The organism is Methanolobus sp. (genome assembly GCF_016278365.1).
GTDB lineage: Archaea > Halobacteriota > Methanosarcinia > Methanosarcinales > Methanosarcinaceae > Methanolobus.
The window spans coordinates 230,687-283,790 of sequence record NZ_JADQBZ010000005.1; the positions used below are offsets into that span (position 1 = coordinate 230,687).

The 53,104-nt window shown below is 42.6% G+C and carries 54 protein-coding genes and 1 tRNA gene (1 of these 55 only partly in view); 30 read left to right on the forward strand and 25 right to left on the reverse strand.

Annotated elements, in window-relative coordinates; translation table 11 throughout:
• From QZZ22_RS06225 to QZZ22_RS06235, 3 genes are all read left to right on the forward strand, one after another.
• Nucleotides 1-17, forward strand: partial view of an MATE family efflux transporter gene (locus tag QZZ22_RS06225; RefSeq protein WP_292463460.1) — the end only. It extends 1,339 nt beyond the left edge of the window; only the last 17 of its 1,356 coding nucleotides appear in the window; its start codon lies beyond the left edge, outside the window; it ends in the stop codon at nucleotides 15-17.
• Nucleotides 18-121: 104 nt separating this feature from the next.
• Nucleotides 122-206, forward strand: a tRNA-Leu gene (locus QZZ22_RS06230).
• A gap of 283 nt (nucleotides 207-489) precedes the next feature.
• Nucleotides 490-1,269: a hypothetical protein gene (locus QZZ22_RS06235; protein WP_292463462.1), complete on the forward strand. Its 780-nt coding sequence runs from the start codon at nucleotides 490-492 to the stop codon at nucleotides 1,267-1,269.
• Between the two features lie 72 nt (nucleotides 1,270-1,341).
• On the opposite strand, the gene cas1 is transcribed toward QZZ22_RS06235, so the two are convergent.
• Together cas1 and QZZ22_RS06245 are read right to left on the reverse strand one after the other, a co-directional pair.
• Entirely contained in the window at nucleotides 1,342-2,544 is a 1,203-nt protein-coding gene (gene cas1, locus QZZ22_RS06240) for a CRISPR-associated endonuclease Cas1 (protein ID WP_292463464.1), read from the reverse strand.
• Nucleotides 2,544-3,440: a hypothetical protein gene (locus tag QZZ22_RS06245; RefSeq protein WP_292463466.1), complete on the reverse strand. Its 897-nt coding sequence runs from the start codon at nucleotides 3,438-3,440 to the stop codon at nucleotides 2,544-2,546. Before QZZ22_RS06245 ends, cas1 begins: the two co-directional genes overlap by 1 nt.
• 71 nt (nucleotides 3,441-3,511) lie before the next feature.
• Here QZZ22_RS06245 and QZZ22_RS06250 point away from each other — a divergent pair, with 71 nt between their 5' ends.
• The 5 genes from QZZ22_RS06250 (at nucleotide 3,512) to QZZ22_RS06270 (ending at nucleotide 8,302) form a co-directional block, all read left to right on the forward strand.
• Nucleotides 3,512-3,649 carry a hypothetical protein gene (locus tag QZZ22_RS06250; protein ID WP_292463468.1) on the forward strand — a complete coding sequence of 46 codons (138 nt, stop codon included), beginning with the start codon at nucleotides 3,512-3,514 and terminating at the stop codon, nucleotides 3,647-3,649.
• Entirely contained in the window at nucleotides 3,646-4,284 is a 639-nt protein-coding gene (locus QZZ22_RS06255; RefSeq protein WP_292463470.1) for a hypothetical protein, read from the forward strand. The genes QZZ22_RS06250 and QZZ22_RS06255 overlap by 4 nt, the downstream gene beginning before the upstream one ends.
• 12 nt (nucleotides 4,285-4,296) lie before the next feature.
• Complete coding sequence (locus QZZ22_RS06260; RefSeq protein ID WP_292463472.1) at nucleotides 4,297-4,629, forward strand: HNH endonuclease signature motif containing protein; 333 nt, start codon at nucleotides 4,297-4,299, stop codon at nucleotides 4,627-4,629.
• On the forward strand, nucleotides 4,622-7,294 hold the full coding sequence (locus tag QZZ22_RS06265) for a hypothetical protein (RefSeq protein WP_292463474.1): 2,673 nt from the start codon (nucleotides 4,622-4,624) through the stop codon (nucleotides 7,292-7,294). Before QZZ22_RS06260 ends, QZZ22_RS06265 begins: the two co-directional genes overlap by 8 nt.
• Before the next feature lie 84 nt (nucleotides 7,295-7,378).
• On the forward strand, nucleotides 7,379-8,302 hold the full coding sequence (locus QZZ22_RS06270) for a hypothetical protein (RefSeq protein WP_292463476.1): 924 nt from the start codon (nucleotides 7,379-7,381) through the stop codon (nucleotides 8,300-8,302).
• A 285-nt stretch (nucleotides 8,303-8,587) separates the two neighbouring features.
• Here the strand turns inward: QZZ22_RS06270 and QZZ22_RS06275 are convergent, their stop codons facing one another.
• The 3 genes from QZZ22_RS06275 to QZZ22_RS06285 form a co-directional block, all read right to left on the reverse strand.
• Nucleotides 8,588-9,352, reverse strand: coding sequence for a winged helix-turn-helix domain-containing protein (locus QZZ22_RS06275; protein WP_292463601.1), 765 nt, complete (start codon nucleotides 9,350-9,352; stop codon nucleotides 8,588-8,590).
• A gap of 255 nt (nucleotides 9,353-9,607) precedes the next feature.
• Nucleotides 9,608-10,390: a winged helix-turn-helix domain-containing protein gene (locus tag QZZ22_RS06280; RefSeq protein ID WP_292463478.1), complete on the reverse strand. Its 783-nt coding sequence runs from the start codon at nucleotides 10,388-10,390 to the stop codon at nucleotides 9,608-9,610.
• A gap of 181 nt (nucleotides 10,391-10,571) precedes the next feature.
• Nucleotides 10,572-11,405 (reverse strand): hypothetical protein, encoded by an 834-nt coding sequence (locus QZZ22_RS06285; protein WP_292463480.1) that lies wholly within the window; start codon nucleotides 11,403-11,405, stop codon nucleotides 10,572-10,574.
• Nucleotides 11,406-11,791: 386 nt separating this feature from the next.
• On the opposite strand from QZZ22_RS06285, the gene QZZ22_RS06290 reads away from it, so the two are divergent.
• Complete coding sequence (locus QZZ22_RS06290; RefSeq protein ID WP_292463482.1) at nucleotides 11,792-12,574, forward strand: epoxyqueuosine reductase; 783 nt, start codon at nucleotides 11,792-11,794, stop codon at nucleotides 12,572-12,574.
• A 705-nt stretch (nucleotides 12,575-13,279) separates the two neighbouring features.
• On the opposite strand, the gene QZZ22_RS06295 is transcribed toward QZZ22_RS06290, so the two are convergent.
• The 5 genes from QZZ22_RS06295 to QZZ22_RS06315 form a co-directional block, all read right to left on the reverse strand.
• Nucleotides 13,280-14,065 (reverse strand): winged helix-turn-helix domain-containing protein, encoded by a 786-nt coding sequence (locus tag QZZ22_RS06295; protein WP_292463484.1) that lies wholly within the window; start codon nucleotides 14,063-14,065, stop codon nucleotides 13,280-13,282.
• Between the two features lie 260 nt (nucleotides 14,066-14,325).
• Complete coding sequence (locus QZZ22_RS06300) at nucleotides 14,326-14,817, reverse strand: hypothetical protein (RefSeq protein ID WP_292463485.1); 492 nt, start codon at nucleotides 14,815-14,817, stop codon at nucleotides 14,326-14,328.
• 422 nt (nucleotides 14,818-15,239) lie between these two features.
• A complete protein-coding gene (locus QZZ22_RS06305) occupies nucleotides 15,240-15,665 on the reverse strand; it encodes a hemerythrin domain-containing protein (RefSeq protein ID WP_292463487.1) in 426 nt (141 codons plus the stop codon).
• 197 nt (nucleotides 15,666-15,862) lie between these two features.
• Nucleotides 15,863-16,924, reverse strand: a complete 1,062-nt coding sequence (locus QZZ22_RS06310) for a hypothetical protein (RefSeq protein ID WP_292463489.1) — start codon at nucleotides 16,922-16,924, stop codon at nucleotides 15,863-15,865.
• Nucleotides 16,925-17,062: 138 nt separating this feature from the next.
• On the reverse strand, nucleotides 17,063-17,623 hold the full coding sequence (locus QZZ22_RS06315; protein WP_292463491.1) for a GerW family sporulation protein: 561 nt from the start codon (nucleotides 17,621-17,623) through the stop codon (nucleotides 17,063-17,065).
• Between the two features lie 852 nt (nucleotides 17,624-18,475).
• On the opposite strand from QZZ22_RS06315, the gene QZZ22_RS06320 reads away from it, so the two are divergent.
• Complete coding sequence (locus QZZ22_RS06320) at nucleotides 18,476-19,657, forward strand: FprA family A-type flavoprotein (protein WP_292463493.1); 1,182 nt, start codon at nucleotides 18,476-18,478, stop codon at nucleotides 19,655-19,657.
• A gap of 134 nt (nucleotides 19,658-19,791) precedes the next feature.
• Here QZZ22_RS06320 and QZZ22_RS06325 read toward each other — a convergent pair whose 3' ends face one another.
• The gene (locus QZZ22_RS06325) at nucleotides 19,792-20,430 is read right to left on the reverse strand and encodes a hypothetical protein (RefSeq protein WP_292463495.1); all 639 of its coding nucleotides are present in this window, start codon (nucleotides 20,428-20,430) and stop codon (nucleotides 19,792-19,794) included.
• 527 nt (nucleotides 20,431-20,957) lie between these two features.
• Here QZZ22_RS06325 and QZZ22_RS06330 point away from each other — a divergent pair.
• Complete coding sequence (locus tag QZZ22_RS06330; RefSeq protein WP_292463497.1) at nucleotides 20,958-21,188, forward strand: ferredoxin; 231 nt, start codon at nucleotides 20,958-20,960, stop codon at nucleotides 21,186-21,188.
• Nucleotides 21,189-21,314: 126 nt separating this feature from the next.
• On the opposite strand, the gene QZZ22_RS06335 is transcribed toward QZZ22_RS06330, so the two are convergent.
• Nucleotides 21,315-21,566, reverse strand: a complete 252-nt coding sequence (locus tag QZZ22_RS06335) for a SemiSWEET transporter (RefSeq protein WP_292463499.1) — start codon at nucleotides 21,564-21,566, stop codon at nucleotides 21,315-21,317.
• A 158-nt stretch (nucleotides 21,567-21,724) separates the two neighbouring features.
• On the opposite strand from QZZ22_RS06335, the gene QZZ22_RS06340 reads away from it, so the two are divergent.
• Entirely contained in the window at nucleotides 21,725-22,144 is a 420-nt protein-coding gene (locus tag QZZ22_RS06340) for a hypothetical protein (RefSeq protein WP_292463501.1), read from the forward strand.
• A 9-nt stretch (nucleotides 22,145-22,153) separates the two neighbouring features.
• Here QZZ22_RS06340 and QZZ22_RS06345 read toward each other — a convergent pair whose 3' ends face one another.
• Nucleotides 22,154-23,263 carry a C39 family peptidase gene (locus tag QZZ22_RS06345; RefSeq protein WP_292463503.1) on the reverse strand — a complete coding sequence of 370 codons (1,110 nt, stop codon included), beginning with the start codon at nucleotides 23,261-23,263 and terminating at the stop codon, nucleotides 22,154-22,156.
• Between the two features lie 415 nt (nucleotides 23,264-23,678).
• Here QZZ22_RS06345 and QZZ22_RS06350 point away from each other — a divergent pair, with 415 nt between their 5' ends.
• The gene (locus QZZ22_RS06350) at nucleotides 23,679-25,550 is read left to right on the forward strand and encodes a PAS domain S-box protein (RefSeq protein ID WP_292463505.1); all 1,872 of its coding nucleotides are present in this window, start codon (nucleotides 23,679-23,681) and stop codon (nucleotides 25,548-25,550) included.
• Nucleotides 25,551-25,581: 31 nt separating this feature from the next.
• Here QZZ22_RS06350 and QZZ22_RS06355 read toward each other — a convergent pair whose 3' ends face one another.
• Together QZZ22_RS06355 and QZZ22_RS06360 are read right to left on the reverse strand one after the other, a co-directional pair.
• Nucleotides 25,582-26,013 carry a nucleoside deaminase gene (locus QZZ22_RS06355; protein WP_292463507.1) on the reverse strand — a complete coding sequence of 144 codons (432 nt, stop codon included), beginning with the start codon at nucleotides 26,011-26,013 and terminating at the stop codon, nucleotides 25,582-25,584.
• Nucleotides 26,014-26,095: 82 nt separating this feature from the next.
• The gene (locus tag QZZ22_RS06360) at nucleotides 26,096-27,364 is read right to left on the reverse strand and encodes a peptidase U32 family protein (protein WP_292463509.1); all 1,269 of its coding nucleotides are present in this window, start codon (nucleotides 27,362-27,364) and stop codon (nucleotides 26,096-26,098) included.
• A 192-nt stretch (nucleotides 27,365-27,556) separates the two neighbouring features.
• Between QZZ22_RS06360 and QZZ22_RS06365 the strand changes: the two genes are divergently transcribed.
• Both QZZ22_RS06365 and QZZ22_RS06370 read left to right on the forward strand, forming a co-directional pair.
• Entirely contained in the window at nucleotides 27,557-27,793 is a 237-nt protein-coding gene (locus QZZ22_RS06365; protein WP_292463511.1) for a FeoA domain-containing protein, read from the forward strand.
• A gap of 173 nt (nucleotides 27,794-27,966) precedes the next feature.
• Nucleotides 27,967-28,161, forward strand: coding sequence for a hypothetical protein (locus QZZ22_RS06370; protein ID WP_292463513.1), 195 nt, complete (start codon nucleotides 27,967-27,969; stop codon nucleotides 28,159-28,161).
• A gap of 122 nt (nucleotides 28,162-28,283) precedes the next feature.
• On the opposite strand, the gene QZZ22_RS06375 is transcribed toward QZZ22_RS06370, so the two are convergent.
• The 10 genes from QZZ22_RS06375 to ahbD all read right to left on the reverse strand — a co-directional run bounded on the left by QZZ22_RS06375 (nucleotide 28,284) and on the right by ahbD (nucleotide 37,264).
• Entirely contained in the window at nucleotides 28,284-29,063 is a 780-nt protein-coding gene (locus tag QZZ22_RS06375) for a dihydroorotate dehydrogenase electron transfer subunit (RefSeq protein ID WP_292463602.1), read from the reverse strand.
• Nucleotides 29,063-29,965, reverse strand: a complete 903-nt coding sequence (locus tag QZZ22_RS06380) for a dihydroorotate dehydrogenase (protein WP_292463514.1) — start codon at nucleotides 29,963-29,965, stop codon at nucleotides 29,063-29,065. Before QZZ22_RS06380 ends, QZZ22_RS06375 begins: the two co-directional genes overlap by 1 nt.
• 12 nt (nucleotides 29,966-29,977) lie before the next feature.
• Nucleotides 29,978-30,898, reverse strand: coding sequence for a hydroxymethylbilane synthase (gene hemC, locus QZZ22_RS06385; protein WP_292463516.1), 921 nt, complete (start codon nucleotides 30,896-30,898; stop codon nucleotides 29,978-29,980).
• A 13-nt stretch (nucleotides 30,899-30,911) separates the two neighbouring features.
• Complete coding sequence (gene hemL, locus QZZ22_RS06390) at nucleotides 30,912-32,177, reverse strand: glutamate-1-semialdehyde 2,1-aminomutase (RefSeq protein ID WP_292463519.1); 1,266 nt, start codon at nucleotides 32,175-32,177, stop codon at nucleotides 30,912-30,914.
• Between the two features lie 15 nt (nucleotides 32,178-32,192).
• Nucleotides 32,193-33,167 (reverse strand): porphobilinogen synthase, encoded by a 975-nt coding sequence (gene hemB, locus QZZ22_RS06395; protein ID WP_292463521.1) that lies wholly within the window; start codon nucleotides 33,165-33,167, stop codon nucleotides 32,193-32,195.
• Nucleotides 33,137-34,444: a glutamyl-tRNA reductase gene (hemA, locus tag QZZ22_RS06400; protein WP_292463523.1), complete on the reverse strand. Its 1,308-nt coding sequence runs from the start codon at nucleotides 34,442-34,444 to the stop codon at nucleotides 33,137-33,139. Before hemA ends, hemB begins: the two co-directional genes overlap by 31 nt.
• A gap of 56 nt (nucleotides 34,445-34,500) precedes the next feature.
• A complete protein-coding gene (locus QZZ22_RS06405) occupies nucleotides 34,501-35,175 on the reverse strand; it encodes a bifunctional precorrin-2 dehydrogenase/sirohydrochlorin ferrochelatase (protein WP_292463525.1) in 675 nt (224 codons plus the stop codon).
• Nucleotides 35,176-35,237: 62 nt separating this feature from the next.
• Nucleotides 35,238-35,696, reverse strand: a complete 459-nt coding sequence (gene ahbB / locus QZZ22_RS06410) for a siroheme decarboxylase subunit beta (RefSeq protein ID WP_292463527.1) — start codon at nucleotides 35,694-35,696, stop codon at nucleotides 35,238-35,240.
• Nucleotides 35,697-35,747: 51 nt separating this feature from the next.
• A complete protein-coding gene (gene ahbA, locus QZZ22_RS06415; protein ID WP_292463529.1) occupies nucleotides 35,748-36,203 on the reverse strand; it encodes a siroheme decarboxylase subunit alpha in 456 nt (151 codons plus the stop codon).
• Nucleotides 36,200-37,264: a heme b synthase gene (gene ahbD, locus QZZ22_RS06420; protein ID WP_292463531.1), complete on the reverse strand. Its 1,065-nt coding sequence runs from the start codon at nucleotides 37,262-37,264 to the stop codon at nucleotides 36,200-36,202. The genes ahbA and ahbD overlap by 4 nt, the downstream gene beginning before the upstream one ends.
• A 336-nt stretch (nucleotides 37,265-37,600) precedes the next feature.
• Here ahbD and QZZ22_RS06425 point away from each other — a divergent pair, with 336 nt between their 5' ends.
• The 15 genes from QZZ22_RS06425 to QZZ22_RS06495 all read left to right on the forward strand — a co-directional run.
• On the forward strand, nucleotides 37,601-37,981 hold the full coding sequence (locus QZZ22_RS06425; RefSeq protein WP_292463533.1) for a cytochrome c maturation protein CcmE: 381 nt from the start codon (nucleotides 37,601-37,603) through the stop codon (nucleotides 37,979-37,981).
• 20 nt (nucleotides 37,982-38,001) lie between these two features.
• Nucleotides 38,002-38,877, forward strand: coding sequence for a polyprenyl synthetase family protein (locus QZZ22_RS06430; protein WP_292463536.1), 876 nt, complete (start codon nucleotides 38,002-38,004; stop codon nucleotides 38,875-38,877).
• Between the two features lie 43 nt (nucleotides 38,878-38,920).
• Nucleotides 38,921-40,111: a radical SAM protein gene (locus QZZ22_RS06435; protein WP_292463538.1), complete on the forward strand. Its 1,191-nt coding sequence runs from the start codon at nucleotides 38,921-38,923 to the stop codon at nucleotides 40,109-40,111.
• 179 nt (nucleotides 40,112-40,290) lie between these two features.
• A complete protein-coding gene (locus tag QZZ22_RS06440; RefSeq protein ID WP_292463540.1) occupies nucleotides 40,291-41,415 on the forward strand; it encodes a transposase in 1,125 nt (374 codons plus the stop codon).
• A gap of 94 nt (nucleotides 41,416-41,509) precedes the next feature.
• Nucleotides 41,510-41,836 carry an ATP synthase archaeal subunit H gene (ahaH, locus tag QZZ22_RS06445; protein WP_292463542.1) on the forward strand — a complete coding sequence of 109 codons (327 nt, stop codon included), beginning with the start codon at nucleotides 41,510-41,512 and terminating at the stop codon, nucleotides 41,834-41,836.
• A complete protein-coding gene (locus tag QZZ22_RS06450; protein ID WP_292463544.1) occupies nucleotides 41,829-43,763 on the forward strand; it encodes a V-type ATP synthase subunit I in 1,935 nt (644 codons plus the stop codon). Before ahaH ends, QZZ22_RS06450 begins: the two co-directional genes overlap by 8 nt.
• Before the next feature lies 1 nt (nucleotide 43,764).
• A complete protein-coding gene (locus QZZ22_RS06455; protein WP_292463546.1) occupies nucleotides 43,765-43,998 on the forward strand; it encodes a V-type ATP synthase subunit K in 234 nt (77 codons plus the stop codon).
• A 52-nt stretch (nucleotides 43,999-44,050) separates the two neighbouring features.
• Complete coding sequence (locus QZZ22_RS06460; RefSeq protein ID WP_292463548.1) at nucleotides 44,051-44,602, forward strand: V-type ATP synthase subunit E; 552 nt, start codon at nucleotides 44,051-44,053, stop codon at nucleotides 44,600-44,602.
• A gap of 7 nt (nucleotides 44,603-44,609) precedes the next feature.
• Nucleotides 44,610-45,680, forward strand: coding sequence for a V-type ATP synthase subunit C (locus QZZ22_RS06465; RefSeq protein WP_292463550.1), 1,071 nt, complete (start codon nucleotides 44,610-44,612; stop codon nucleotides 45,678-45,680).
• Nucleotides 45,680-45,979 (forward strand): V-type ATP synthase subunit F, encoded by a 300-nt coding sequence (locus QZZ22_RS06470; protein WP_292463551.1) that lies wholly within the window; start codon nucleotides 45,680-45,682, stop codon nucleotides 45,977-45,979. Before QZZ22_RS06465 ends, QZZ22_RS06470 begins: the two co-directional genes overlap by 1 nt.
• Nucleotides 45,970-47,706 (forward strand): ATP synthase subunit A, encoded by a 1,737-nt coding sequence (locus tag QZZ22_RS06475; RefSeq protein WP_292463553.1) that lies wholly within the window; start codon nucleotides 45,970-45,972, stop codon nucleotides 47,704-47,706. Before QZZ22_RS06470 ends, QZZ22_RS06475 begins: the two co-directional genes overlap by 10 nt.
• Before the next feature lie 2 nt (nucleotides 47,707-47,708).
• Nucleotides 47,709-49,088, forward strand: coding sequence for an ATP synthase subunit B (locus QZZ22_RS06480; protein ID WP_292463555.1), 1,380 nt, complete (start codon nucleotides 47,709-47,711; stop codon nucleotides 49,086-49,088).
• A gap of 17 nt (nucleotides 49,089-49,105) precedes the next feature.
• On the forward strand, nucleotides 49,106-49,723 hold the full coding sequence (locus QZZ22_RS06485; RefSeq protein ID WP_292463557.1) for a V-type ATP synthase subunit D: 618 nt from the start codon (nucleotides 49,106-49,108) through the stop codon (nucleotides 49,721-49,723).
• Between the two features lie 6 nt (nucleotides 49,724-49,729).
• Nucleotides 49,730-49,900, forward strand: a complete 171-nt coding sequence (locus QZZ22_RS06490) for a hypothetical protein (protein WP_292463559.1) — start codon at nucleotides 49,730-49,732, stop codon at nucleotides 49,898-49,900.
• Between the two features lie 317 nt (nucleotides 49,901-50,217).
• Nucleotides 50,218-53,104: cadherin-like beta sandwich domain-containing protein (locus QZZ22_RS06495; protein WP_292463561.1), on the forward strand; the 2,887-nt coding region annotated here is incomplete at its 3' end.

Sequence of the window (53,104 nt, forward strand, 5' to 3'; positions counted from 1 at the left end):
AGAGCAGGAATCCCTGATACCGCAGTCCGGCCTGCACCTGCAACTAAAAGCAGCTATCGATGTAAGCAAGCCTCCGCAATATTAATATGTAAAGCATCTGTTTACATCATGCTCCTTTTGTGCGGGGGTTGCCCAGCCAGGTCAAAGGCGATGGGCTTAGGACCCATTTTCGTAGGAATTCGTGCGTTCGAATCGCACCCCCCGCATCCGATTTTTGGGTTATAGTTAACAAGAAAAAACGGAACTATTTCGTTTAATTAGTACAGTTGTTTAATCAATATAATCAACAGTATTTGTATACGTCCACAATTTACTTATTTTTAATGTTAGGTATTTGGGAAAATTAACTGAACTATCACTGAAGATATACGGCCCATCAATAACAAAAAACATAATATTAAAAAGTTGGAAAAACAAAACCCTTCTTCTTTTCTACAAAAGTTTATATTCTGTGATTTTGTAGTACTTTATGTTTATTCTAGAGGTTGCATGGGATCCCCAACAATTAATGAACTTGAAGAGAATATCAATAAAAGAAGAATATTTATATCATTAATTCTAGTTTTATTTCTTGGATGGATTATAATTGCATTATACAATCCTGATTATCCTTACCTGTTATTAATTACTATATTGTTACTGATTTCCATAGTTGTTATATCGAGATATACTCCCTATATCTCAAATGTCGATATTATACAGTATCACTTGATAAAACTAATCGAATCTTCAAAAAATAATGACGTTAAGAAATCTCAAGTGCACATTAATAAACTAGCAGAGGCCATTTATAACACTAACATTGAACTGGGAAACAATGGATTAGATAGTTTATTTATACTAAATCCTGCTAGACAAATATTAGCCGACTTTTTAAAATACCTACGGCACATGTGTCAATATTCGACAGAATCCAATTTAAATAGTTGGTCTGCTAGTTTAGAAGATATTAGTTTTGCAATAGGTAATAAAAATATAGCACTTTTAACAGATACAATTGACAAATTTATAATACAAGACAGAGATATCAAATCTGATGTTTTATTCTCCTATGAGAAACCATCCATTTTGGAACGTTTTATGAAAGAGATTATGCACCTAATTAAGAATAATACGCGTGTCAATTACGTTGTGAAATTAACTTTTGTATTATTTTTGCTTGTAGGTATTGCATACTTCCTTTCAATAAAAGTATCGTTCATAACTTTAGATAATTATGCGATGGGAGTCTGCTTATTAGCAGCTGTCGGGATCGCTCAAAAAATATAATCATTTTAGTATAATATTGTCCTGCTCATATAGTATTTTAATACTGTTACTAAAGAGGGAATGATTTTTTTATCAACCGTTTTCCCACATCTCTAACCTTTCCCGAACATGAGCATTAAGAGTAAAGGGTTTGTAAGCTTGAGCATTTTTCTTCATGTAATGGAGAGCGCCTTTTGAGAAACCCATATTCTCCCAATCAGTATAAGATATGCTCAGTATTTTCTGCCTTATATCTTCTGAATCCTGCCTTTCAACTGTATATACAGGTTTGCTGAAATCAACAGTCTTTTTCTTTTCAACAATGAACTGCGCAAGCTCCCTAGTCTTTAACAATAAAGCATAACTCCACATTACAGATTGCTTCTGATATGGTACTTTCTTATTCATCCATTTGTTGAACTCTTCAGTAACTTTCTTAGCTCCTGAGGGCTTTAGCCTGAGAGAGTAACTTTCTGTCCTGATAAAGTCCTGATTATCCATTTTTCCCGATTCAATAAGGTTGATAACTGCAAGATCAACAAGAAACCTAAAGGGTTCTTGAAGGTCATAGGCTAGACTATCCTTGCTTGGATTCATCTCATGCAAGAAACCAACATGAGAATCCATACCTACTGTATTGATGGCTCTCAAGCATTCAGCTTCAAGGAGTGCATAGCCATAGTTGAGCATAACATTAACTTTGTCTCCTGCCCCTGTTGCTCTCCTGTATTGGTCACTTCTTGAACAGAAATCATATTCAACAAAAACAACCTTTGCAAACTCATTCCAGTACTTCCATGCAACTCCACCTTCAACACCCATAATCTCCTTGACAGATTTAGCAGAATTCAGTTTTTCAATATCTTCTGAGAAATCATACTCTATTGCAGGATACCTTTGTTTAAGATAGTCCAATACTACTTTGGACTTATCGAACTTTGCTTCAATAAGGTTCCTTGCTATCTTTACTCTTGTATCTTCATCCTCGTAAGCGTGATATTGTGCAAACTTGATTTTTACATTGGTACTTTCAGGAGAGAGCATTGCAGTTAGTAATTGACCATCCCAGTTTAGAATAGATACCTGCACATTATGTTTTATCAACCATCTAACAGCATCAAGAGTAAGGTTTCCATTCCTGCCATAAACTATTATGTGGTCTATGTCCATCCTTTTTGGAGAGAAAACATACTCTTCAGGCTCTTCAGTTGATATGGTTCTTCCATTCTTGATATGTAGTTTTGCACTATTGACACGCATATCTATTCCGTGGCCATCAAGTAGAAGCATTTTCATTAGAAATCAGCCTCCCTTTCTTTTATGTCACCTAATATCTTGGCAACTTCGTATTTTACATTATACACAAGCCTAGCTTCTTCATCTTTGCCTTCTTTCTTAAACTGATTTATCATGTTGAATAATTCGAGTTTGTGCCTAGCAATAACCCTAGCAGTGTAAATATTGCCATAGTCATCTTTTATTTTATCAAAGTGTTTTTCAACTTCCAACTTTTCAAGGTCGTACTTCAACCAATCAATAACAGAATCATCATTATAGTAACCAAGGATGAATATAAGTCCAGTTCTGTATAATTCATGATCTCTTGAAACCCCTGCAAACTGACTCAAAATGTCATTTAAATATTTGATTAACTTCTCTTTATTAATAGGGGTAATATTTTTATCAGTTATATATTCCTTCAAAATTCGTATGATATGGAATTGCAGTTTTTCATCATCAGTAAATAGATTATCAACTAAAACATCCAGTTTTTCCCGAGTCAATGAATATGTTTCTTTGTGGAGGTCTATTTCATTTAGAATCGAGTTTTTATCATAGTCAGGATGATTTGATTCAAAATAAGAAAACAATGTATCGAGATATTCATAATCCTCTATAATTTCTTCTAGAGTTAGATATGAAGCGTTTCTATTCTTGTCATCAATTCCGTACTTCTCCAAATCAGGATATTTTACAATAATCAAAGATTTCCTTTTAGTTAATCTTGCAAGCTTACGCTCTACACTTGGCCTAGTATATCCCCGTTTTTCTTGATGTTTCTCTATCATGTAATCTATGAGTTGCCGCCTTCTAACAAAGCGATTTTTGTACACAAAATCAAGCACCTCTACATCAAAGTCTACATCGTTTTTGATACTATTTACATTATCAGATGGCAATTTTACTATCATATTCTGTATCAAAGATTACATCAAATCCATATATATCTTTTCCCATGCTAGTGCTTTTTGGTGACAAACCAATGAATAGCAATAGGATAATAACAACTCTTTCTCCTTTCCTCAAGGAGAAACTCGAACAGATGTCAGATAAGTTTGGATGTTCTCAGGCTGAAGTTGTCAGAATTGCCTTACTGAAACTCTGGGAGGAAGAGAAATGAGCAGGCCAAGTTTCTCTAAAGACTACAGGACTTATGGAGAATGGCTCAAAGCTCAATCCAGAGATTCCAGGTATGCAAAAGAGATCATCAGGAAGCATGAGAAATATCCAGATAAGAGCCTAAACCAACTGAGGAAGCTTAAGGTAAGTGATTATGACCTAAGCCAAACCGTTTGGCAAAATCTAACTTCTCAACAGAAGAGTGACAGAAACCTAGCTCTTAGTGTTCTGAGGGAAGTCAGGAAGGGAGAGTCATTAACTCAGGTATTGGAGAAGAGGGGACTTAGAAGAGAGTTTGTACTAAAGAATCTTGGTAACCAGCTTCAGAAGTCAAACGGGAAATGGATTGCAAACAAGACTGACAGCTTAGAGGTTGAGATGTTGGTTTACTCTAAGGATGGAGTAAGAACCATAGTAACCACTTCCTCTAAAGACAGAAGCAGGATTGCAAAGTACTTCAATGATGTTCAGAAGGCTTTGAAAAACAATGATACTGCAATCCTTCAGAAGTACAAGGACATGAAAATTATTGATGCAGAAGGTAAAGTGCATCAGTTTGAGACAGATATTGATAAGATACGTGATTTAGAAGCAGGAATTGAAGAGCCTGAATTTCTGGAAATTTATCAAATCTAAGGAGTGGATACTATGGAAAAAGAAGCGTATGTGAATTACATCAAAAGAAACAAGAAAGGAAAGATACCACCTACCGCATGTGTGGTATGTGGGGAAGATGACCCCGAAGTAATTGAGATGCATCATGTTGAGGGTAGGAATAACTCTGACTGGATAGAACCCCTTTGTAAAAACTGTCATTCTAAAATTACAACAAAGCAGAATAGAGTTAGTCCTAAAGCAAGGTCAAGTAATGCTTCCTTGCAAAACCTGAGAGCTTTCAATATAATCTCTATTGGTGCCCTTGTTGTAGAGCTTGGAAATAGTTTGATTAATGTTGGATATGAGATGGTTGAAAATGTCTGACATTGCATTAAGAGTTTATACTCAGAGGGCTAAGAGAACAGATAAGAAAAAGGCTAATTTAGCCTTTTTCATGGATAAAACACCCTTGCATCATAGAAGAGTTTTTGTTTTTGATACAGAAACTACAATAGACACGTATCAGAATCTTAAGATAGGCTATTTTCAGATATACCAGGATGGATATATTCAGCATGAAGAGCTATTCTATAACCCTTATACTTTATCCGATAATGAAAAGAAGATACTATTTAACTATAAGGACATATATAATTTAGCTCTCTATACCCTTGATGAGTTTATAGAAGACGTATTTTATCCTGAAATCTATAATCTAAAAACTCTATGTGTAGGCTTTAATTTACCTTTTGACATAAGCAGGATAGCTAAAAGGGTAGGAGATTCAAGGGATAAGAATAAGGGAGGATTTACCTTTACCTTATCCGAAAAGGAAGAGAATCCTCAGATAGTCATTAAAAAGCTTGGTTCAGCATACAGTTTGAAATTCAATGGAACAAAAGAAAATCAAGGCAAAGATAAACATTATGGCTATTTACTTGATGCTCAAACTCTTGCTGAAGTATTGCTTCGACAAGATCATATCTCTCTTAAGAAAGCCTGCGAGCTGCTCAATACTAAAACAAAGAAGATGGAAGACGTTGAACATGGAAAGGTAACAAAGAGATATATTGACTATCTGAGAACTGATGTAAGAGCTACTTTTGAAGTGTATGAGAAGCTTATTACTGAGCTTAATCTATATCAGATAGACATCCCACCTACAAAGATATACAGTAATGCTTCACTTGGCAAATATGCACTAATGCAACTTGGAGTAAAGCCTTTTCATGAACTGAATCCTGATTTCTCTCCTGAGATGTTTGGAAATATGATGACCTCTTACTATGGAGGAAGGTGTGAGTGCAAGATAAGGAAAGTGCCAACTAAGGTTACAGTTCTTGATTTTACAAGCATGTATCCAACCGTTACAATGCTCCTTGATCTCTGGAAGTTCATTATTGCTGAGTCAGTTGAAATGAAAGTTGTTACTGATGAGATAAGAGAGATGCTCTCAGGAGTTAACCTTGATTATCTGCAAAATAAGAATAACTGGAAGGACTTTGTTGTAATGGTCAAGTTACATCCTGATGAAGATATCCTACCTGTCAGGAAGAATTACAAAGGGGAAGGTAATGCTTATAATGTGGGTATCAATTACCTGAAGTCTGATTTTGATTTGTGGTATGCTTTACCTGATGTTATAGGCTCAGTTCTTCTTACTGGAAAAGTAGCAGAAATTGTGGAAGCTGTCAGATTCATTCCTAAAGGAATCCAAGAAGGTTTGAAGGAAACAAGGATACTAGGAATTGATGTCAATCCAACAAAAGAAAACTTAGTTCAAGTTCTTGTTGAGGAAAGACAAAAGATAAAGCAGGAGTTAGAGACTCTAAGCGAAAGCCATCTAGATTATCAGCCACTAAAAAGCAGAGCCCAGGCTATCAAGATTCTTGTTAATGCTATGAGCTATGGAATATTTATTGAGCTGAATCCTGAAGAGAAAAAAAGCGATATTGAGGTTTATGGGCTTGATAACTTCAATAGTTCAGAGAATATCTATGAGAAGGAAGGCAAATATTTCCATCCTCTTTTGGGTGCTATGATCACTTCAGGCTCACGGCTATTTCTTGCAATGGCTGAAGCTAAAGTAAAACAGCTTGGTTCAACCCATGCTTATATGGATACTGATAGTATTTTTGTTGCTCCTGAACATGCACAGGAAGTCATGGACTACTTCCAGAAATTAAACCCATATAACCCAGAGCTTAATATTGATTTCCTGAAGGATGATAAGAAAATTGATGTATGGTTTTATGGTATCTCTTCTAAGCGTTATGTTCTCTATCGTATCGTAAAAGGCAAATTTGAATTGATAGATTTCAAGTTGCATGGACTTGGTCATCTAACAAACCCATTCTCGAATAAGGAAGGCTGGCAAGAAGAAATATGGCTTGACATTCTGAAAGTCCATTATGGAATGATAGAGCCTGAAGACATTGAAGAGAAGTATTCTAACCTCTATGCTATTTCACAGCTTACTGTTAGTACTCCTAATGTGCTTCATAGATTTGATAAGTTGAATAAAGAGAAGTCTTGGGAAGAGCAGATTAAACCTTTTGGTTTTTTCCTTCTTGGTTTCCAGACAATCGAAGAGAATGGTAAAACTGTCAAGCCTTTAGCACCCTTTACAAAAGACTATCAAAGCATTGTACATAATCCATTCATTAATTACGAAACAGGAGAGATTAAACACGGATTACACTACTTCAAGCCATTGAGTAAAACTATCATGCAATACTCAGAACACCCCGAACATAAGTTTGAGGGAGATATTGGTATTCTGGAGAGAAAGCACATTCATGCTAAGGATACTATTGAAATTGGAAAGGAAGCCAATAGTATTGATGAGCAGTCTTTAGGGATTAAGAGAGCCCAGGAATTTGTTAATAAACAGAAAATCATGAAGAGGATTCTCAACATGTCACAAACAGAAGCTGAAGCAAGAGGAGTTTCTAGGAGCAGGTTTCAGGGGATTAAGCAAAGGATAAGAAAGAATGAGGATTTGAATTTGAATACTCCTGCAGTGAGTAGGTTGTGTTCTTATTTTTGAATTGGAATAAACAACTTTAAATTTGTTAGACACAATACTTAATATAATAATGTAATTCAATATTGAACGTAAGGACAACTACTGATGCTTAATTTTAATGGCGATTTTAATGATATAAGTGTGCTAGACTATCTTGCTATATATTTCATTATAGCAATAATTGGTAACATTTTACAGCACTCATTAAGATACTTGTTTTTTGATAGAAAAGGTAAAAGAAAGCAAAATGAATTAATTGGGGCTTTCAGGGGTAGTAAGTCAATAAGTCCTTACATCAACAAGTTTGATAAGATTAAATATTTTAATAGAGCTGATAAATCGATAATTGCATTAAACATTGGATTCTTTTTAGGTTTTTTCTTACCATTCGGTTCTTTATACCTTATGCTTTGGTTTACTGAAAACGTCTCTAAAATAGATTTAGATGAGTTACTAGCTTTGAAGATTTTTATATATACAATATTATTAACATTTCTCATCCCAACAAGTAGTCTTTTAATTATGCAAAAAAGGATTGAGACTTCTATTAAAAAACAAACTATCTTGAACAAAGCAACTAGTTTTGCAGATGCTTTTACTTTTTTTGCGGTTTACATACTCACATCTTTTCCCATAAATTTATTGTTTTTAATTCCCATCTTGTATAACTGGAATTCTATACCAAATAAGATTCATTTTTTACAAATGACATTTATGATTGCTATTACTTTAATGGTGACAACACCAATATTATATATTGGTGCTTACCACTCATTCAAAAGAAAACTCAAGACTGTTATAAATAAAAACTATGGTGATAAATACCCATATCTAAAAATAACGACTGATGAAAATAAAGAGATACAAGGATATATTTTAGATATTTTTAATGAAAAAGTCATTAAATTATTTTATGACGGTTCTGAAAAAATAGTTTTATGGGATTCAGTTCATTCAGTAGAGATTAATAATACTCATAACATTCGACAAAATGAAGAAATTCAAAGAAATTTGTATGATTACATTTAACATCAACTTGTTATGCCCTTCTAATAGGCTTAGAAAATATAATGTCAATCAAAATAGATAATATATTTTGAGACTGAGCATCATTTGTGTATTTTTAACCGTTGTCAAACATTTATAATTAATAAAAATAGTTCCGTTTTTTGTTGTTAACTATAACCCCGCATCCGATTTTTAAACACTTGCACCTTAGGTTGTGGCAACATCTTGTAGATCGCATGCACAATTGGTCTTATAACCGAATCTGCTTTCAGCAGCATATTGAGGCTTACTGAATTAATTAATTAATCAAATTTCAGTTATCCGCGTAGAATCCTTCAGGTAATACTCAAAAAGATCATTTGCCCACTCAAGTGCTGTTGGATTGGAGCATAGGATATGGCTGCTATCAATCTCTCCATCATGTTTTAGTGGGCGAATAAGAAGGTGGTAATTATTAAATACAATCGCTAGAAGGTTCAGTTTTACAAAGCAGACATAAAAATGGAACCGTTTATTTTTGAAAAGTTTCTCAAACTCTACTATACGCTCTGCCTTTAGTTTATCAAGCACTTCCGGAGTTGTAATAAAATAAACATCTGCATTATTCTGCATCAAACCGGAGAAAAATTCAGGGAAGTCGGGATGATAAAATGTGCAAATTGCACGCTGAAACTCAGACTTGAAGGATGTTTTCATAACGGTCTTATTAAGGTCGTGTATATCTGTATGAGAAGGTCTTATTATTTCACATTTTTGCAGTTCGTTCATTCTTTTGAGGAGATGGGATGGAATGAAACCAAACTGATGGCTTCCCCAATAATCAATGTCTATGTCCAGAACTTCAATAATATCAAGAAGCGGGACCATCTCATCGACGAGTAACTTCCCGATAGTTGTCAATTTATAAACATCATTCTGATGATTGACAAGATAGTGCTCTTCCAGTATCCTTATCTGTGGAAGAAGTGCTTGCCTGTTGGTATCAAGAGATCCAAGGATATCTTCCATTTCCTTTGCTCCATCCTGCAGCAGCAAGAGAGCTCCCTTTCTCTTTTCAGACTTGCATATCACATCAAGCAATGGTTTACTTATTTAAATCACGTCCACTCAAACAATTGCAATTTCAGATAGCACCGCATTAACTTATGAGGCTGTTGCTATTTATAAGGAACTATATAAAAAATCGATAACTAATATGCGGCTTTTACAGTATTGTTTTCAAAACCCAATTGACATTGTCTCCACAGTAAAAAAGCCCACGAAATCCTGTTGATAAGTTAAAGCAATCCAAGCTTTATTAACACTGTATGCCGATAAAGAACAAGTTTAAATCTGAGTTATTTGCACTGAATCATTCAGATAATAGTCAAACATTTCTTTTCCCCAGTTGAGTGCATCCTGCGTACTGCATAAAATGAACTTGCTATCAAAATCCCCATCTTTCTTAAGCAAGCTTATAACAATATGGAAATCATCAAATGTAAAGAACAGGAAGTTCATTTTTTTATTGTAACTAAAAAAGTTAAATAACTTACTTTTCATAAAACTCTGAAAATTATTACAATGTTCTATTTTTATTTTGTCAAATAGCTCCTTAGAAACAATGTAATTCACAGTGATGCCGTTATCTATCAGGTCAGTGAATATTGTGCAATAGTCTGGATAAAGAAAATTAGTGACCGTATAGGTAGATTCTGTTTTTTGATTCAGGTGGAAACTTTTATGCAGGGAATATAGATCTGTAAGTGGAGGGTTTATAATTTCGCAATTCTTTATCTCTTTAATTTCCTTCAAAAGATGAGGTGGGATGAAATCAATATTATGTGTTCCCCAGTAATCAATATTAGCGTCCAGGACTTCAATCGTCTCTAAAAAAGGAGTCATCTTATCGACTAGAAGCTTTCCGATAATGGTTAATTGATAAGCATCTTTATGTTGATCAATAAGATAATGATCCTCCAGTGTTCTTATCTGGGGAAGCAAAGCCTGCCTTGTTGTATCAAGGGATTTAAGGAGATATTCCATTTCCTGAGGGCCATCCTTTAACAACTGTAGGACGCCTTTCCTCTTTCCGGATGCAAATATCACATCAAGCAATGCTTTTGTCATCTGTGTCACACTCAATCAAAGTGATTGTAATTTCAGAGAGTACTAATTTAAATGAAGAAACTATTGCTATTTATAGTAAATTAAATATACTTCATATAATTTATATAATGTTTTAACGGAGAGAACTTCAAGAACTAATTGATTACTATATACTGTCTCCACCTTTGATGGGCAATAAAGCTCAGTACCTGAACAGTCTCAGTATCCGTTGTGAAATTTCAACTATAGTTACTCCACTTAGTGCAGCCCATAACGGAAAAGTTGCAAGGGTATCAGTCTGTCCTTCAGACACCGCCAGCAGTCCTGCAATAAGTGCAACAATGCAGGTGGCAATGACTCTTTGGTCTGATAGTCGCTGACCTGATACATCAGATACGGAACCGATTCTTCCGGCTAATACTATCCTGAAAATGAAAAAAAGGATCACGATAAACAGGACAACGATATAATATCCGGATGGAAACCCAATCTCAGTAATGTTCCTGTAGAAACCTGGGAGGCTGGCTATGAGTGAAATAAAGGCAAAGAGGAAATGTCGTTTGACCGGCTTATTTAATGCAGCATCCATAAAAAATGCAATAGACATCATTATCCCATAAATCCACTTTCCAGTGTAAACGAGATATATTCCTGTAACCACTATCAAGATACTGTCATACAAGGTCAAAGGCACTCCTACTGTCCTGTTAACCATCCTGAAAAGGAATAACAGAAACAAAGCAATTAATAAACTTGGATAATTGAACAGGAAAAGGCCTGATATTCCTATGAAGGCAGCAATGATTGCAGATTCCGGGTGATCCGGGTCGATCTCCTTTGTGAGCGCCCATGCAAAAAACACTGACAGAGCAGCTCTCCCGCTCCAGATGATTCCCGGAAAAAAGTTATCTCCAGACAACATCCTAAATATCGTGGATGCAATAAACACCATGGTGCAAAGAATAACTATTAACCGGTTATCCGGATAATCCATATCAAGAGGTCTTGAAAGCGATGATATCCTTTTTCTGTCCATGGTTACCCGTCAAAGTTCCTTCTCTGATTAGACTGAAGCTCTATGTTATACACATATACTTTGGTAATGAATCATCCACTACTGTCTTAACAAGCTCTTCACGGAGTTCCTCTTTTTATAACTGGATATCTAAGTATAATGTTTATGTGTATTGCTATCTGTATTTATACTCTTATCCTGGCCCTTTATTAACATCTTTAAAAAAGGCGTCCTCCATTGAATATAGCTCGTGTAAAGCCTGAAAAGAATCATATTATCATGCATTTTTCAGATTATCATGTCTATTGAAGATTATCATGGGTATTGATTATTGCATTGGCTTTGTTTTATATACAGCAAGTTAACTCTGTTAATAAGCAGGTACAAATCTCTGCAGGAGACAAACGTTGGATCTAAAAGAGGAGATAAAAGCTAAAGCCATGGAAAAAGGATTCCAGCTTTTCGGCGTTTCTGATTTAAATAAGCTGGAGGATGTAGAGTTCCCGCCAGGTCGCGGACTTGTGAAGCCATCTGAATTTATGGCTGATGCAAAATCCCTTGTAGTTATGGGGATGGTTATCTGGGACGAGGGAATGAACTCTGCGATAAGCACGCCAGGAACGGGTGATTTCAGCGGAGGGGAAGCTGAATACTATAACCTCTACTACGAAACTGTGGAAACCCGTGCATGGAGGCTGGCCCAATGGTTGTGGGAGGACAAGGATATCAAAGCGATCCCGACTCATTCAGTTCATGTAAAAGTGGCAGCACATCTTGCGGGGCTTGGATTCATAGGTCACAACACACAAGTGATCACGCCTGAATATGGTCCAAGGGTACGCTGGATAGCTTTGCTCACGACAGCTGAACTAACACCGGACGAGCCTTTTTCAAGAGACTTATGTGCGGAGCAACCTCTGTGCCAGAAAGAGTCCGTGTGCGTGAAATCATGTCCATACGGTGCGATTATTCCGGGTCCTTCACAGGGAGTGACTCCCGGTGAAAAATTAATCTACGATAAATGCGTGGTGGCCCATGAGCTTGAAACTGATATCGATGGTAAATGGGAGAAACACATTCGCAGAATAACCGAGCGTGGATTCATGGAATGTACCATCTGCAATCTTGCCTGTCCCTATGGCAAAGTCCTGGATGAAGAAATTATTCCCAGAAAACGGGGCCTTGCTTGAAGCAGTAGCAATCTCGGACCTCAAATTGATAAAAGCTTGATTTTACTGCTTGATCTAAGGTTCTGTAGAATTCTACCTTAAGTGATCATTATCCATATATTGGAAATCTCTGCAGGACCAAAATCGCTTTTATCATCAAACGGAATCCCGATTCACGTCAGAAGTTGTGATATCACTGTAATATATGCTGCTTATATTTCTGCAATCGGCGTCGAAGACATCAGATAGTGCTTAACTAGGTCTTTCCTCATCTCAGCACGTCTAACTACTATCTTTCAGAATCCATCCTTTTCCGGAATATTTAGTGAATTGCATTTAAGGATTTATCCTTTTTAGGATAATGGCATAAACAATTCGATTCATTTTTATATTAGTATCCACTTTGTGGGCTAAAAAAGTAATCTTCAAGGTAGGGTGAGGCGCCTGGAAACCACCACGCTTTAAGGCGCCTCTCTCTTTGAGAATCCGAGATGTTCCCCAACATCTCTCAATTAATCCACTCCCGCATTTACGAGCACCCCACTGCCCGCAACACATAATAGTCATCTTTTTTATTTAACCTAAACCTTCATTAATTTGGCACCGCGTATGAAGATTATATAAAATATTATCTTCATGCCATAGTTGTTATTTTAACGCTGTCAATATTTAAGGTACAGGCATCATTTCCCTATCAGCTAAAAACTCTCGCATAAGTACAGTTAATCATATCTCACTTACTGGCGTGGAATATTTCAAATAATACTCAAACAGCTCTTTTCCCCAGTCAATTGCACTTGGATTGCAAGAGAGTATGTGCTTATTGTCAAATTCCATGTTATCTTTTAACGCATTAAGCAGGAGATTATTGTCATTGTATGCAAAGGTAAGGAAATCCATTTTGTCGGGGTAAACAAAAAGATGAAGCAGCCCACTTTGGGTCAACTGCTTAAAATCATTTTCCTCTTCAGTTCTTATCTTTTCAAGCAGGTCTTTGGAAACGATGAGATGTATATTAACATTGTTTGAGATCAATTCTGAGAAAAGCATGGAATAGTTCGGGTAGAGGAATGTAGTGACATAGAAAAGATAAGGCGACTTATTGGACATTTCATGAAAATTGCTGTCGATTTCAAAGGTATTTGTGATTGAAGGGGTTATTACTTCACATTTTCCCAATTCATAGATCCTTTCTAAAAGACGAGGTGGGATGAAATCAAGTTTATGAGTCCCCCAGTATTCTATGTTCTTATCAAGCACCTCAATAGTAGCCAATAAAGGTTCAATTTCATTGACTATCAGTTCTCCGATCTTCGTAAGGCCATAGGTATCATCATAATGGATGACAAGATGATTTTCTTCAAGCACTTTCATTTGAGGAAGCAGGGCGGTCCTTGTTGTTTTGAGATGGTTTAGGATTACTTGTGCTTTCTTTGACTCATCCTTCAATAAAAGAAGGACATTCTTTCTTTTTTCTGACATAAATATAACATCAAGCAATTGTTTCCTCATCAGTGTCCCCTCCTTTCAAACTGGATTGATCTAATGACTTGTCGCTTCAACGGTACAAAGAATATGTGTACTTATATTTATACTAAATTAAATAAGCAAGTTATTATTCATTTAAAGTTATTTGAGACTGGTGATTTACAATTATCCCGCTTCTACGGCAGCAAAAAGATTCCTCTCCTTACATGAATTAAAACTCGGTTAAAATGCTTAAGCAAAAATATACAACAAAGATGGGATTGTTATGAGTAACTGTAGAAGCGTTACATTTCCCAGAATATCCTTGTGCCTTTGACCGTACCGATACTTTTAAAGAATCCTTTCAGTCGTTTGTCCTTTCTCTGTTCATAGAACTCATACGCAGGTGTATCAGTATAATATATAGAGACCGAACCATATTCTTTATCAGGTGAAATGTATGCGATCTTATCGTTACTGTCCAGCTCTCCCAGTGGATTCTCCGCGCCCGTACAATCAACGAACACCAAGCCTTTATCTGCTGTCTCGAAAGCATTTATGGCATGCCCGTTCTGCCTGTCATGAAAACTTACAGAAACATAAGCTGCACGGATTCCCCTGCTCTCTGCGTTATTGTGTAACCTCTCTGCAAAGTCGATGCAATTGAAACTGTCTAGCTGATACAGTATCCGGTCGGTGTCATCCTCTTTAAGGAATTGCATAAGCTCCTCCCAGGTAGGATCACGGGCTGAAGGATTATCGATCAGGATTGCAGGCGAACCGGATATCTTGTACACGTTGAATTTAGGTTTAATGTCTGCTGGATCATTTTCTCTGGACTCGGCAGAATATACGAGACTTACGCAAAGTACAACTAACGATAAAAATAAAAGGGTACAAAAAATCTTACTGCGTGTACTTTTACATCTTTTTATCAAGCTATCACCTGTAGCTTCCACTGCAGTAATATAATATACTTCCCAATATATAATGCTTATTATTTTAAAAAATATTACTCCTGAAAGTAATACTAACTGCATCGTACTTGGGCAAGAATTCCTTTAATGCCTTTATCCTTGTTGTCGCATGGAATTCGGTTTGTGATAATCAAAAAATTTTTTGTCCCAAGTGAGCGCTTCAGGTTGCAGAAACCATTTCCATAAACTAAAAAATGTAAGCAAGAACTACTTGCTTACCTGCCAGAATACCTGATACCTCTTTATCCACTTTGCTCCTGTTTGAACTCCATGTACTTGCTTCCAATTTCCTCTGCCTGAGAATCACTTAGCACACTGCGGGACTTCTCAAATATCTCTGACTCTTCTTCTTTAACATGGTGTTCAACTGTCTCTTTTAAGACTTTCATTTTAGCAATCCATCTTTTATCGTCTGTAGGAGTCTTCTCTAACTCGGACAGCAATAATTTGGCTACATGGTGTTCCTCATAACCTTCAAGAGCAACCTCTGTAGCCTCTTTTTTGTTCTCAAGTTGTGGATAATATAATTTCTCTTCCCCTTCCATATGTATGTCCAGTTCAGATTTAAGCTGCATGAAAACGTCCTTGGATTCCTTGCTGATCGCTTCATCAAATAATTGCATGACTTTTACATGCTCTTGCTTCAATATGTCGTATATTTTGTCCATCAAATTCCCCCTTCATTACTCAACAGAGTATGAACTGGACAGTTCCAACTCTTATACGCACTTTTGGTTAACCGGGCAAATTGTGCCAATGTATGGCCTGCGCGTAGCCTGTCCCCTTCCCGGTACTAAGTTTATGTATATTCTTATTTATCTCTATTCATTTGACCCAATTGTATATTTCCTTTGAATTAGAAAGGTCACATAAGCTGCCGTTGTAAATATACACGCCTGTACCTATCATACAGTGTTACATTAAGTGTCAGTAACAGTATGAAAAAGAGCGTATTGGCAAGATTGATAGAACCTTCGTACCTGCTCAGCAGTAAGAAATATACAAAGACAGTTATCAGATTGGCAACTGACATAAAGGCAAATTCCCTGAAAAGAGAACTCCATTTTGTTCCATGCCTGGCGAGCCATTGGCTCAATGCGGTGTTCACAATGATGATGAAGGCCGCAGCGATGGTTATCTGGAGACTGGTGGCGCGTACCCCGGGAAGCATACTTGCAAAAATAATACCAAGCAAGGACACGAATACGATCTTCTCTCGCAGAGCACTGTCAAAAAACCTCCTTTCTCTTATACCGGCTACTCTCTGATCAAGGTTCTCCAGGATGGGATCTGCAGCAAGGGCAAATCCATCTCTTGCAGGAGGCAGTCCTTTCAATATCCAAAATACTGCTACCGCAATAAGTGCAGCCCAGGCGACCAGCACCAGTGCAAATGGGGGGTATGCCCTTATCAGGTCGGTAGTGTCCAGCCGGGCTACGTGTATCCAGTATTCCTGAGGCAGTTTAACCAATATCCATATCACGGCTGTGGCAGTCAGCACCTGCTTATTTGTCAATGATGCCGGATTCCACTTAAGACGCACCGCTTCGTAGAAGATAAAGAAATATTCAAACGTATTGGGGAAAATAAGCAACAATGTTCTAAGCTGTGTTAATTCGAACAACACCACGCCCGCAAGCCGATAATAGAAAAGGAACCGGCTTACTCCAAATGCATAGTCATTGGTCCAGTTGCGCATTGTCGAAAGGTATGTAATAGTAAGGTAATATATGTCAAGAGCCTTGTCATAGCTCTGGTATCCTTCAAGTGGCAGTGAAGTGAATAGCTGGAATATTGTCTGGTCAACAGTGTCCAGTATCAAGGAGCCCACTACTCCCGGAAGAGGGTATCGCGGAATAGCAAGTGGCAGGAAGAAACGGGCCATAACGACGGCCCAGAATATGACCATGTCATAAGTGTCAGGCAATTATGTCCCTTACCCAGATTCTAATCCATTTGAAAATGCAAATATCAGTAACACATCTTGTCTTCACTATATATTGTCTACAGTATACAGTCTTTCTTTTGTGAGGCCAGTACAGGACTGGCCGCATCTAGTTGATTGTTAACACTCTTCGTCAGGTACAGGTCCTTTCTTTCTGGAACGGGACGGTTCTGCTCCTGCCCTGCCTGCCGTGGCCTGGCTGCCTCCTCCTGCCCCTCCTTCCGGCATGGATCTGCTGCTGAATTCTCTGTGGCTTTCATCGGAAAACCTTTCCTTCTCCCCGGAGGTCCGGCCACTCATGCCGGAGCCTTCACTTTCCTCTTTTTCCCTCTCTAATACTTCACTGCCTTCTTTTACTCTGCTTATGACCTCTGGTACCATATCCACTATGCGGCTAAATGTGTGCCTTCCGCTCACCGTCAACAGGCGGACGTCGTCCTTGGATATGACAACAAATCCAATAGGCTCCATATTTACCCCAGCATAGCCTCCGGCCGCAAATCCCATCTGGCCTGTATGCTTGTCACGTTCCCCTCCGGCACTTCCAAACCCGGCTGAAACTCTGATTATTGGCATCACGGTTTTCCCGGCTGAAGTTACAGGATCTCCCACAAGTGTTTTCGTGTCTACGATACTTTCAGTCTCTCTGGCAATTTCTTTCATGATGTCTTCTAATCCCATCTACTACTCCCCTTTACGTTACACTTTTTGTGTATACTTGATATATGTGGTTTCTACTTTAAAAGTGAATCTGAATTGTATAATTTTATTAATAATGTTGGCCTTCCTTAAAGGCCGAGTTCACAGACTACGGCAGGTCACTGTCCGAAAAAAGGAAGCTTTTTGATGTGACCAGGATCCAAGAAGTATTATAATTATCAATTCTTAGCAATTCTTAGCAATTCCTAGCAATTCCTAGCAATTCTTAGCAATTTTTATCAGTTCACAGTCAGAGAATACTTTATTACGGTGTTCATTTCGCTTCTGCTTATTTAAAGAAATGAATGGGGGACCAGAATATCTGTACCTTTAAGGTGATAGTAGCTCAAAACGGCTCACAGCTGGAAAATCATGCTGAAATATATCCCTAGCCTCATTTTTTGTATCTGCATGCACAGGCACTTCTCTCAACACATTGTTATTTTCATCTTCCCAGAATCTAACCCAAAAACACATAGTTAATCCCCTCTCTACCTTTGAGTAGCCAATTTACAGAAGAGCAATACTCGGATAGCCAGAATATGTGCTCTTAAAGTCTAATTGCCCCCTAAAGTCCGAATTAGATAATTAATATGGATTCGGCTCCCCCGCGCCTTGATCCACATGCAATACTATAAAACCATCTTATTTAATTATATCCTTGTTTAATTTCATTGACCCTTTTAATTTATCACTTCTCTGAGCCATAGTGTGGCAGCTACTTGGGGAAGCCTGACAAATCACTTAAGTAGCCTCCTCTCCAATATCTATAGGGGAACGGGACAATATGTGCTAGGTCGAGTTAACAGTGTCCCGTTTTACAGGGGGGATATAATGAATTACTATACACCGGAAATCTCTGATAGTATTTTCTGGGTCGGTTCAAAAGACTGGAACAGGCGCATGTTCGATGCTTTAATACCACTTCCTGATGGTACGAGCTATAATTCATACCTGGTTAAGGGTAGCAGGGGAAGTGCGCTTATTGATAGTGTAAATCCTGGTTTTGAGGATGAGCTTATAGACAAGCTGGGTAGTCTCACTGATATAAAGGCACTGGATTTTGTGATAATGAACCACGCAGAACCGGACCATGCCACTGCCATAAAGGCTGTAATGGATATTTCTACGGATGCAAAGCTTGTAACCACACAGAAGGGAGCGAAGATGGCGCAGGTATTCTATAAGATACCCGAGCAGAGGTTGGTAATCGTAAAGGATGGTGACACCCTGGAACTTGGAGACAGAACACTGCGTTTCATAGAAGCTCCATGGCTCCACTGGCCGGAAACGATGTTCACTTATGTGCAGGAGAACCGGATACTGTTCTCATGTGATTACTTTGGTGCGCATACAGCAGCCGGATTCTATGATGACGAGGTAGAAGACCTTATATCAGTGGCTAAAAGGTATTTTGGGGAAATAATGATGCCTTTTAAAGCAAAAGGTGCACAGGCTCTGGAAAAGATTAAGGACATGGATATTGCTATCATAGCTCCAAGCCATGGGCCTATCTACAGGAATCCGGAGAGGATACTTGGAATGTACTATATATGGACCGCAGGGAAAACTCAGGAGAAGGCTATTTTGGTGTATGCAAGCATGTGGGGTGCCACGGAGGCAATGGTCAAATCAATGGCTGAAACCCTGATGGCAGAAGGGATACAGATAAGTTACTTCAACCTGCTCAATGCCGATATAGGTGACATCGCCCGTGAGCTTGTGGATTCCAGGGCAATCGTACTTGGCACCCCCACAGTCCTGGGAGAGATGCACCCGCTTGCAGTCTATGCCGCTCATCTGGTGAAGATCCTCAAGCCACCTCTGAGATATGGGGTAGCACTCAGCTCTTACGGCTGGGGAGGTGGTGCCATCAGGCAACTCTCTGAGATGCTTAAACCTACAAAGATCGAAGTATTGGGTGCAATAGAGATAAACGGTCCTGCCTCGGACGAAGACTTCAATAACATAGAACTGCTTGGGAAGCAACTTGCAGCTAGGATAAAGTCTTCGTAAAGAAACACTAAAAACAAATATTTTTGAGGGTGTTGCAAGAATTTATTAAAACAACTTGGGTATAAGTAAGATGCAGGAAAGAGCAAATAAGAGAATAGGAGGCATAACCTCCTCATCTTTTAAGTCCTTACAATTTAGAGGGTATTGTTGTCTTCCTCATCCGGTGTAATGGTTGTATTAGTAGCTGGCTGGTCACTCTCTACTATTATGTCTCCTTCATCAGTTGTTTCAAAACCTCTGTCATCAGGAGTTATATTCTCTTCAGTGTCTGCTGGAACTGTTGTTTGGGTGACCGTCTGATTATCGCCCATTGTACCATTCTCTTCTCCCGGCTCCACTATTACCGTACCTGACATCAGGAAGTCTTCCTCGGAACTGTAATCAAAGGCTCCTGCTACATCAAATGTGTAGCTGAATGTTTCTCCTGGACCGAGTATGCCAGAACTGAAGAAGTCATCATCAGATGTAATCGTGACATCTTCCTGGCCGGTATTTGTCCATGTTACAGTATCCCCAATCATAACCCCGATGGTCTCCGGGTTGAATCCGTCCTCATCTACAATTACCTCTGTCGTTTCCACTATTCCGTCATCAGTTGTTGTAGATTCTGTCGGCTCTGTAGGCTCAGTTATTTCATCTTCTGTAGGTTCATCGTCTGTAGGAGGAACAACTACCGTGTCATTTGTTCCATCGTCGGTACCTGTATCTGTACATCCGATTGCGAAAAACACAACCAGTAGTACAGCAAATGATATTATCAATCCTTTTCGCATAAATTAATCCCCAGTTTATATATTGTGTAACTTTGTCATCTTTCACCCCGATCCTATCACAGATGAACTGAATAGGTATCTGTTCAGTTGAAAGTAGTACATAATACACGAATATTTCTTGGACCGTGGCCACAAACGATCCACAGTTCCTTTATTATCCGTTCTCTACTCCCATGTTATAGTCATTACATTATTGTCCCCCTATCCGTGCATCCAACGGCAAATAGAATACCTGCCAGTGTTGCACATCTTTTTAATGCTTTAGCATTGTACCCCCTTATCATAGTTGTATGGTAATTGTAAGTTATAAGTCTTTTTATTCGTATGTTGCACAGTTTAGTATCAATAATTCGATTTTTCACATGTATTCACTAAATACATTCTTCAAGAAGAGGCCTACCAGTCTTCAGGTACTTATGTATGAAATGTGCTTTTTGGGTTCCCAATTTTTAGAAAACATTGTTATCGAAAAAGACTTATCCTTTTGGATTACAATTATTTTTGAGGTTCTTATGAGGGAGTAAAATATGGCTGATAAGACTAATAAAGTACCAGAAACTATTCCGGGTCCGTATTATGTTGATGAAGAGTGTATTGCTTGTGAATTATGCGTGGACGCTGCTCCTGCTAATTTTATCATGGCAGATGATGGTACACACGCTTATGTTTACAAGCAGCCGGAAAATGATGAGGAGAAAGCAGCCAGTGACGATGCCATGACCAGCTGCCCGGTAGATGCAATCGGAAAAGATGGTTAATTTCTTTCTTGTTTGCTAGATAGCTAACTGTCCCGCTCGTTCCGGGATGTTATCTTTTTGCTAATTTCCGTAAATGGATCACTTATTATATTTTCAACTATCATGGAGATTAGCTGGAAATATCTATTATGTAGTTATATAATCCTGTTTTAGTTTGTAAATTAACAATGCAGAAGCAAGCGTTACTGAAATACTGTTAGCTGCAATGAGCGCAAGATCGTTAATTATCAATCCATGCGCCAACCAAAGCATCATACCAATGGTGGTGCATATAAGCATCATCAAAGATATGTCTCTGGTAGATTTTGTCTTAATGGCTTTGATGAGTTGAGGAGCAAAAGCTATCGTAGTCAGTATCCCTGCGATGTAACCTATCATAGTATCACTATAGATGTTGTTTCTTATTGGTTGTCGGCTGTATATTGCCTGTGATGATTAATACCTATGTATGGAACTACCAGGGGTCATATCAACTCAAGTTATGTTGTTTTTTTCAGTCGGACCAGTTCAGGTTAGGATCTAATAAAAAGGCTTAAATGATAAACCCGCCAGTGCTATACATGGTCCTCTTATTCATGATTGCATCAGTAGCATTGATCTTTTTATTTATGGGTATGGTTATTGCTTTTGTATTCAGACAGCAGGCAAAAGTAACTGAAAGCGGCAGATTCCCTCCGGGGCGCTGGAGAGGGATCTGGATCGGTATCGGGCTCATTTTCGGTGTCCTCATGGGAATGGTCCTTGCAGTTGCTTTTGATAGCAGGGCCCTTGTCGGTATGGGTCCGGTCATCGGCGCAGGTCTTGGGCTGGCAGCAGGTCATATATTTGAGAAGATGTATAGTATGGACGCTATACCGCTGACGCCGGAAGAAGCAAGGCACAGGAAAATATCTCTTATTATAGTATCAGTGTTCGTGCTCATCGGACTTTTACTTGTATTGCTGTCCGTCCTTTAAATGGGCTTTTTAAGCGATGCTCACATCTATGGATGTTGAGCCAATCCTCTGCGCATCGGTGTCCAGCAGTGTTACTACAATGGAATAAGTGCCGGCAGATATGGTCCCAAGATGATTGGAATAGTTAACACCTTTTGAGACATCACTATATGGAGGGACCGTTATCTCTATGGGGAAACGGAAGCATTCCAGTTTGCCCCCTGCGTCCTTTCCAAGGACCTCGCTCAGAACTATGTAATCCTTTTCTTCCGGTGAAGGGTTTGCCACGGTGAAATAAACTGACATCGTGTCACTTGGAGTTGGTTCTCGCTCTGCTATCAGGTCAGACCCTCTAGCTATGTAGTATCCTTTTCCATACTTACCGTCAAAACGCAGTAAACCGATATCCTTTATGTTGGTCCTGTTTACAAAAGTGAGGCAACTATATCCATGATTGCTGTAATCTGTCATATATATTGACCCTGCAGGAGTACTGGCGGGCGCATCTTCAAGTATCTCAATTGTAAATGCCATATTTGAGGGCATTATATTCCCTGCCAGCTTTTCGTTGAATTCCTCCCAGCTTATGGGTACGGCAATATGTCTTCCATTTGCTCCAAAGAGACCTTCCGTGATGGCTCCGCTGGGATCTGTAAGATATATGAACTTTTCATCGTATCCGACTGCCAGGATTGCATGACCTTGCTTTGTGTGCCCTGGAACAGTATACTGAAAAGCCAGCAGGACGGGCTGTCCTCGGTCTATATTGCTTCTCACCATGAAATTGAAACTTTCAGTGTCAACTGGTTTAAGACTATATCCCCACACTGTCTTTTTTATCTTAAGGGAAAGGTCCTTTTTTAAGTAGTCCTCAAGTGCATAGTCAAAAGGATTGTATTGTCCTGCAAAGGTCTCATTATTACCGGAATTAAAATGAGAAGCGATTTCCCATGGATCAAGGTATCTCTCATTGTAATTTGACATCATGACAAGACAATAATATAGGCACCAACTGGTATCACCCTGATTATAATAAGGCACAGCCAGAATTGTATTGTTTATTTCTGCGTCTCTGGAAGCAACTGCAGTCGATTCGCTAATATAGCCAGTTGAAGCGACATTAAATGACACTATCAACATAATAAAGACAGCTTTCGCTATTAGTTGCAAATCTTTTCTTCGAATAATGACATGGACCCCCCGGTCCGCTCATACTCCATTACCTTTTACTACATACAATGCCGATACCAGGTTTCTGTCCTGAATGCAAATGTACATAATTCTGGTTTGTGTAGCACGGTTGAATATTGCAGGATTCTTTCTCCTATATATATAAACATGTCTATGCATAGCGATGTGATTATACTCATAATTATGAGTGGTTTTTAGGCATCCATATACCACAAAGCATTATTCTGCTACTTGCCTTGCTGAGCTGTGCAAGTCCTAGCTACTTCATTTATAAAACATATTTATTTAAGATCTGATAGATATTATGTAGATATCTATAATTACTATAAAGTTATATACAGTTCCTGTTGTCAGTGATTAATAAGTGCCTGATCTAACTCCTGGCACTTTAAATAAATACGATATGCCTCCATCCCCAAGACCCCGGATACTTATAGTAGACGATGAGCCAATGAATGTGGAGTTGCTCCAGGCTTATCTTATTGCAGATTATGAAATAATTCCTGCGTATTGTGGGTCTGATGCTCTGGAACTCATTTTGAAGCAGAGACCGGACCTTGTTCTTCTGGATGTGATGATGCCTGGCCTGAATGGTTATCAGGTATGTGAACAAATCAAAAGATCATCTGAAACCCGTTTCATTCCCGTTGTCCTGGTCACTGCGCTTTCTTCCAGGGAGGACCGTCTGAAGGGTATCGAGTCCCATGCAGACGACTTTCTTACCAAGCCGGTTGACCGGCTGGAACTGAAGATGAGGGTAATGTCCCTTCTTAGGATCAAATCGTTGCATGATAAGGTTTTATTTGAACGTGATCAAGCCCAGAACTATCTTGATATTGCAGGTGTTATGATGCTTGTACTTGACAGTGACCAGAAAGTTATTCTTGTCAATAAGAGGGCGACGGAAATACTTGGCTGCCAAGAAGCAGATATTCTGGGTAGTAACTGGTTTGACACTTTTGTACCGCTGTCCTCAAGATATGAAGCAAAGCAGCATTACTTTAAAACGCTGGATTCGGATGACGAGTCAATAATTCATTATGAAGGCCCCCTGATTGCAAATGATGGGGAGGAGAAAATCGTCTCTTGGTACAGCAAGCTTATAATGGACAATTGTGGTTGTCATGTTGGCGTCCTGAGTTCCGGAGAGGATATAACTCAAAGGAGAAAGGTGGAGGAGAACCTTCAGGTGAGGACTGTGGCAGTTGAATCCTCTATCGATGGTATGGCTATTCTGGATGAGAATGGAAGATACGTTTACCTCAACGGAGCCTATGCCAGTATCTGGGGTTATGACCATGTGCAGGAACTTGCTGATAGGTCGTGGAAAGATCTCTATGAGGAATCTGAGGTAATGAGATTTAAAATGGATATTGTCCCTGAGTTAACCCGCAAAGGTGTCTGGAGGGGAGAAGCTGTCGGGTTAAAGAAAAATGGCAGCCGTTTCTTTCAGGAAATATCTCTTACCAGTCTCGATAAGGGATGCATATGTGTCGTAAGGGATACGACCAACCGTAAAAAATCAGAAAAACAGTTACAACAATATGCCCGAAGTCTCAAATATTCAAATGATCTGAAAGACCTTTTTATTGATATAATGGGGCATGATCTCATGAATCCTGCAGGTATAGCTAAAGGATTTGCAGGTATGCTTTTGCAGGCTGAGACTGATACTGACAAATCCCGCAAGCTCAGGATCGTAGATGATAACATATCCCGTCTCATCAATATGATAGATTCCGCTGCCCAGTTCGCCAAGCTCGAAGATACGAACGATATTGAGTTCAGGAGGATGGAACTTGGGACTATACTACGTGATGTTGCAGACAATTTCAGGATGCAATTGTCTGAAAAGAACATAACTATGGATATAAGGCTCAATGATCACTATTATGCGAGGATCAACCCTATTGTTGAAGGGGTCTTTGCTAACTACATCTCAAATGCCATCAAATATGGCCCCTCTAATAGCAGTATTACCCTCGAGATAGGGGATATTGGCAGCGAATGGAGAGTGAATGTAAGAGATTATGGGGATGGGATACCTGACGCTGACAAAGATATAGTATTTGACCGCTTCAAACGCCTGTCGCATAAAAAGAAAGGCGTGAAAGGCACAGGTCTTGGTCTTGCTATAGCCAAGAGGATAGTTGACCTCCATGGAGGCAGAGCCGGTGTTGAAGATGGACCGGCCGGAACTGGCAGTGTGTTCTGGGCAACATTCAAAAAAGCTTGAACTGCATATGCTCTGATTGCGTTTCATGCAATCATTTACCTATATCCTCATACCATAGATCCGGCTTGTCCTTTATGAATTGCTTCATTATTTGCTTGCATTCGGCAATATCGAGATTTATTACCTCTACTCCATGTTCTCTCATGAATTCCGCTGCTCCATGAAAATTCTCTGCTTCTCCGACAATGACCTTCTTTATACCAAATTGAACGGCAGCGCCTGCGCAAAGGTAACAGGGCATCAATGTCGAGTAAAGGATCGTGTCATTGTATTTGCCAATCCTTCCTGCGTTTCTGAGACAAGATATCTCTGCATGTGCCAGAGGGTCATCCTTCTGTACTCTCATATTATGACCATGGCCGACTATCTTTTCATTTCTCACAAGGACGGACCCGATTGGGATACCGCCTTCATTCAATCCTTTTTTTGCTTCATCAATTGCACATTGCATAAACCTGTCCATAATATGTTCCTCCGAGTCAAGTGCTTATATACTCTTGTAACATCAATTTCCATATATATTTCAAACTATCATTTTAATGTTGTTATTTCAAATCCTGCGGTGAATGAAAGGTGCCATCAGAATTGACTTTGGGATCTATTTTTTCCTCAAGCCTGAAAACCTTGTCATTCTTTCTGACCACCCCGTCAACTGCCAGTCCTACTTCCATTCCCTTCTCTGCCCGCAAGACGTTTTCCCTTTCCACAATCAAAGAGCAGACTTCCTGCTCATTATAGGTTGTACTGCCTCCGATAACTATCCTGTCGCCAAGTCCGATTCCCTCTTCTGTGAGCTTTATTGACGCTGCGCCAATTTTTGGGAAATAGTTAAGAACTATTCCGACAGCCTGTTTTTTCACAGGCGAGGCATTCATGGCCTGATCGCAGGCCAGTCCCTCAGGACCGGGAATACCAAAATAGAAGCCGGTGGAAAATCCACGGTTGTACTGTCGTCCCATCTCTTCTTTCTGCAGTCTGGCAGCCTCGCGAGTATAAGTGCCGCCTGTCTGGTCATCTATGGCTTTCCTGTAGCATCTTGAGACTGTATATGTATATCCGGGATCACGTAGCCTGCCTTCTACTTTAAAAGCATCGATTCCGACTTCCATAAGCTCCGGGATATGTTCTATCATGCAGAGGTCCTTGGCATTGAGGAGATATTTTCCTTCAAGGTCAACCTTTTCACCCCTGTCAGAGTAAAGAGACCATTCCCATCGGCAAGGCTGGCTGCACTCCCCACAGTTCCCGGACTTTCCCAGCAGGTGTGCGGAAAGGTAACATCTGCCGGATATTGCCTGGCACATCGCTCCGTGGACAAATACCTCCAGTTCCACATCAGTGCACGCCCTGATCTCTTTTATCTGCTGAAGACTCAATTCTCTTGCAAGTACGACTCTGCTTGCTCCCATGGATAGGTAGAATTCAGCACTTTGCGGGTTAGATACATTGGCCTGGGTGGATATGTGTATCTTGAGATCCTTTTCAGCAGCCTGCATTATAGTTGCAGGGTCCCATGCTATTATAGCATCAACTTCTGCGGATGCTGCGGTCTCAAGCACATTTTCAAGCTCAGGCAGGTTATGTGGATAAATGACAGCATTGACAGCAAGATAACCCTTCATGCCATATTCATGCACCTGCCCCATAAAGTCTGCCAGATTATCTGATGTGAGTTCATTTGCTCTTGATCGGAGACTGAGCCTGTCTATGGAAAAATAGGCTGCATCAGCATGGTCTTTGCAGGCTCCCAGTGATGCAAGGTTGCGTACTCCCATCACCAGTTCCGGAATCCTTTGTTTTATGGGCTCAGACATGGTTTATTAAGCGGGACTATGGCTTAAATTACTTGTGTAATCTGCTCAATTGAATTTGTCATGTTATCAAGTTATCTTTGATACTGGTAACTTATATATACAATTAAACACTATATCGCAATATCAACCAATATTAGGCATACCTAATATAAGGATGAAACTTACATTTGGAAATTACAAGAGGTAATACAAATGGCTCCAATAATGCCGCTGGCAATGATGCAGGAAGGTAAGGTCAGTAAGATCATATCGATCAACGCAGGCCGTTCACTTGTGAATCGCCTGAAATCAATGGGGTTTATAGAGAATTCCTTTCTCAAGATAAAAAAGGATAATATGGGCGCCATCATTGTGGATCTCAATGGGTGCAACTATGCACTTGGTAAAGGTATGGCTTCAAAGATCATGGTGCAGGAATGCGCGACTTGATCTGACATCTTTTTTCTCCGTTGTCTTTTGATATTATTTTTATAGATCTATAGCGTCCATTTTCAATGATAGCTGCCAAGTTACACTCAATTCAATTTTACTCTCCGGTACAACATCTATAACCAACAATTATAAATGTTTATAATAATCTAAGAGGCACTGGTGATTCATACATGATATGGGGATTCTCTGCACTTAACAGTGAACAGGTAAAAGCTATCAAAGAACTTGAAGATAAAATGGGTATAACCTTATTGGCATTCTCTGACGCCAATCTCAAATATGCCGACCTCTCTGCAGAGGACCTGGAAGAAGTACACCGGCTTGAGAAGGAGTTAAATCTCTCTCTGGTTGCCGTCAAGGTCTAATTTCAGTAAGTTTCTATCAACCACGTTTCATCTTCTTTTTTTAATCATCCGTTTTTCTTTCCCAGATAGATGGTTAGAGACCACAAAAATAATCCTGCTTACATTGGTTGAGGTTAAACCTCTCACATCATTTTTTTGTTCCCGCTAGGCCCTCTCATATACTTCCCAAACTCCGAACCTGTAAGTTGCATCCCGTTGAATACAGGTCCGTCCCTGCAGACCCGCAACCCTTCGGTGTCCATGCAACAGGCGCCGCATACTCCTATGCCACATTTGAAATACCTATGCAGGCTAAACTCGGCCTTAGCAAGAGCACCCTGCTTTTCAAGAATGTCAAAGACGCGCTTCATCATCATCTCAGGTCCGCAGGTATATACCCTGTCATATCCTGAAGCATCTATCTCGCAGAGCACGTCTGTGACAAAGCCGCAGCGATGAGCTGAGCCGTCATCCGTTGTCATGTGAAGTACTTTGCAGGGTGTGAACCTGTCCAAGAACAGCAGTTCGTCCGCATTCCTTGCACCCATGATAGTGGTGACGCATGTATCCTGGGACATAGCATGTTCTGCTAGCATGGCTATTGCTGCAGTTCCCACGCCTCCCGCAATGATAAGTATGTTATCGTCTTTGCCGGGCAGTGTGAATCCCTTGCCAAAGGGTCCTCGTATGCCCAGGTGGTCTCCTTCCTTCATCTCAAAGAGCTTTGCAGTGGCGTCTCCCACCTTCTGGACGGTGATGGCGTTCCTGTAGGACAGGGTCATGGGTATTTCATCAGTACCCCTTATCCAGACCATGACGAACTGTCCGGGACGTGCTTCATCAAAACTCCTGTCAAAAAAGAATGTCTTGTTGGAAGGTGATTCCTGTACTATCCTCGTTATCTTCACATCTATGGGGTACATCATGCTCTCCTGTGGGCGAGCCCGACAATATCACTGGTATCCCGGTATCCACCGGAGGACATGAAACTCTCAATACCATCCGCAACCGTCTGGAATACTCCGGGTCCGTCGTATACCGCAGAGCCTATCTGCACGGCTGACGCGCCAGCCATCATCATCTCCATAGCATCCTCCCATGTCGATATCCCACCAACACCGATAACAGGGATGTCAAGAGCTGCATATAGGTCGTATACACACTTGATGGCTACGGGCTTTATAGCCCGGCCAGACAATCCTCCGAACTTGTTACCCAGTACGGGATATCCACTGTGGATATCTATAGCCATCCCGCGCACAGTGTTTATGGCAACTACGGCATCAGCGCCTCCTCTCTGGGCGGCCTTGCCTATGGATACGATGTCCGTTACGTTGGGTGTGAGCTTGACCCATACTGGCAGTTCTGTGATATCGCAGACAGCAGCCGTTATCTCCTCCACGGCACATGCGTCGCAACCTATGGAAGCACCATAGCCCTGTGCATGGGGGCAGCTGACGTTAAGTTCGAACGCGTCGGGTCCTGCATCGACAAGGCCGTCCGCAACTATGGCGAACTCTTCTGCATTTCCTCCGAATATGCTGGCTATTATCGGGACATCTGCTTCTCTCTTTGCGATCTCGATCTCTCCTGAGAAATCCGGGTATGATGGGTTTGGGAGCCCCATGGCATTAAGGAAGCCGTATCCCAGATCGATCATGCTTGGGTTTCTGTGTCCTTCTTTTGGCTCCGGTCCGATGGATTTTGTAACCACTGCGCCGGCACCTTCCCACGCAATGCGTGCAAGAGACGCGCCTGTAGTGCCCATGACGCCAGCAGCCAGTATTGTCGGATTATTCAGCCTTAGTCCTGTGATTTCTATCATATTATCGCTATTCTAGATTTGCACGTTAAGCTGGCATACTGCCTGCTGTACAAGTTCCTTCCCGCCCAGCTCCACCATTCTCATTCCGAGTTCCCTGGCGTAACTTTCGTAACCCTCCACAGGGATCACTTCATCAATACGCACCTGCTCGGAACCGTCAAGAGATAGCACCTCTGCCAGTACATGCAGCTCATTATCATTGATGAAATGTGTGAACGAACCAACCGGCGCCGTGCATCCTCCTTCCACGTAGGCGACAACTATGCGCTCAATGGAAGTCTCTATCCTGGTCTTTTGGTGATCCAGCTTTGAGGTTACTTCCTCTGCCTCGCTCCCGGCTACAGTTACCACTGCTATAGTACCCTGGTTAGCCGAAGGGCAGAAATGGTGCGGGTCAAGGCGTTGCACATCCAGGTTCCAGTTCATGCGCTGCAATCCAGCCTCAGCCAGAAGGATGCCATCATACTGGCCTTCTTCAAGCTTCCTTATCCTCGTGTTGATATTGCCACGCAGGTCATGGACCGCAAGGTCCGGGCGGTATCGCAGTATCTGTGCGCGTCTGCGCATGGAGGTTGTCCCGATTATGGCATTCTCCGGAAGCTCTTCCAGTTTGGAGCCGTCTGTTGTCAGGAGCACATCACAGGGTGAGTCCCGCTTGATGACCGCTGACGTTGAGAGCCTCTCCGGTCTGACGGTGGGCATATCTTTCATTGAGTGAACTGCAATATCCACATCCCCTTCCAGCATCCTGTCATCAAGCTCCCTCACAAAGGCACCCACTCCCGCAACCTCGTGCAGGGGGCGGTCCGTGAAGGTATCGCCGGTGGTCTTTATGATCTTCCTGGTGGTCTGTACTCCCAGCTCCGCCAGTTTACGTTCAATGCTTGTAGCCTGTGCAAGGGCAAGGTCACTTCCGCGGGTTCCTATTATCATTGCATTCTCCGGTTCACCTGAGGTTTGCCTCGTATGCAGCAAGTGTTCTCTCGATATCTTCTTCTGTATGGGCCGTGGACAGGAAATTAGTCTCGAACTGAGAGGGTGGCAGGAATACACCACTGTCCAGCATCCTGAAGAAGAATCCCAGGTATCCTTCCTTGTCGCACTTAAGTACTTCCTGGTAGTTCAGTGGCTTATCACCAAAGAATATCTTGAACATAGAGGATATGCCGCAGACATTGTAATTAAGCCCCATGTCCGTAACGATCTCAGTCAACCTGGCTCTAAACATCTCGCCGGTAGCGTTAAGTTTCCTGTGGACATCTTCCTTTTCAAGCACATCCAGTACTGCCAGTCCTGTGGCAACCGAGGCCGGGCATCCGCTATAGGTACCTGCCTGGTACACGCCTCCCGAGGGTGCGATCATCTCTATGATCTCCTTCTTTCCCCCAAACACTCCTATTGGCAGGCCCCCGCCAATTATTTTACCCAGAGTTGTCATGTCGGGTGTGACTCCATAGTATTCCTGGGCGCCTCCCATGGCAAGCCTGAAACCAGTGATCACCTCGTCGAAGATGAGGACCACATCGTTCTCTTCCGTGACCTTGCGCACGTCACTTAAGTAATCTCCTTCGGGAAGTACCGGTCCGATGTTCCCCATTACAGGCTCTATTATTAGTGCTGCCACATCCTCCCTGTTCCTTTCGATCACATCTGTCAGTGCCTCTATATCATTGAATGGCACCTGCAGGGTGTGCTTGGTAAAGTCGGCCGGAACTCCAAGCGAGTCGGGCTTGCCCAGCGTTGTGGCGCCTGACCCTGCCTGAACAAGAGCTGCATCATGGGCTCCGTGGAAGCCGCCTTCTATCTTGATGAATTTGTCCCTGCCTGTGAACCCTCTGGCCGCACGCAGTGCGCTCATGGTGGCTTCAGTACCCGTTGACACGAACCTGAGCATATCGATGCTCGGATACATTCCAGCTATCCTTTCCGCAAGGTTCACCTCAAGCTCTGTAGGTGTACCGTACAGCCAGCCCTTATCGAGCTGAGATATGATGGCCTCTTTTATCCCGGGATGGGCATGTCCCAGGATATTCGGGCCGTATGCGAGGCAGTAATCGATATACTCATTCCCGTCGATATCCCTTATCTTTGAACCGGAAGCGGATTCGGTATAGAATGGGTATGGTTTTATAGCCCTGACCGGGCTGCTGACCCCTCCTGGAAGGAGGGTCCTTGCTTTCTTGTATAATTCTCTTGACTTGTCTAGGGACATAGGATCACCATTAGTTCATTTAAGTATTCGTGCCATATCTTTCGCGAAGTATGTCAATATCATGTCTGCCCCGGCCCGCTTTATCGAAAGCAGGGACTCGTACATAACTTTCTTCTCGTCCAGCCAGCCGTTCTGAGCAGCCGCCTTGATCATGGCATACTCTCCGCTGACGTTGTATGCAGCTGTGGGCATCCTGAACTCGGTCTTGACTCGATAGATGATGTCAAGGTAGGGAAGTGCCGGTTTTACCATTATTATATCAGCGCCTTCCATGATGTCCAGTTCAACCTCTCGCATCGCCTCGTCAGAGTTGGCAGGGTCCATCTGGTAGGTCGACCGGTCACCGAAGCAACATCCTGATTCTGCAACATCTCTGAAAGGGCCATAGAATGATGAAGAGTATTTTGCGGCATAGGACATAATGGGTATGTCCGGGAAATTATTTTCATCAAGTGCAGACCTTATGGCGCCAATCATCCCGTCCATCATACCTGAAGGTGCCACCATGTCGGCACCGGCTTTTGCGTGACTGACTGCCGTTTTACCGAGCAGTGGGAGGGTAGGGTCATTAAGTACTTCTCCTTTTTCAAAATTAACCATGCCGCAGTGACCGTGGTCTGTATATTCACAGAGGCAGACATCGGTTATTACTAACATGTCCTTGCCAAGCTCACTCTTTATTTCACGAACCGCCTTCTGGACAATGTCCTCGTCTCCCCAGGCAGAGCTTCCATGCTCATCTTTGTGTGATGGTATCCCAAACAGTATAAGGGCGGGTATCCCCAGATCAGCAGCTTCTTTTGCATCGTCGGCTACTTTGCTGAGGGGAAGCCTTTCAACGCCGGGCATAGACTCTGTCATCTGGCTTGTTGTTATGGTCTCATCCACGAACATGGGGTAAATGAGGTTATCGGCTGAAAGTGAAGTTTCCCTCACAAGGTCTCTCATCTTTCCATTTCTTAGTCTTCTCGTTCTGGTTTCCGGGAACATGGCGGCAAATCTCCTTTGATACTGCGTTTTTCATTGCATTTATCTATGCTGAACAGGCGGAAGACCATATCAAGCATCTCGTCATCGCATACTTCCGCTGCATTCCTCAGGACCTTTGTAGGCTCTGCAAGTATCTTATTAACAATAGAGTGTGTCAGGTCATCAATTATCTTCTGTTCTATATCCCCTATCGTGTGATATGCACTCAGTTTAGTAAGGGCACGCTCCTTTTCCAGACTTCGGACCTTATAGAACTGGGCATACATCTCGGATACGATATGGTCGGCTCTCTGTTGTTTGTATTGCTTAAGAAGAAGATCGTACTCTTCGTCGATGATAGCCTGTGCCTTCTTTGCTTCCTCCATCCGCAGTTCCAGGTTCTTTTCATTGATGACGCGCAGATTATCTATATTATATAGGGTAACGTGAGGAACCGTGCCAATAGTGGGCTCGATGTCGCGGGGATTTGCGATATCTATAAGAAGGAGCGCTTTTTCCCTTGATTCCATTGCCTTGAGCACCTGTGGATGCCTGAGCACAAAGTGGGGCGCCCCTGTGGCGCAGATTACCACGTCGGCTTTCTGGAGGTTCTCTTCTATCTGGTCAAAATGGACCGCATGACCTCCCATGTCATCAGCGAGCTTCTTTGCTGCGGCATAGGTGCGGTTAGCAATATACATGAGTTCTATCTCCCTGTGGGAGAGTGCCCTGGTCACAAGGGTTCCCATTTCCCCTGTGCCAATAACAAGCACCATTTTATTCTTGAGATCACCGACAGTTTCCTCTGCCAGGTCTACAGCAGCAGAAGCAATTGAAAGGGCTCCCCTGTTTATTTCGGTTTCTGTCCTGACCCTCTTTCCTACCTGGATGGCCTTGCTGAATGCTGTATCTAGCATTCTTCCGGTCGTACCGAGGTTCTTGGCCACCTGGTAGAGGTCCTTGATCTGTCCCAGTATCTGGTCCTCGCCTATTATCATGGATTCAAGGCCTGAAGAGAGCCTCAGTAAGTGCATGATGGATTCCTGATGGTCATAGAAATCGATGATGTTGGATGAGAGCCCCAGTTTCTTTGCGAACTGGAACATCACACTGCTGCCCTTATGGGAAACAACGTACATCTCTATCCTGTTACATGTCTTAAGAACTGCACACTCATGTACCAGTTCGTTAGCGTAAAGCTCCCTGAGGAAATTATCAAGATCGCCGTCCCATACTTCTTCCATCTCTTCCACGGTTGCTCTGGAATGAGTGATGACCATGCTGGATATCTCAGTCATTGGATACCCCTGAAGAACTTTTTCTCAATGCTGAAAACGTGTTATAACCAGACATGTTATCGGACTTTCCCGTTTATTTTTTCAGTTACTATACCAAGTGCTACATTATACCCTTTTTCGTAGGATCCTTCAAGGGCTTCCCATACCTTCCTGCTTTCAAGCACCTGCCATAGTATGTCTTTTCTGTCCCTTTGTTCGGGAACTTCCTCTTTAAGGTATGTCCGCAGGTTTTCCTGGATGCGTATCATATCATCGAACTGCGGGGTTATGACCTCCTCTATCCTCTGCCTTGTAAATCTGGAAAAAGCAGGGCTTAAACCGGAGGTTGATATACTGATGGTGAGACTACCTCTTTTGATGACCGACGGAACAGTAACATCTCCAATCGAATCTACCGGGTTTGAAAGTATATTCCTGGCCTTCGCTACCGATAATATCCTTTCATTGACGGACTTCTCATTAGTTGCGGGTATGACCAGAAAAGCATCCTCTAAAAAGGTATCTATCTGCTCATTGGTAAGGTCGCTGATGTTTGCTTCCACAAGCTTTGTGTTGTTTTCCTCACAAAGCTGCCGGATGCAAGAAGTGAAACCTTTGCTGATAACAGTTACATCTGCATAGCGGGAGAAAAGCAGTGCTTTGCGTTCACCCACGGAACCGCCACCGAAGATAACTATCTTCCGGCCGGACATGTCTATCAGTAATGGTAGGAAGCAGTTTTCTTGTGCCATGGGGTGTACTCCGGTTATGTCCATTTGCCTTGAACCGGAACTTAGTTAAACGTTACGACAGTTCAGAGGCGGACCCCCGTCTTCTTGAACTCGCGCTCACTGAATAGAAGCCTGTAGTCTTTGACACCGGTGGATTCTGATATCCTTGAGGCTACTTGCTCACAGTCTTCTCTTGTGTATGAATGGACCATTGTAAAAAGGTTATACTCCCATTCAGGCCTCCGGGGTCTTTCATAACAGTGAGTAACTTCGGGAAAAGATGCCATTATCCTGCCTACATCTTCTACTCTTTCCTCAGGGACATTCCATATACACATCGCATTGGCTAGAATGCCTATGTCCCTGTGGCCTATGGATGCGCCAAACCGCCTGATCATGCCTTTTTCTTTCATCAGCCGTATTCTTTCTACGACCTCTTCTTCTGAAAGTCCAAGACGATTTGCTATGTCCCTGAAAGGCGACCCGGTGAGTGGAATACCGTCCTGAGTAGCCTTTAATATCTGTTCATCGATTGCATCCATGTTCTCATTTCCCTTGATATTCCCTCACCTGGTAATTCAACGTTTTATACCTCACTTGATATTGAACTTGACCCCGATCTTGAACAGCCTTACCGTAGGCAGATTTATGAATTTAAGCCCTGTCTTCTGGTTAAGTTCCATGAGAATCTCATTTATCCTTTCTTCCCGCGAGGCTGATAACGTGAACCATACGTTGTATTTGTCAGGGCGAAGATAGTTATGGGAAACCTCGGGGTATTCGTCGATATATGCTGCGACCTCATCTATCCTATCCCCGGGTACATTTACGGCTACCAGTGTACTGGAGCCACCTATCCTTTTACGGTTGATGACCGGGCCGATCTTCCGTATGGCACCTTCATCATGCAGTCTTTTAAGGCGCCCTATGATTTCTTCTTCACTGATGCCCAGTTCTTTGCCAAGCTTTTGGAAAGGATGGATGTCAAGAGGGAAATCATGCTGTATGATGTTAAGGATATTTTTATCCGTGTCGTCCAGGTATATCATTCGGATCCCTGTTTTCTGGGGGTGTATATGCAGTATGGCTCCTCTGCCAGGTAGTCCCCTGTCGCCGCATAGGCGCGTGCACGACAGCCTGCGCATACTTCGTTGTACTCACAGTCCCCGCACTTCCCTTTCAGCAGTAATGGATTCCGCAGGTCGTTGAAAACTTGCGAGTTCTCCCATATATCTTTGAAAGGTTGCTCCTTTATGCTTCCGGCGAGGGCTGGCAGGTATCCGCAGGGGTAGACTTCTCCGGTGCTTGATACAAAGCAGAAACCAGTACCTCCAAGACACCCTTTTGTCATGGCCTCGTAACCATGGGTCTTTACTGTTATCTCAATGCCTTCCTTCTTTGCCCGCTGGCGCATTATCCTGAAGTAATGGGGTGCACAGGTTGCTTTTAGCTGTATCTTTGCTGTCTTCTGCTGATCATAGAACCAGTTCAGCACTCTCTCATATTCAACGGGAGGTATTTCTTCCTCTTCAAGTTCCTTGCCCCTGCCAGTGGGCACGAGCAGGAATATGTGCAGGGCTTCAGCCCCAATCTCGGTTGCCAGTTCAAGGATGGCGGGTATTTCTGTGAGATTGCGTTTTGTGATGGTTGTATTGATCTGGAAGCCGATGCCTGCATCTTTGATAGCATCTATGCCGCGCATAGCTCCGTCAAAGGCCCCGGGCATGCACCTGAAATCATCATGGATCTGCGGGCTTGCCCCATCAAGGCTCACACTTATCCTTCTTATCCCTACATCCTTTAAATGTGTGGCAACCTCTGAGGTTACAAGGGTACCATTGGTTGCAAGGGCTACTGAGAGACCTTTACCGACCGCATAGCTGGCAAGGTCATAAATATCATCTCTTACTAGTGGCTCACCACCACTGAGTATCAAGATGGGCTTTCCTATCTGCGCTATCTCATCGATAAAGTGCATAGCTTCTTCGGTAGTAAGCTCGCCGGCTGGCTTACGGGAAGTCGATGACCCCCGGCAATGCCTGCAGGAAAGGTTGCAGCCTGCTGTTGTTTCCCACGCTATGAGTCTTGGAGGTTTGGCCATATTGATCATTCTGGATTTTTAACTGAAAGTTCCACTCTAGTATATATAGGATGGGGCTATACTAGTCCGCACCCATATTAATAATTAGTCGTCGGTATATGGTCAGGTCCTTTTTAAAAGAGCTGCTATTACTTGTTTATTCTTACTGGTTATTAATTTGGTATAATAACCTGCTATCAAAAGTGATATAGGGGTGAATATGTATTAACGCCTTAAACCTTGCATTTGCATGTACGTGGGTGGTCCTGGCAGTATATGCCTTTCACCTTGTGCGTACCCGTATCTCTCTTAACAGGGAGCTTAGGAATAATGACAGATAATCGGATATCTTCCATAGGTGTTTAGATGGATAAGAAACACAAGAGTGTCCTTGCAGTTGCTTTTATTGTTGTTGTGGGTATTGTCGGTCTGTGGAATGTGGACCTTTCACAGGGGTATCTGCTGGTCTCCGAATTGCAGAAAGACCCGGATAAGTATGTAGGGCAGAATGTCAACACCATGGGTACTGTGAAGAATGGCACTCTCAATGTTTCGACTTCAGGGATCTCGTTCATGCTGGAGGACCCTGAGAACGAGGCCTATGAGCTGGAAGTGATGTACACGGGAGCCCTTCCGGCAAACTTTGTCGAGGGCACAAGCCTGAGCATCAGCGGCCGGATGATCTCTGAGAACAAAATAGAGGCTAATAAGATAGTTATGGGATGCCCTTCAAAGTATAGTGAGTAACCAGAAAACGGGACGTTATCATGGAAATTGAGAACCTTGAAGAATACCAGTTAATAAAGGCTTCAATGGAAGGGCTTGTCGCTTCGATGGATGACGGCTCGAAAATGAAAAAGATGCTGCTGCATATTTGCAATTCCGGCGGAAAAAGTATCCGGCCTATTATACTGGTGCTGTGCACTGAAATATGCGGCGGTAGCCGTGATGATAGCGTGAATGCTGCCCTTGCTATCGAACTTATCCATTCTGCTTCCCTGATACATGATGATGTGCTTGACGATGGCATTATACGCAGGGGTGTTGAGTCCGCCCACAAGAAATACGGCGTTCCGGCTGCTATATTGTGTGGGGATTTTCTTATTTCCAAAGCAATTTCCCTGATCTCATCTTATGGTACGGACTCAGTGCTTGAGTTCGGAAGGGCTGGAATGTATATGGCTGAAGGTGAGACCATTGACATCTCTAGTTCCTGTACGGAGTTTGGCAGGACTAACTATTTCGAATGCATAAGCAAGAAGACTGCCTCTCTTTTTGCTGCAAGTGCTGCCATAGGCGCCTATGTTGCAGGCGCTGATCGGGAGACGGCAATGAAGTTCAGGTCATTTGGTGAAAACGTGGGCAACGCATACCAGATAGTTGATGACCTGCTGGAATATCTCAACAGGCTTGAGGATAAGCAGTCAACTTATGAGTCAGTGACCTTGCCGCTTCTCTACAGGAGGAGCATGGGGCACGAGGAAGCTGTGGGCCTGACAGTGAAGGAAGTGCTTCAGCACGTGGAAAAAGCAAAAGACGTCCTGCAGGGATTTGAAGATTCAGTTGCAAAGGATAAGCTTCTCCTGATCACTAACCTGATAACAGTTGATATGCTTCCGGGAAATGTCCTTGAGATGAGCTGAGTATTTGTTTTGATTATCTATACATTATTTATCAGGTGTTTTCATGAAAGTTTATGATAAGTCAGTAATTAAGGTAAATGCGAACACGGAAAATGGAAAGGTTGTTCTTGACATCGAAGGGCCATTGTCTGCTGTGGCAAAGCCTATAGTAAAGCGCATAAATAATATTTTCCAGGAAGAAAAACCAATTCTTTCCGATGAGGAGAACATAATCTTTTCGACATGGGTCCCACCCATGCCGGGAGAGGTTTTCAACAGGATGATCAATGCGCAGGTGGCCTCTATTCTTAAGAAGAGGGTACCTGATCAGTTCTCTATCGGCATTACAAGCAGATGTCCCAATAAATGCATACACTGCGGTGCTGCGGGAATAGTTGCTGATCCGGAGTTAACCCTTGGCGAGATCAATCGGACTGTTGACCGGGCGCTTGACCTTGGTAGTTATTATATTTCCTTTGACGGCGGGGAAACAATGCTTCGCAAAGACCTTGTCCAGATGGTCTCTGCTGTTGACAAGAGCCGTGCTGTAGCTACCTGCTTCACATCAGGTTTCGCTATGAATGAGCAAAAAGCCAGGGAGCTTAAAGAGGCAGGCCTTTTTGCTGCACACATGAGCCTTGACAGTCCTCAGGAAAAGGAGCATGACCGGGTCAGGGGACGTGAAGGAGCTTACAGGGACACTGTCAACGGCGTGAAAAATGTGCTGGATGCCGGTATCCTGGCTGATCTTTTCGTAGTTGTATCACCTCATAATATCGATGACCTTGACGGGTTCTACCAGTTTGCGATTGATATGGGTATGCATGAGATGTCCGTTTACGAGATCGTGGCTGTGGGACGCTGGCTTGAGCACGAGGATGAAGTGATCACTGAAAAAGATGTAAAACGCCTGGCGGATTTCCAGAAGTCTGCAAACCGGAATCCAGAGGGACCACGAGTAACTGCTTTACCTTATTTCATGGGACCTGATCAGTTCGGGTGTTTTGCAGGCAGGCGCTGGATGCATGCAACTGCAGGAGGGGATGTGCTTCCTTGTGCCTATACGCCTCTTTCCTTTGGGAACATCCGCGAGGAAGACCTTGGAGTTATCTGGGAGCGTATGGGTAAGCATACTGCGTACAAGTCCTCCGCAGATTATTGCATGATGCGTAATCCTCAGTTCAGGGAAAAATACATTCACACTATTCCGGAAGGTGAAACACTTCCTTTAAGGCTGGACCTTCGCAAGGAATAATCGGGCCCGGATATTAAGTAATGTAGTATGTGCCTTTTGATTTTTTCTTCTTTTTACGAATCGCGGGGGTGGGGTAGAGAAAGCCCATTGCTTTAGCTGTGGGATGAATCGTACCTCACCTCTTAGCAAATCAAAATTTATCATAAGTTCTTTAAGCTAATAACCCATTGTACAGTATAATGCGTAAAACATACAAGTTCCGTATTTATCCTAATAGATCTCAACAAAAACAGATGGAGTGGAGCTTGGAAATATGCAGGCAAGTATATAATCGTACACTATCGGAACGAAAAGTCACTTATGAAATGTCAGGAGAGACATTATCTAAATATGCCCTCAACAAACTACTTCCTGAATGGAAAAAAGAGAATCCCGAATATAAAGAAGTGTTCTCCCAAACCCTTCAGGAAGTACAGGAAAGGGTAGACATTGCATTCAAGCACTTTTTCAGGCGTGTTAGGAACGGAGAAAAGCCCGGATACCCTCGATTCAAAGGCAAAGGATGGTACGACAGTTTCACATATCCTCAAATGGGATTTAAACTAAAGGGAAACCTTTTATATCTCTCAAAAATCGGAAACGTCCGTGTAAAAGTGCATCGTGAAGTTGAAGGCGATATTAAAAGAATAATTGTAAGACGTTCAGCATGTAAAAAATGGTATGTTTCAATAACCACGGAAGCAGAGGATATTCCTATTCCCGATAATGATATTGAGCATGTTGTGGGCATCGATGTGGGATTATCTAATTTTGCTACATTGTCCGATGGTACAACAATATCTAACCCTCGTTTTTTCCGTCTGGAAGAAAAAGAACTTGTAAAGGCCCAACGCAAGTTATCCAAAGCTGCAAAGGGTTCTCCTGGTCTTAAAAAAGCAATAAAAGTAGTACAAAGAGTACATGAAAGAATAGCAAACAAGCGTTATGATTTCATTCATCAATTAAGCAGACAACTAGTAGATGATTATTCCTTCATTGCTTTTGAAGACCTGAACATCAAAAACATGCTTAAAAATCATTGTCTCGCAAAAAGCATATCAGATGCCGCATGGAACATGCTGATTTCTACAACAAAGTACAAGGCTGAAAGTGCTGGTTCTTTAGTTGTATCAGTTAATCCTGCGAACACTTCTAAGATGTGCTCAAGATGTGGTCTGTTAGTGGATAAGACATTAGCAGATAGAACACACGAATGTAATAGCTGTGGTCTTATCTTAGGCCGAGACCACAATGCGGCTATCAACATTCTCAGATTGGGATTGCAATCTGTCGGCATAGAAACCGTAGAAGCCCGCGCACTTTAGTCGTGGGAGCAGTCACGAAAGCTTTATATCTGATTTAACACTAGAGGGAATGAATTATTCGGGATATTTATAATCAATCATCACGAGGATTAGCATGGCCAAAGATAAAATCTTGTCTGAAATAAAAGACGCAGAAGCCAATGCACGAAAAATGGTTGAAAACGGCATAAAGAGCAAGCAAGACCGTATCAACAGCGCACGTGCAGAAGCCAGGGAGATCATAAAGCAGGCTGAAGCCGATGCTCATAGATCTGCACAGAATGCGATCAAATCTTCTGAAGAGGCAGCTGCTTTGGAAAGGGAGGAGATCATCAAGGCAGGTAAAAATGAAGCGGAGGCAATTGCAAGCAAAGCATCTTCTAAAGTTGATAAAGCAGTTGACATGTTACTGACCGAGTTTGAGAGGGCAGTACATGCTTAAGCCGAAACAGATGAGTCGAGCCGTTATAGTTGGCCACAAGAACATCCTTGAAGAAACGGTCGATGCACTGCACAAAGCTAATCTTTTTCATATCGAAGACTTTAATGAAGACGATTCTGATCTTAAGATCGGCAAGCCATTCGAAAGTGGAAGTGAAGTTTCAAAGAAACTTGTCAAGATCCGGTCCATTGCCAGCCTTCTCGGTGTAAAGGACGTTGCAGTTGAGAAACAGAGTCCTTCTGAAATTTGCTCTCAGCTTGACAGTTCTCTTGACAAGCTTGATGACGAACTGGAAATACTTTCTGAGAAAAAGCGCGTTTTTGAAACCGAACTTAAGGAATTAGGTTCATCTAAGAAAGATATCCTTCCCTTTATTGGTACTGATCTTGATCTTGACCTTTACCGAGGGTATGAAAGCCTGGCTGTTTTTGCAGGTCATGTAAAAGAGGATATAGGACCTTCTGTATCACAGCTCACTTCTTCCTATGAACTTTATTATGATCAGCATTCTGGTGTTGTAGTGCTCTTTGTCAGTAAAGACAAGGCGGCAGAAGTTTCTGAACTGCTTGCACGTGTCTCTTTCAAGGAACTGAAGGTTCCAAACCTTAGCGGTATCCCTTCAGGGCTCATAGCAGATATCGAGCAGAAAGAAGCAGATATCTCCAAGAAGATCGAAGCAATAGATGCTGATATCGAAGCCCTTAAGCTCAAGTACGCTGATTTCATACTCGCAAGCAATGAAATGCTCTCCATAGAGGTTCAGAAGTCTGAAGCACCACTCAGAATAGCGACCACTGAAAGCTCATTCCTCATAGATGGATGGCTTCCTACGGAGCAATATGCTGAGATGGAACGAACCGTTAATACAGCAACAAACGGTCGTGCATTCGTTTCCCCTCTGGAGATCACAAAGCCTGATATTAAAAAAGTACCTATTGAGTACGATAACCCTAAGATCGTATCTCCCCTTCAGGAGATCATGAATCTTTACGGGCGTCCTACTTACAAGGAACTTGACCCTTCAGCTTTGATATTTATCACTTTCCCGCTTTTATACGGGATGATCCTTGGTGACATCGGTTATGCTCTTATTCTTCTGATAATGGCGCTGGCTATTAAGAAGATTGTTTCTTCGGATGCAGTCAAGCCTTTGATGAATATTCTGATTTACTGTCAGATATCTACCTTATTCTTCGGTATATTATACGGTGAGTTCCTGGGGTTCCCTCTTGCAGCTTATCATGGACAACCGGGTTTGCTTCCGGGTTTTGACACAATTGATCTATTAGCAACCCCGTTCCCTGGTGAAGTCATTGGTTTCCCCTTACACAGAAGTCACCTTGTAATGACATTCATCGTCGCGACCGTTTTTGTTGGTCTGCTCCATCTAAACCTTGGTTATGCAGTGGGCTTTATCAATGAGAAAAGGAAGCACGGTATATCTGCAGCTATCTTCGAGAAAGGAAGTTGGTTTGTTGTACAATTTGGTATCCTCCTTACAGTACTTGGTTATCTCGAGATGCTACCTATCGTAGCGGGGATCGTTGTGTTCCTCATCGGTGTGGTCATGCTTGTAAAAGGGGAAGGGGTAAAGGGCCCTATCGAATTGCCTTCACTCCTGAGCAATTCATTGTCCTATACTCGTATAATAGCTGTAGGATTGTCATCCATCTCTATTGCGTCAACTGTCAACCTGATCGCCTTTGACATGATCTGGCCACCAGGATCGCCGATTGGTGGAATGACGATCTTTGCGATTGTAGTGTTCTTATTCGGACACGCTTTGAACACTGCCCTGAGTATAATAGCCCCCGGTTTGCATGCGCTCAGGTTACAGTATGTAGAATTCTTCGGTAAATTCTACGAAGGCGGGGGGCGCAAATATGATCCTTTTGGATACATAAGAAAATACACGGAGGAAAAATAAAATGGTAACAGAAACAGTAACAATGATGGACCCTGCAGGATTGCAAGCAATCGGCGCAGCACTCGCAGTAGGACTTACCGGCTTTGCATCAGCATATGCAGAAAAAGAGATAGGTACTGCAGCAATAGGTGCAATGGCTGAGAATGAGAGTCTTTTTGGTAAGGGTTTGATCCTGACTGTAATTCCAGAAACGATTGTTATCTTCGGTCTGGTAGTTGCATTATTGATGCTATAAGCTGATTTAAGAGCATATTTTGCTCTTAAATTCATTTTGAAGGTGAGTGAGCATGGGACTTGAAATTGTTGTTAAAGATATCATGGATGCTGCACAAGCGGAAGTGACCCGGTTGAACCGCGAAGCTGATGCAGAAGCTTCTCTTATTCTTGAGGATGCCCGGCAGAACGCGAAAAATATCATAGGTGAACGTCTTGCAAAGGCAGAAGATGATATCCGAAAAATCAGGCAGCAAGAAATATCCAGCGCAAATCTTGAAGTAAAGCGCACACTGCTCAATGCACGTAAGGAATTGCTAGAAGATGTATATGCCCAGGCTGAAAAATCCATATCCGCATTTTCCCCTGAAAAGAACGAAGAGCTTCTGAGATCGATTATCAAGGGCAATGAAGCAAGCGGCAAAAGGATATATTCCAATGCAGAATCAGAGAAGATCGTAAAGAAGTTGACCTCTCTTGAATATGCTGGCAACATCAAATGTCTTGGTGGTGTTGTAATTGAGAATGAAGATCGGACAGTAAGGCTGGATTATACTTACGATGTCATCCTTAAAAGTGTAAGTGAGCAGTTGTTGAAGCAAACATCTGATATCTTATTCGGGTGATTTCTAAATGCGGCTGTTGCAGAAATTTAAGCGTGGTTACAGTTCAGATTCAAAAGGTAACACCAACTACGCATACACGATACCTCGTGTTCGTGCAATGAAAAGCAAGCTTTTGCCAAAAGAGACCTATCCTCGTCTCATGAACATGAGCATTGCTGAGATTACCAGGTTTATCGGCGAATCCGGGTATAAGGAAGATGTCGATGAGCTGGCTCTGACGTATGATGGTGTAGATCTGATAGAACACTCTCTGAACAGGAACCTATCTGTTACTTTTAGGAAACTCCTGAACATCTCTGAAGGGGAGGTACATTTTCTTATTTCGGAATACCTCCGGCAATACGACATCTGGAATATCAAGACGATTCTCAGAGGAAAGTACTGCGGTGCTTCAACAAAGGAAACTCTCGAAGCGATTGTCGCAGGAGGGACTCTTACCTATACTTTCCTTTCCGGTCTGGCTGCAAAAGGGAGCTATGAAGAAGTTCTGTCTGAGTTTGAGGGCACCGAATATTACCCGATACTCAAAGACTACAATGGCACCAACCTTTCGGATATAGAGAATCAGCTCGACAAGTTGTATTATGCTGGACTCTTTGCTGTAGCTGGTGGTTCAAAATCAAAAGACCGCAAGTTGTTTGCCAAGTTCATCAGAGCAGGTATTGATATAAAGAACCTCATGATCCTTTTCCGACTGAAGAAGGCAGGGATCACCAATCCTCAGATGTCTAATCTGATGGTAGAGGGAGGCCTTGAGATCGAGCCCAAGGATATAGAAAAATTGATGCCGCTTTCCTTTGAAGAGTTCATACAGGAACTTGACAGTTACTCTTACTGGAAAGAAATATCTGATGTGGTGAACCCGGGTATGCAATCACTGATAGATGTTGAAACACGACTAAAGAAATACAGGCTTAAATCTGCAGCAAGCTTTTCACACGTTTATCCCCTTTCAATAGTACCAATCATGGACTACATGCTAACCAAGCAGAATGAGGTAAACAACCTGCGGATAATAGTGCGTGGCAAAGAGACCAACCTCAGTGATGAAGTTATCAGGGAACAGTTGGTGATCTGATGGAATTAGCAGTGGTTGGACGCAGCGAGTTCGTGACAGGATTCAGGCTCGCAGGTGTCAGAAAAATATTTGAAGTTAATGAAGGTGAACTTGAACCTACTGTGCATAAGATACTTGAGGATCGGGATGTCGGTATTCTTGTAATGCACGGCGATGATCTCAATAAACTACCGGAGATGCTGAGAAACACTATCAATGACTCTGTTGAGCCAACTGTTGTGACTCTTGGAGGTAGTGGTCAAAGTTCGAACCTAAGGGAAAAAATAAAACAATCGGTAGGTGTTGATCTGTGGAAATGAAAGGTGAAATTTATCGAGTGGCAGGTCCTGTCGTTACTATAAGAGGTATTAAACCTAAAATGTACGACGTGGTCCATGTTGGTCATGAAGGATTAATGGGTGAAGTTATCAGAATACAGGGGGATAAAGCCACTGTTCAGGTATACGAGGACACATCCGGTATCAGGCCGGGAGAGCCCGTAGTGAACACTGGAATGTCACTCTCTGTAGAGCTTGGCCCTGGTTTATTGGAAAGTATTTATGATGGTATCCAGAGACCTTTGATGGTCTTACAGGAAAAGATGGGTGACTTCATTCAGAGGGGAGTCACTGCTAACGGACTTGACCGTGAGAGAGTATGGGAATTCAAACCCCTTGCCAAGAACGGCGACTCCGTAAAGGGCGGCGATGTGCTAGGTCTTGTGCAGGAAACTGAGAATATCGAACACAAAATCATGGTTCCGCCTACAGTGTCGGGAACCATTTCTGAGATCAAGTCCGGTAGTTTCAAAGTTGACGAGACTATATGTGTACTCTCAAGCGGCACTGAAATATCGATGATGCAGAAGTGGCCTGTAAGAAAGCCACGTCCCGTAGGCAAGAAGCTTATGCCAAACAGGCCTCTTATAACCGGTCAGAGAATCCTTGATGGTTTGTTCCCGGTTGCAAAAGGCGGTACTGCAGCTATCCCCGGTCCATTCGGTTCCGGAAAGACAGTTACCCAGCAGCAGCTTGCAAAATGGAGTGACACTGACATCGTTGTTTACATAGGATGCGGCGAACGCGGAAACGAGATGGCAGATGTGCTTAACGAGTTCCCGGAGCTCCAGGATCCTAAGACAGGGCGCCCATTGATGGAGCGTACCGTACTTATCGCTAACACTTCCAACATGCCTGTAGCAGCCCGTGAAGCATCTGTTTACACAGGTATCACCATTGCGGAATACTACCGTGACATGGGATACGATGTATCACTTATGGCTGACTCTACTTCAAGATGGGCAGAAGCAATGAGGGAAATCTCCTCAAGACTTGAAGAGATGCCTGGTGAGGAAGGTTATCCAGCATACCTTTCAGCAAGACTCTCCGAGTTCTATGAGAGGGCAGGATATGTACGCACCCTTGAAGGTCAGGAAGGCTCTATCACTGTTATCGGTGCAGTATCACCTCCTGGTGGCGACTTCTCCGAGCCGGTCACACAGAATACCCTGCGTATTGTGAAGGTATTCTGGGCACTGGATGCAAAACTCGCACAGAGGAGGCACTTCCCTTCAATCAACTGGTTGACAAGTTACAGTCTGTACACACAGGGACTTGCCGACTGGTTCACTGAGAACGTGGCACCTGACTGGGTACCTCTCAGGGACCATGCAATGGATCTCCTCCAGCAGGAAGCAGAACTCCAGGAAATCGTTCAGCTGGTTGGTTCCGATGCCCTGCCAGAGGACCAGCAGATCGTGCTCGAGATATCCCGTATGATAAGGGAATATTTCCTGCAGCAGAATGCTTTCCACCCTGTGGACACATACTGCCCGTTCGACAAGCAGTACAAATTACTGAAAGCAATCTCCAAGTACGGTGAGATGGCAACAGCAGCACTGGAAGCAGGGATCCCGATGAAGGATATCCTGTCCGTGGAGTCAAAGGATGAGCTTGCAAAGGTCAAGTTCGAAGAGGACTTCCAGAGTGCACTGGATGTTGTCATGACCAAGATGGATAAGGAATTCGCACAGCTTGGGGGTAAGTAAAAATGACCAAGGAATATAAGACAATCACAGAGATCTCAGGACCACTGGTGTTCCTTGAGAAGACTGAGCCGGTTGGTTACGGTGAACTTGTTCTCATCAACCTCCCGGACGGGACCACCAAAAGAGGACAAGTCCTTGATACTTCCGCTGACCTGGTAGCAGTCCAGGTCTTTGAAGGTACGGGCGGACTCAATGAGGAGTCCGGTGTGGTCTTCACAGGCGAGACGATCAAGCTCCCCGTGTCCAAAGACATGCTTGGCCGTATCCTCTCCGGTTCCGGTGAGCCACTGGACGGCGGACCACGCATTATCCCCGAAGACAGGGTAGATGTTAACGGTGCATCAATGAATCCATATTCAAGGATGCCTCCGGAGGATTTCATCCAGACCGGTATATCAACCATTGACGGTACCAACACCCTTGTACGTGGCCAGAAACTGCCTATCTTCTCAGGATCAGGTCTTCCCCACAACGAGATCGCACTGCAGATAGCACGTCAGGCAAAGGTTCCCGGTTCCACCGAGGAGTTCGCCGTAGTATTCGCTGCAATGGGTATTACAAGTGAGGAAGCACAGTACTTCATGGAAGACTTCGAGAAGACCGGTGCCCTTGAGAGAGCAGTGGTTTTCCTTAACCTTGCAGACGACCCTGCGGTCGAGCGCCTGATCACACCAAGGATGGCACTTACAGCAGCCGAATACCTTGCATACGAGCATGACATGCACGTACTGGTTATCCTTACGGATATTACCAACTACTGTGAGGCACTCCGTCAGATGGGTGCAGCCCGTGAAGAGGTTCCGGGAAGGCGTGGTTACCCAGGTTACATGTATACTGACCTTGCATCACTCTACGAGCGTGCAGGCGTTATCAAGGGAAGGAAGGGTTCAGTCACACAGTTCTCAATCCTTACCATGCCCGGTGACGATATCACCCACCCGATCCCTGACCTTTCAGGTTACATCACCGAAGGACAGATCGTGGTTTCAAGGGAATTGCACAGAAAAGGTATCTATCCTCCTATAAACGTACTGCCTTCACTCTCCCGTCTGATGAACTCAGGCATTGGTGCAGGCAAGACCAGGGATGACCACAAGGCAGTCTCTGACCAGATGTATGCAGCCTACGCAGAAGGCCGTGACCTCAGGGGTCTGGTTGCCATCGTAGGTAAGGAAGCACTCTCCGAGAGGGACCAGAGGATCCTTGAATTCGCAGACCTTTTCGAGGACAGGTTCGTACGCCAGGGAAGGGACGAGGACAGGACTATCGAGGATACCCTGAATGTCTCCTGGAGCATCCTTTCAGAACTTCCGGAAGCCCTGCTCACAAGAGTGGACAACAAGTACATCGAGAAGTACCACCCTGCTCACAAGAGCAAGTAACTTACAGGTGATCCGACATGGGCGTAAAAGATGTAAAACCAACACGGTCCGAGCTCATCGAGCTCAAGAAGAAGATCAAGCTTTCCCAGGGCGGCCACAAGCTGCTTAAGATGAAGAGGGACGGACTTATCCTTGAGTTCTTCGAGATCCTCGGCAAGGCCAAGGATGTCAGGACCGAGCTGGATGCCGCCTATGAAGTCGCTTCCCGCAGGATAGCTATTGCAAACGCTGTTGACGGTATCATTACCGTCAAATCCACTTCTTTTGCCCTTCAGGGTAAACCGGAGATCGAGCTGGAAAGCCGTAATATCATGGGTGTCGTCGTTCCCAAGATCGAATCATCCAGTGTCCACAAAACACTGGATGAGCGTGGTTACGGTATTGTTGGCACCAGTTCCTATACGGATGAAGCAGCAGATTCCTATGAGATCCTTGTCGAGAAGATCATCCTTGCAGCAGAGATTGAGACCACCATAAAGAAACTTCTCGAGGATATCGAGAAGACTAAAAGGCGTGTCAATGCTCTCGAGTTCAAGGTGATCCCCGAACTTCAGGAAGCAATGAACTTCATAAGGCTCCGTCTCGAAGAGATGGAAAGGGAAAACACTTTCAGGCTGAAGAGGATCAAAGGTTAACTCCTTATGAGCACTCCCAATGGTCGCCCAAACCTGGTCGACCGCTTTTTTATAAGACTATCCCGACCTGAGAACCTGGCCAGGATACTCAGGTGGGCCTGGTTCATTTCCTTGGTCATGCTTGTGCTGGGTTATATCATAATTTATACGAAGATTCGGGATATGATTCCGATCTGAGTTTTTCATTTTATCATCTTCTGCTCTTTTATAGCCAAAGGCCTGTAAAAACTGGCAGGCCATCTTTTTTGCAAAAGCCTGTCACGTTTGTCCTGAGTTCCCATAATTGGAATCCTTGAGGTATCAAACACCCTTATATTTATTATATTAACTTTATAACTTTTTAAATATATCACTATCATTATATAGTATGTTGTTAGTATATTTCAAAGTCTATTTATTTTAAATATTAATCCGAGAGATATAAGATGAAAAATAAACACTCTTTTAATGAAAAAAGGCAAAAGCAGCTACTATTAGTATTTTTAGTGCTGCTAATGTCTGCACTCGTAATTCTTCCAAGCGGATGCCTGGATGACAACGGAAATGATCAAGAGATTGATAATAATGAACCTTCTGTTCCGGATGCTGATGAAGACGACGCATCCGATCCAGAAGACGATGACACAACTACACCTGCAGAACTTGAACCTGCAGAAGAACCTGGAGTGCAGACGATAGTAGCGTCTACATCCGGCAGCAGCGGTTCCTCAGGTTCATCCGGCTCATCTTCAAGCCCGGTTGCCCTTACAGGAATCAGTATTGTTCAAGCAGATCAAACTGTATATGCCGGAGAAACATTGCAGTTAACAGTTACATTTGACCCAACAACTGCTTCAAACAAGGTACTTTCATGGACCTCTAATGATACTAGTGTTGCAACAGTTGGTTCTTCTTCAGGCCTGGTAACAAGTGTAGCTGATGGAGTCGCAAACATCACTGCTACATCTGCTGATGGTGGCTACACAGACTCAGTTATAATCACAGTCACCGAAACACCAATAGTAAACAGTGCAGCAGAACTCCAGACAGCTATAGGAGCTAATGGCGTAACTTCAATAACCTTTGGAGGAGACCTCACTGGTGATGTCACAGCAACGCGCACAGGTTCAACTAACTTTGATATTGATTTTGGCACATACATTCTAACTGGCGATCTTACTATCACTGCCAATAGCGTTACTACAATGAACTTTACGGGCAGTGCAGTTCCTGCAATCACAGGTGATCTAACAGTATCTGCTTCAAACGCTACTGTAACAAACGGCATTAGTGTCGGTGGCACAATAACAGTTAGTGATGTTGGCAGTCATTCATGGATCGAACTTGCCGATGATAATACCATAACTTTGACAGATTCCAACGGAGCATCTATTGTAATCCAGGGTAACCCTGCAGATATTACAATCGAAGATGGCGCAGATGGTATCAACATTACAGCAGACAGTCCTGTGAATATAACTGTCAGCAACGGCGCAACAGTTAACAACATTATAGCCACAGCAGCAGGAACGGTCATTACAAACAATGGTGTCGTTTCAAATGTAACTTCAAACGTTGATATATCCATTGAGAATAATGGAGATGACATCAATGTAGATGGTACTGGAACCATAGGAGTTTCCGGTTCAGGAAGTGTAACAGGAATCGCAACTGCTGTTGAGGGAATCTCCTCTGTTCTGGCTCTTGATCAGGCCGAACTGAGAATGGGAGGCATAATTACAGCTAATATTACAGGAGTAGTTCTCGATTTAGGTAGTGGAGAAACCTTCAATGTAACCTCTGCAAACGCAACTATTGTAAGCGTTGATACAATTACAGAGCTGAACATTACAGCCCAGTCCCCAGGAAGAACTGCCATAACAGTGCAGGTTCAAAATTCAACTGACGTTGTTATCAAGCAGGGTACTATCTTTGTCACAGTACTTCCTGTACAAATTGATGCAGCATCAGCTACAATAGTAGCTCCAGCAGCAGGTGCAACACCAGCAACTGCAGCACAGATTGAAGCTGCAACAGTTAATGCAGATTACACTGTGACCAGTGTAACATGGAATGAAGATCTGACCGCAGCTGGAAAATTCAAAGCAGGCCAGGTATACAATGCAACTGTGGTACTGACCTCTAAGAACAACAAAGCATTCCAGCAAGCAGCATTTACTCCTACAGTCGTAAATTCTTCAACGGTTGGAAACACAACAACACTAGGAACCAGCGTAGGAAACAGAGTAACATTTACAGCCACTTTCCCTGCAACTGATGCGTTGGAAGTAAGCAGCATAGCTGTAACAACCCAGCCAACAAAGATGACCTACAAAGAAGTTCTAGATGACATTTTAGTATTGAATGGCATGGTCGTTACAGAAACCTACAACGATGGAACTACAAATGTGGTTGCCTTTACAGATGGAACTGCATCCGGATACACCACACTCCCTGCTAATGGTTCTACATTGACGAATGCAGGCCACAATGGCAATCCAGTAGCTGTAACTTACGATGCAGGAAGTAAATCCGCAAACACAGGTAATCTGGTAGTTGATTCAACTAGCATTGATGCTGATCTTTCCGCACTCAGTGTCAATCCAGGTTCGTTGAACGAATTATTTGTCAACAATACGCTCTCTTATACGGTTGGTGTTGCTCATGATGTAGATTCACTAAACGTGACGGCAACTCTTTCTGATGCTGCGGGAGCATCAATGACTATCAATGGTGAGGCAGCAGTAAGTAATGTACCCAGTACTGTCGTTCTTAATGCTTCAGGACAATCCACACTGATTGGAATTGAAGTCATTGCAGAGGACAATACGACCACTAAGACCTATACAATTACTGTTAGCAGAGCCTCAATGCCAATTACAGTAACTGGAGTTACAGTAAAGACTGCTCCAACAAAGGTTACTTTCAATGACACCGAAGCCCTTGATCTTACAGGACTTATAGTAACGTTGTCTAAGTCTGATGCAAGTACCGAGGATGTTGCTCTTGCAGACTTTGGAACAACAGATCTGACAACTGACCCTGTAAATGGTACTGCTCTTACAACAGCCAATACAACAGTCACTATAACCCATGGTACAAGTGGTGAGAATGTAACACAGGCAATTACTGTTAATGCAATTACAGTAACTGGAGTTACAGTAAAGACTGCTCCAACAAAGGTTACTTTCAATGACACCGAAGCCCTTGATCTTACAGGACTTATAGTAACGTTGTCTAAGTCTGATGCAAGTACCGAGGATGTTGCTCTTGCAGACTTTGGAACAACAGATCTGACAACTGACCCTGTAAATGGTACTGCTCTTACAACAGCCAATACAACAGTCACTATAACCCATGGTACAAGTGGTGAGAATGTAACACAGGCAATTACTGTTAATG

Bases quoted from the DNA above. Each gene is read 5' to 3' on its own strand.
- QZZ22_RS06235 (WP_292463462.1), top strand. From the start codon at position 490: ATGGGATCCCCAACAATTAATGAACTTGAAGAGAATATCAATAAAAGA.
- cas1 (WP_292463464.1), bottom strand. From the start codon at position 2,544: ATGAAAATGCTTCTACTTGATGGCCACGGAATAGATATGCGTGTCAAT.
- QZZ22_RS06245 (WP_292463466.1), bottom strand. From the start codon at position 3,440: ATGATAGTAAAATTGCCATCTGATAATGTAAATAGTATCAAAAACGAT.
- QZZ22_RS06250 (WP_292463468.1), top strand. From the start codon at position 3,512: ATGAATAGCAATAGGATAATAACAACTCTTTCTCCTTTCCTCAAGGAG.
- QZZ22_RS06255 (WP_292463470.1), top strand. From the start codon at position 3,646: ATGAGCAGGCCAAGTTTCTCTAAAGACTACAGGACTTATGGAGAATGG.
- QZZ22_RS06260 (WP_292463472.1), top strand. From the start codon at position 4,297: ATGGAAAAAGAAGCGTATGTGAATTACATCAAAAGAAACAAGAAAGGA.
- QZZ22_RS06265 (WP_292463474.1), top strand. From the start codon at position 4,622: ATGTCTGACATTGCATTAAGAGTTTATACTCAGAGGGCTAAGAGAACA.
- QZZ22_RS06270 (WP_292463476.1), top strand. From the start codon at position 7,379: ATGCTTAATTTTAATGGCGATTTTAATGATATAAGTGTGCTAGACTAT.
- QZZ22_RS06280 (WP_292463478.1), bottom strand. From the start codon at position 10,390: ATGACAAAAGCATTGCTTGATGTGATATTTGCATCCGGAAAGAGGAAA.
- QZZ22_RS06285 (WP_292463480.1), bottom strand. From the start codon at position 11,405: ATGGACAGAAAAAGGATATCATCGCTTTCAAGACCTCTTGATATGGAT.
- QZZ22_RS06295 (WP_292463484.1), bottom strand. From the start codon at position 14,065: ATGAGGAAACAATTGCTTGATGTTATATTTATGTCAGAAAAAAGAAAG.
- QZZ22_RS06305 (WP_292463487.1), bottom strand. From the start codon at position 15,665: ATGGACAAAATATACGACATATTGAAGCAAGAGCATGTAAAAGTCATG.
- QZZ22_RS06315 (WP_292463491.1), bottom strand. From the start codon at position 17,623: ATGGGATTAGAAGACATCATGAAAGAAATTGCCAGAGAGACTGAAAGT.
- QZZ22_RS06320 (WP_292463493.1), top strand. From the start codon at position 18,476: ATGAATTACTATACACCGGAAATCTCTGATAGTATTTTCTGGGTCGGT.
- QZZ22_RS06325 (WP_292463495.1), bottom strand. From the start codon at position 20,430: ATGCGAAAAGGATTGATAATATCATTTGCTGTACTACTGGTTGTGTTT.
- QZZ22_RS06330 (WP_292463497.1), top strand. From the start codon at position 20,958: ATGGCTGATAAGACTAATAAAGTACCAGAAACTATTCCGGGTCCGTAT.
- QZZ22_RS06335 (WP_292463499.1), bottom strand. From the start codon at position 21,566: ATGATAGGTTACATCGCAGGGATACTGACTACGATAGCTTTTGCTCCT.
- QZZ22_RS06340 (WP_292463501.1), top strand. From the start codon at position 21,725: ATGATAAACCCGCCAGTGCTATACATGGTCCTCTTATTCATGATTGCA.
- QZZ22_RS06345 (WP_292463503.1), bottom strand. From the start codon at position 23,263: ATGTTGATAGTGTCATTTAATGTCGCTTCAACTGGCTATATTAGCGAA.
- QZZ22_RS06355 (WP_292463507.1), bottom strand. From the start codon at position 26,013: ATGGACAGGTTTATGCAATGTGCAATTGATGAAGCAAAAAAAGGATTG.
- QZZ22_RS06360 (WP_292463509.1), bottom strand. From the start codon at position 27,364: ATGTCTGAGCCCATAAAACAAAGGATTCCGGAACTGGTGATGGGAGTA.
- QZZ22_RS06365 (WP_292463511.1), top strand. From the start codon at position 27,557: ATGGCTCCAATAATGCCGCTGGCAATGATGCAGGAAGGTAAGGTCAGT.
- QZZ22_RS06370 (WP_292463513.1), top strand. From the start codon at position 27,967: ATGATATGGGGATTCTCTGCACTTAACAGTGAACAGGTAAAAGCTATC.
- QZZ22_RS06375 (WP_292463602.1), bottom strand. From the start codon at position 29,063: ATGTACCCCATAGATGTGAAGATAACGAGGATAGTACAGGAATCACCT.
- QZZ22_RS06380 (WP_292463514.1), bottom strand. From the start codon at position 29,965: ATGATAGAAATCACAGGACTAAGGCTGAATAATCCGACAATACTGGCT.
- hemC (WP_292463516.1), bottom strand. From the start codon at position 30,898: ATGATAATAGGAACCCGCGGAAGTGACCTTGCCCTTGCACAGGCTACA.
- hemL (WP_292463519.1), bottom strand. From the start codon at position 32,177: ATGTCCCTAGACAAGTCAAGAGAATTATACAAGAAAGCAAGGACCCTC.
- hemB (WP_292463521.1), bottom strand. From the start codon at position 33,167: ATGTTCCCGGAAACCAGAACGAGAAGACTAAGAAATGGAAAGATGAGA.
- hemA (WP_292463523.1), bottom strand. From the start codon at position 34,444: ATGACTGAGATATCCAGCATGGTCATCACTCATTCCAGAGCAACCGTG.
- QZZ22_RS06405 (WP_292463525.1), bottom strand. From the start codon at position 35,175: ATGGCACAAGAAAACTGCTTCCTACCATTACTGATAGACATGTCCGGC.
- ahbB (WP_292463527.1), bottom strand. From the start codon at position 35,696: ATGGATGCAATCGATGAACAGATATTAAAGGCTACTCAGGACGGTATT.
- ahbA (WP_292463529.1), bottom strand. From the start codon at position 36,203: ATGATATACCTGGACGACACGGATAAAAATATCCTTAACATCATACAG.
- ahbD (WP_292463531.1), bottom strand. From the start codon at position 37,264: ATGATCAATATGGCCAAACCTCCAAGACTCATAGCGTGGGAAACAACA.
- QZZ22_RS06425 (WP_292463533.1), top strand. From the start codon at position 37,601: ATGGATAAGAAACACAAGAGTGTCCTTGCAGTTGCTTTTATTGTTGTT.
- QZZ22_RS06430 (WP_292463536.1), top strand. From the start codon at position 38,002: ATGGAAATTGAGAACCTTGAAGAATACCAGTTAATAAAGGCTTCAATG.
- QZZ22_RS06435 (WP_292463538.1), top strand. From the start codon at position 38,921: ATGAAAGTTTATGATAAGTCAGTAATTAAGGTAAATGCGAACACGGAA.
- QZZ22_RS06440 (WP_292463540.1), top strand. From the start codon at position 40,291: ATGCGTAAAACATACAAGTTCCGTATTTATCCTAATAGATCTCAACAA.
- ahaH (WP_292463542.1), top strand. From the start codon at position 41,510: ATGGCCAAAGATAAAATCTTGTCTGAAATAAAAGACGCAGAAGCCAAT.
- QZZ22_RS06450 (WP_292463544.1), top strand. From the start codon at position 41,829: ATGCTTAAGCCGAAACAGATGAGTCGAGCCGTTATAGTTGGCCACAAG.
- QZZ22_RS06455 (WP_292463546.1), top strand. From the start codon at position 43,765: ATGGTAACAGAAACAGTAACAATGATGGACCCTGCAGGATTGCAAGCA.
- QZZ22_RS06460 (WP_292463548.1), top strand. From the start codon at position 44,051: ATGGGACTTGAAATTGTTGTTAAAGATATCATGGATGCTGCACAAGCG.
- QZZ22_RS06465 (WP_292463550.1), top strand. From the start codon at position 44,610: ATGCGGCTGTTGCAGAAATTTAAGCGTGGTTACAGTTCAGATTCAAAA.
- QZZ22_RS06470 (WP_292463551.1), top strand. From the start codon at position 45,680: ATGGAATTAGCAGTGGTTGGACGCAGCGAGTTCGTGACAGGATTCAGG.
- QZZ22_RS06480 (WP_292463555.1), top strand. From the start codon at position 47,709: ATGACCAAGGAATATAAGACAATCACAGAGATCTCAGGACCACTGGTG.
- QZZ22_RS06485 (WP_292463557.1), top strand. From the start codon at position 49,106: ATGGGCGTAAAAGATGTAAAACCAACACGGTCCGAGCTCATCGAGCTC.
- QZZ22_RS06490 (WP_292463559.1), top strand. From the start codon at position 49,730: ATGAGCACTCCCAATGGTCGCCCAAACCTGGTCGACCGCTTTTTTATA.